General features: G+C 65.7%; 55 protein-coding genes (2 of these 55 only partly in view). 21 read left to right on the forward strand and 34 right to left on the reverse strand.

Translation table 11 applies throughout. From position 1 onward, the window contains the following. Both SJY41_RS11365 and SJY41_RS11370 read left to right on the forward strand, forming a co-directional pair. Positions 1-610, forward strand: the 3' portion of a protein-coding gene (locus tag SJY41_RS11365; RefSeq protein ID WP_380781770.1) for a type II secretion system F family protein. Its footprint begins 383 nt before the window's first position; the window shows 610 of its 993 coding nt (coding positions 384-993); its start codon lies off the left edge, out of view; its stop codon occupies positions 608-610. 53 nt (positions 611-663) lie between these two features. Further along, positions 664-1,053: a hypothetical protein gene (locus SJY41_RS11370; RefSeq protein WP_380781771.1), complete on the forward strand. Its 390-nt coding sequence runs from the start codon at positions 664-666 to the stop codon at positions 1,051-1,053. A gap of 247 nt (positions 1,054-1,300) precedes the next feature. Here SJY41_RS11370 and ppdK read toward each other — a convergent pair whose 3' ends face one another. From ppdK to SJY41_RS11385, 3 genes are all read right to left on the reverse strand, one after another. Further along, complete coding sequence (ppdK, locus tag SJY41_RS11375) at positions 1,301-3,964, reverse strand: pyruvate, phosphate dikinase (protein WP_380781773.1); 2,664 nt, start codon at positions 3,962-3,964, stop codon at positions 1,301-1,303. Between the two features lie 90 nt (positions 3,965-4,054). Next, positions 4,055-6,457, reverse strand: coding sequence for a glycine--tRNA ligase subunit beta (gene glyS, locus SJY41_RS11380; protein ID WP_380781775.1), 2,403 nt, complete (start codon positions 6,455-6,457; stop codon positions 4,055-4,057). A gap of 229 nt (positions 6,458-6,686) precedes the next feature. Next, positions 6,687-7,526 (reverse strand): glycine--tRNA ligase subunit alpha, encoded by an 840-nt coding sequence (locus SJY41_RS11385; protein ID WP_093398883.1) that lies wholly within the window; start codon positions 7,524-7,526, stop codon positions 6,687-6,689. 188 nt (positions 7,527-7,714) lie between these two features. Between SJY41_RS11385 and SJY41_RS11390 the strand changes: the two genes are divergently transcribed. The 4 genes from SJY41_RS11390 to SJY41_RS11405 all read left to right on the forward strand — a co-directional run bounded on the left by SJY41_RS11390 (position 7,715) and on the right by SJY41_RS11405 (position 10,948). After that, on the forward strand, positions 7,715-8,581 hold the full coding sequence (locus SJY41_RS11390; RefSeq protein ID WP_380784122.1) for a TraB/GumN family protein: 867 nt from the start codon (positions 7,715-7,717) through the stop codon (positions 8,579-8,581). A gap of 252 nt (positions 8,582-8,833) precedes the next feature. Beyond that, positions 8,834-9,529 (forward strand): 50S ribosomal protein L25/general stress protein Ctc, encoded by a 696-nt coding sequence (locus SJY41_RS11395; RefSeq protein WP_380781777.1) that lies wholly within the window; start codon positions 8,834-8,836, stop codon positions 9,527-9,529. 247 nt (positions 9,530-9,776) lie between these two features. Continuing rightward, complete coding sequence (gene pth, locus SJY41_RS11400) at positions 9,777-10,346, forward strand: aminoacyl-tRNA hydrolase (RefSeq protein ID WP_380781779.1); 570 nt, start codon at positions 9,777-9,779, stop codon at positions 10,344-10,346. Further along, complete coding sequence (locus SJY41_RS11405; protein WP_380781781.1) at positions 10,343-10,948, forward strand: TIGR02466 family protein; 606 nt, start codon at positions 10,343-10,345, stop codon at positions 10,946-10,948. Before pth ends, SJY41_RS11405 begins: the two co-directional genes overlap by 4 nt. 291 nt (positions 10,949-11,239) lie before the next feature. Here SJY41_RS11405 and SJY41_RS11410 read toward each other — a convergent pair whose 3' ends face one another. After that, the gene (locus tag SJY41_RS11410; RefSeq protein WP_380781783.1) at positions 11,240-12,304 is read right to left on the reverse strand and encodes an NAD(P)-dependent alcohol dehydrogenase; all 1,065 of its coding nucleotides are present in this window, start codon (positions 12,302-12,304) and stop codon (positions 11,240-11,242) included. A 341-nt stretch (positions 12,305-12,645) separates the two neighbouring features. Between SJY41_RS11410 and ychF the strand changes: the two genes are divergently transcribed. From ychF to SJY41_RS11435, 5 genes are all read left to right on the forward strand, one after another. Further along, positions 12,646-13,743, forward strand: a complete 1,098-nt coding sequence (gene ychF / locus SJY41_RS11415) for a redox-regulated ATPase YchF (RefSeq protein ID WP_056047251.1) — start codon at positions 12,646-12,648, stop codon at positions 13,741-13,743. A gap of 383 nt (positions 13,744-14,126) precedes the next feature. After that, positions 14,127-14,510, forward strand: a complete 384-nt coding sequence (locus SJY41_RS11420) for a hypothetical protein (protein ID WP_380781785.1) — start codon at positions 14,127-14,129, stop codon at positions 14,508-14,510. A gap of 53 nt (positions 14,511-14,563) precedes the next feature. Further along, positions 14,564-16,225 (forward strand): hypothetical protein, encoded by a 1,662-nt coding sequence (locus tag SJY41_RS11425; protein ID WP_380781787.1) that lies wholly within the window; start codon positions 14,564-14,566, stop codon positions 16,223-16,225. A 170-nt stretch (positions 16,226-16,395) separates the two neighbouring features. Continuing rightward, entirely contained in the window at positions 16,396-17,703 is a 1,308-nt protein-coding gene (locus SJY41_RS11430) for an ectonucleotide pyrophosphatase/phosphodiesterase (RefSeq protein WP_380784123.1), read from the forward strand. A 14-nt stretch (positions 17,704-17,717) separates the two neighbouring features. Then, positions 17,718-18,179 (forward strand): MaoC family dehydratase, encoded by a 462-nt coding sequence (locus SJY41_RS11435; RefSeq protein ID WP_380781789.1) that lies wholly within the window; start codon positions 17,718-17,720, stop codon positions 18,177-18,179. A gap of 189 nt (positions 18,180-18,368) precedes the next feature. On the opposite strand, the gene SJY41_RS11440 is transcribed toward SJY41_RS11435, so the two are convergent. The 4 genes from SJY41_RS11440 to petA form a co-directional block, all read right to left on the reverse strand. Beyond that, positions 18,369-19,094: a hypothetical protein gene (locus SJY41_RS11440; RefSeq protein ID WP_380781791.1), complete on the reverse strand. Its 726-nt coding sequence runs from the start codon at positions 19,092-19,094 to the stop codon at positions 18,369-18,371. Between the two features lie 383 nt (positions 19,095-19,477). Then, positions 19,478-20,320, reverse strand: coding sequence for a cytochrome c1 (locus tag SJY41_RS11445; RefSeq protein ID WP_380781793.1), 843 nt, complete (start codon positions 20,318-20,320; stop codon positions 19,478-19,480). Between the two features lie 21 nt (positions 20,321-20,341). Then, the gene (locus tag SJY41_RS11450; RefSeq protein ID WP_380781795.1) at positions 20,342-21,661 is read right to left on the reverse strand and encodes a cytochrome bc complex cytochrome b subunit; all 1,320 of its coding nucleotides are present in this window, start codon (positions 21,659-21,661) and stop codon (positions 20,342-20,344) included. A 10-nt stretch (positions 21,662-21,671) separates the two neighbouring features. Next, the gene (gene petA, locus SJY41_RS11455; RefSeq protein ID WP_380784124.1) at positions 21,672-22,238 is read right to left on the reverse strand and encodes a ubiquinol-cytochrome c reductase iron-sulfur subunit; all 567 of its coding nucleotides are present in this window, start codon (positions 22,236-22,238) and stop codon (positions 21,672-21,674) included. A gap of 193 nt (positions 22,239-22,431) precedes the next feature. Between petA and SJY41_RS11460 the strand changes: the two genes are divergently transcribed. The 3 genes from SJY41_RS11460 (at position 22,432) to SJY41_RS11470 (ending at position 24,470) form a co-directional block, all read left to right on the forward strand. Beyond that, a complete protein-coding gene (locus SJY41_RS11460) occupies positions 22,432-22,881 on the forward strand; it encodes a tRNA (cytidine(34)-2'-O)-methyltransferase (RefSeq protein ID WP_380781797.1) in 450 nt (149 codons plus the stop codon). A 151-nt stretch (positions 22,882-23,032) separates the two neighbouring features. Then, positions 23,033-23,875 (forward strand): oxygen-dependent coproporphyrinogen oxidase, encoded by an 843-nt coding sequence (gene hemF / locus SJY41_RS11465; RefSeq protein ID WP_380781798.1) that lies wholly within the window; start codon positions 23,033-23,035, stop codon positions 23,873-23,875. A gap of 1 nt (position 23,876) precedes the next feature. Further along, positions 23,877-24,470 carry a GNAT family N-acetyltransferase gene (locus SJY41_RS11470; RefSeq protein ID WP_380781800.1) on the forward strand — a complete coding sequence of 198 codons (594 nt, stop codon included), beginning with the start codon at positions 23,877-23,879 and terminating at the stop codon, positions 24,468-24,470. Positions 24,471-24,683: 213 nt separating this feature from the next. On the opposite strand, the gene SJY41_RS11475 is transcribed toward SJY41_RS11470, so the two are convergent. Further along, a complete protein-coding gene (locus tag SJY41_RS11475; protein WP_380781802.1) occupies positions 24,684-25,388 on the reverse strand; it encodes a hypothetical protein in 705 nt (234 codons plus the stop codon). Continuing rightward, the gene (locus tag SJY41_RS11480; RefSeq protein WP_380781804.1) at positions 25,385-26,203 is read right to left on the reverse strand and encodes a hypothetical protein; all 819 of its coding nucleotides are present in this window, start codon (positions 26,201-26,203) and stop codon (positions 25,385-25,387) included. The genes SJY41_RS11475 and SJY41_RS11480 overlap by 4 nt, the downstream gene beginning before the upstream one ends. 60 nt (positions 26,204-26,263) lie before the next feature. Between SJY41_RS11480 and lipB the strand changes: the two genes are divergently transcribed. The 3 genes from lipB to SJY41_RS11495 all read left to right on the forward strand — a co-directional run bounded on the left by lipB (position 26,264) and on the right by SJY41_RS11495 (position 28,303). Then, positions 26,264-26,956 carry a lipoyl(octanoyl) transferase LipB gene (gene lipB, locus SJY41_RS11485; protein ID WP_380781806.1) on the forward strand — a complete coding sequence of 231 codons (693 nt, stop codon included), beginning with the start codon at positions 26,264-26,266 and terminating at the stop codon, positions 26,954-26,956. A gap of 103 nt (positions 26,957-27,059) precedes the next feature. Further along, positions 27,060-27,326 carry a hypothetical protein gene (locus tag SJY41_RS11490; RefSeq protein ID WP_380781808.1) on the forward strand — a complete coding sequence of 89 codons (267 nt, stop codon included), beginning with the start codon at positions 27,060-27,062 and terminating at the stop codon, positions 27,324-27,326. A 272-nt stretch (positions 27,327-27,598) separates the two neighbouring features. Further along, positions 27,599-28,303: a hypothetical protein gene (locus SJY41_RS11495; protein ID WP_380781810.1), complete on the forward strand. Its 705-nt coding sequence runs from the start codon at positions 27,599-27,601 to the stop codon at positions 28,301-28,303. A 325-nt stretch (positions 28,304-28,628) separates the two neighbouring features. On the opposite strand, the gene queE is transcribed toward SJY41_RS11495, so the two are convergent. From queE to SJY41_RS11520, 5 genes are all read right to left on the reverse strand, one after another. Further along, the gene (gene queE / locus SJY41_RS11500; RefSeq protein ID WP_380781812.1) at positions 28,629-29,261 is read right to left on the reverse strand and encodes a 7-carboxy-7-deazaguanine synthase; all 633 of its coding nucleotides are present in this window, start codon (positions 29,259-29,261) and stop codon (positions 28,629-28,631) included. Positions 29,262-29,265: 4 nt separating this feature from the next. After that, entirely contained in the window at positions 29,266-29,970 is a 705-nt protein-coding gene (gene queC, locus SJY41_RS11505) for a 7-cyano-7-deazaguanine synthase QueC (protein ID WP_380781813.1), read from the reverse strand. A 309-nt stretch (positions 29,971-30,279) separates the two neighbouring features. Then, entirely contained in the window at positions 30,280-31,167 is an 888-nt protein-coding gene (locus SJY41_RS11510; protein WP_380781815.1) for an Hsp33 family molecular chaperone HslO, read from the reverse strand. A gap of 316 nt (positions 31,168-31,483) precedes the next feature. Beyond that, complete coding sequence (gene argF, locus SJY41_RS11515) at positions 31,484-32,401, reverse strand: ornithine carbamoyltransferase (RefSeq protein WP_380784125.1); 918 nt, start codon at positions 32,399-32,401, stop codon at positions 31,484-31,486. Positions 32,402-32,587: 186 nt separating this feature from the next. Further along, positions 32,588-33,778 carry an aspartate aminotransferase family protein gene (locus SJY41_RS11520; RefSeq protein WP_380781817.1) on the reverse strand — a complete coding sequence of 397 codons (1,191 nt, stop codon included), beginning with the start codon at positions 33,776-33,778 and terminating at the stop codon, positions 32,588-32,590. Between the two features lie 252 nt (positions 33,779-34,030). On the opposite strand from SJY41_RS11520, the gene SJY41_RS11525 reads away from it, so the two are divergent. Then, positions 34,031-34,819 (forward strand): hypothetical protein, encoded by a 789-nt coding sequence (locus tag SJY41_RS11525; RefSeq protein ID WP_380781819.1) that lies wholly within the window; start codon positions 34,031-34,033, stop codon positions 34,817-34,819. Here the strand turns inward: SJY41_RS11525 and SJY41_RS11530 are convergent. Together SJY41_RS11530 and parE are read right to left on the reverse strand one after the other, a co-directional pair. After that, entirely contained in the window at positions 34,807-36,051 is a 1,245-nt protein-coding gene (locus SJY41_RS11530; protein WP_380781820.1) for a hypothetical protein, read from the reverse strand. The genes SJY41_RS11525 and SJY41_RS11530 overlap by 13 nt on opposite strands. Positions 36,052-36,151: 100 nt before the next feature. Next, on the reverse strand, positions 36,152-38,170 hold the full coding sequence (gene parE / locus SJY41_RS11535; RefSeq protein WP_380781822.1) for a DNA topoisomerase IV subunit B: 2,019 nt from the start codon (positions 38,168-38,170) through the stop codon (positions 36,152-36,154). 158 nt (positions 38,171-38,328) lie between these two features. Between parE and SJY41_RS11540 the strand changes: the two genes are divergently transcribed. After that, positions 38,329-39,186, forward strand: a complete 858-nt coding sequence (locus SJY41_RS11540; RefSeq protein ID WP_380781824.1) for an outer membrane protein — start codon at positions 38,329-38,331, stop codon at positions 39,184-39,186. A gap of 557 nt (positions 39,187-39,743) precedes the next feature. Here the strand turns inward: SJY41_RS11540 and SJY41_RS11545 are convergent. Next, the gene (locus SJY41_RS11545; protein WP_380781826.1) at positions 39,744-40,508 is read right to left on the reverse strand and encodes a GcrA family cell cycle regulator; all 765 of its coding nucleotides are present in this window, start codon (positions 40,506-40,508) and stop codon (positions 39,744-39,746) included. Positions 40,509-40,573: 65 nt separating this feature from the next. On the opposite strand from SJY41_RS11545, the gene SJY41_RS11550 reads away from it, so the two are divergent. Beyond that, the gene (locus SJY41_RS11550) at positions 40,574-41,428 is read left to right on the forward strand and encodes an ABC transporter permease (RefSeq protein WP_380781828.1); all 855 of its coding nucleotides are present in this window, start codon (positions 40,574-40,576) and stop codon (positions 41,426-41,428) included. After that, positions 41,410-42,699 carry a serine hydrolase gene (locus tag SJY41_RS11555; RefSeq protein ID WP_380781830.1) on the forward strand — a complete coding sequence of 430 codons (1,290 nt, stop codon included), beginning with the start codon at positions 41,410-41,412 and terminating at the stop codon, positions 42,697-42,699. The genes SJY41_RS11550 and SJY41_RS11555 overlap by 19 nt, the downstream gene beginning before the upstream one ends. 162 nt (positions 42,700-42,861) lie before the next feature. Here SJY41_RS11555 and SJY41_RS11560 read toward each other — a convergent pair whose 3' ends face one another. The 16 genes from SJY41_RS11560 to SJY41_RS11635 all read right to left on the reverse strand — a co-directional run. Continuing rightward, entirely contained in the window at positions 42,862-43,446 is a 585-nt protein-coding gene (locus SJY41_RS11560) for a GNAT family N-acetyltransferase (protein WP_380781832.1), read from the reverse strand. Continuing rightward, positions 43,443-44,225, reverse strand: coding sequence for a LysR family transcriptional regulator (locus SJY41_RS11565; RefSeq protein WP_380781834.1), 783 nt, complete (start codon positions 44,223-44,225; stop codon positions 43,443-43,445). The genes SJY41_RS11560 and SJY41_RS11565 overlap by 4 nt, the downstream gene beginning before the upstream one ends. A gap of 166 nt (positions 44,226-44,391) precedes the next feature. Continuing rightward, the gene (gene apaG, locus SJY41_RS11570) at positions 44,392-44,790 is read right to left on the reverse strand and encodes a Co2+/Mg2+ efflux protein ApaG (RefSeq protein ID WP_380781836.1); all 399 of its coding nucleotides are present in this window, start codon (positions 44,788-44,790) and stop codon (positions 44,392-44,394) included. Between the two features lie 13 nt (positions 44,791-44,803). Further along, a complete protein-coding gene (locus SJY41_RS11575) occupies positions 44,804-46,009 on the reverse strand; it encodes a trans-sulfuration enzyme family protein (protein WP_380781838.1) in 1,206 nt (401 codons plus the stop codon). 73 nt (positions 46,010-46,082) lie between these two features. After that, entirely contained in the window at positions 46,083-47,180 is a 1,098-nt protein-coding gene (locus SJY41_RS11580) for a glycosyltransferase family 2 protein (protein ID WP_380784126.1), read from the reverse strand. 10 nt (positions 47,181-47,190) lie between these two features. Next, positions 47,191-48,237: a 3-isopropylmalate dehydrogenase gene (gene leuB, locus SJY41_RS11585; RefSeq protein WP_380781840.1), complete on the reverse strand. Its 1,047-nt coding sequence runs from the start codon at positions 48,235-48,237 to the stop codon at positions 47,191-47,193. A gap of 40 nt (positions 48,238-48,277) precedes the next feature. Then, positions 48,278-49,009: a DNA repair protein RecO gene (recO, locus tag SJY41_RS11590; protein ID WP_380781842.1), complete on the reverse strand. Its 732-nt coding sequence runs from the start codon at positions 49,007-49,009 to the stop codon at positions 48,278-48,280. Between the two features lie 143 nt (positions 49,010-49,152). Continuing rightward, positions 49,153-50,115: a GNAT family N-acetyltransferase gene (locus SJY41_RS11595; RefSeq protein WP_380781843.1), complete on the reverse strand. Its 963-nt coding sequence runs from the start codon at positions 50,113-50,115 to the stop codon at positions 49,153-49,155. Then, positions 50,079-51,056: a polysaccharide deacetylase gene (locus SJY41_RS11600; protein ID WP_380781845.1), complete on the reverse strand. Its 978-nt coding sequence runs from the start codon at positions 51,054-51,056 to the stop codon at positions 50,079-50,081. Before SJY41_RS11600 ends, SJY41_RS11595 begins: the two co-directional genes overlap by 37 nt. Before the next feature lie 81 nt (positions 51,057-51,137). Then, positions 51,138-53,063 (reverse strand): excinuclease ABC subunit UvrC, encoded by a 1,926-nt coding sequence (gene uvrC, locus SJY41_RS11605; RefSeq protein ID WP_380781847.1) that lies wholly within the window; start codon positions 53,061-53,063, stop codon positions 51,138-51,140. A 317-nt stretch (positions 53,064-53,380) separates the two neighbouring features. Beyond that, on the reverse strand, positions 53,381-53,701 hold the full coding sequence (locus SJY41_RS11610) for a DMT family transporter (protein ID WP_380781849.1): 321 nt from the start codon (positions 53,699-53,701) through the stop codon (positions 53,381-53,383). Between the two features lie 203 nt (positions 53,702-53,904). After that, positions 53,905-54,477, reverse strand: coding sequence for a hypothetical protein (locus SJY41_RS11615; RefSeq protein WP_380784127.1), 573 nt, complete (start codon positions 54,475-54,477; stop codon positions 53,905-53,907). A 37-nt stretch (positions 54,478-54,514) separates the two neighbouring features. Next, positions 54,515-55,009 carry an ATPase gene (locus tag SJY41_RS11620; protein WP_380781851.1) on the reverse strand — a complete coding sequence of 165 codons (495 nt, stop codon included), beginning with the start codon at positions 55,007-55,009 and terminating at the stop codon, positions 54,515-54,517. 54 nt (positions 55,010-55,063) lie between these two features. After that, positions 55,064-55,291: a F0F1 ATP synthase subunit C gene (locus SJY41_RS11625; protein ID WP_055873230.1), complete on the reverse strand. Its 228-nt coding sequence runs from the start codon at positions 55,289-55,291 to the stop codon at positions 55,064-55,066. A gap of 58 nt (positions 55,292-55,349) precedes the next feature. Continuing rightward, positions 55,350-56,108 (reverse strand): F0F1 ATP synthase subunit A, encoded by a 759-nt coding sequence (locus tag SJY41_RS11630; RefSeq protein ID WP_380784128.1) that lies wholly within the window; start codon positions 56,106-56,108, stop codon positions 55,350-55,352. A gap of 70 nt (positions 56,109-56,178) precedes the next feature. Next, positions 56,179-56,214, reverse strand: the end of a protein-coding gene (locus tag SJY41_RS11635) for an AtpZ/AtpI family protein (protein ID WP_380784129.1). 291 nt of this gene lie beyond the right edge of the window; only the last 36 of its 327 coding nucleotides appear in the window; its start codon lies off the right edge, out of view; the stop codon is at positions 56,179-56,181.

Genomic DNA, 56,214 nt, shown 5'->3' on the forward strand with positions numbered 1-56,214 from the left:
GGGCGGCGCAATGCTGTACTGGGTGTATGGCACGGATGGCTTTGCAACCTGGGGACCGCTGAAGAAATACGGGCTCGTCGCGATGACGTTCATCATGAGCTACAAGGCGCCGGACCTGTATCTGGACAACAAGATCAAGAAGCGTTCGGACGCGATCCGCAAGGGCCTGCCCGATGCGCTCGACCTGTTGGTGATCTGCGCGGAGGCCGGACTGACCGTCGATGCCGCGTTCCACCGCGTCGCGCGCGAACTGGGCCGCGCCTATCCCGAGCTTGGCGAAGAGTTCACGCTGACCGGGATCGAGCTAGGGTTTCTGACCGACCGACGGAGCGCGTTCGAGAATTTTGCACTCCGCGTTAAGCTGGACGCGGTGAAGGGGGTCGTCACGACGATGATCCAGACCGAGAAATACGGCACGCCGCTGGCGTCTGCCCTGCGTGTGCTGTCGGGCGAATTCCGGAACGAGCGGATGATGCGCGCCGAGGAAAAGGCGGCGCGGCTGCCGGCGATCATGACCGTCCCGCTGATCCTGTTCATCCTGCCGGTGCTGTTCGTGGTCATCCTCGGACCGGCCGCCTGCTCGATCTCCGACGCGCTGTTGAAGGGCTGAGGCAACCGCCGGGCCGGCGGATCGTTGAGCTCCCGTAACAGGAGGGTTTTACGATGCCGTTGTTTTCCACACCTACGCAGTTCGCGGCGCTTGCGCTCGTATTCGTCGCCGGCTGGCTGTTCGGGCTGGCCAGTCATCCAGGCGGAAAGAAGTGGAAGGCGCGATATCTGGCCGAGCGGGATGCGCATGCTTCGGTGAAGAAGGACGCCGACGTTCGGGCGGCTGCGGCGGAGAAGCGGGCGGTCGAGGCCGAGCATGAGAATGCCCGGTTGGTAAAGGCGGCTTCAGTTGCGCCAGTCGCGGCACCGGTGGTCGAGCGTCGACCGGTTGTCGAGACTTCGCGTTCGGAACCACTGTCGTCGGCGCGGCCGGCGTATGCGCGGCCGGCGTATAATGCCGATGGGACCAAGCGTGGGTGGTTCGATTTCGATCAGCGTCGGTGATCTTTGGGAGCAGGGCGGAAGTCTGCCCCTGCTTCCTGTTTCTCCCGCGAAGGCAGGAGCCCAGTCTGGGTCCCCGCCTTCGCGGGACACATTCTTTGCAGATGAGACCGCCCCTCGATTTCTACCACCCCGGCGGAGGCCGGGGTCCAATTGGGGAAGCTCGAAAACCGAGCGCGATCCGTCGTTGCCTTGGACGTTCCAATTGGGCCCTGGCCTTCGCCGGGGTGGTGCTACCTCTGGCCGAGCGTTACTTCTTTGAAAGCGCCGCTTGCGCAGCTGCCAATCGAGCAATCGGGACGCGGTAGGGGCTCGCCGATACGTAGTCCAAACCCACCTTCTCGCAGAACGCGATGCTGGCGGGATCGCCACCGTGTTCGCCGCAGATGCCCAGCTTGATGGCCGGACGGGTCTGACGACCACGCTCGGCGGCGATCTCGATCAGCTCGCCGACCCCCTCGACGTCGATGCTGACGAACGGGTCCTTGGCGTAGATGCCCTGCTCGACATAGGCGCCGAGGAAGCGCGAGGCGTCGTCGCGGCTGACGCCCAAGGTGGTCTGAGTCAGGTCGTTGGTGCCGAACGAGAAGAACTCGCCGACTTCCGCGATGTCCCCTGCGCGAAGGGCTGCGCGCGGCAATTCGATCATCGTGCCGACGAGATACTCGATCGTCCGGCCCTTTTCGGCGAACACCGCCTGCGCGGCCTTGTCGACGACCGCCTTCATCAGTTCCAGCTCGCGGCGGGTGGCGACGAGCGGGATCATGACTTCGGGGATCGGGGCTGCGCCGGACTTTTCGGCGACATCCACGGCCGCCTCGAAGATGGCGCGCGCCTGCATCTCGTAGATCTCGGGGTAGGTGACGCCGAGACGGCAGCCGCGATGGCCGAGCATCGGGTTGAACTCGTGCAACTCCGCCGCGCGACGCTTGAGCGTATCGACGTCGATGCCCGCCGCGGTCGCGACCTCGGCAAACTCGGCTTCCTCATGGGGGAGGAATTCGTGAAGCGGCGGATCGAGCAGCCGGATCGTCACCGGCAAGCCGGCCATGACCTCGAGGATTTCGGTAAAATCCTTGCGCTGTTCAGGGAGAAGCTTTTCGAGTGCAACGCGGCGCCCCTTCTCGTCCGTCGCCAGGATCATCTGGCGGACGTTGGTGATGCGGCTGCTTTCAAAGAACATGTGTTCGGTACGGCAGAGACCAACACCCTCGGCGCCGAACTCGCGGGCGACGCGGCAATCTTCCGGCGTCTCGGCGTTGGCGCGGACCTTCAGGCGGCGGACCTCGTCGGCCCAGACCATCAGCGTCGCGAAATCGCCCGACAGCTCGGGCTGCACGGTCGCGACCGCGCCGATCATCACCTCGCCGGTGGTGCCGTCGATGGTGAGCAGGTCGCCCTCCTTCACCTCGCGGCCGCCACAGCGCATGATCTTCGCCTTGGCGTCGATGGAGAGCGTGCCGGCGCCGGAAACGCAGGGACGCCCCATCCCGCGTGCCACAACTGCGGCGTGCGACGTCATCCCGCCGCGTGCGGTGAGGATGCCCTTCGCCGCGTGCATGCCGTGAATATCCTCGGGCGAGGTTTCGGTGCGGACGAGGATGACGGCAACGCCGTCGGCGGCCTTCTTCTCCGCGGTATCGGCGTCGAACACGACGCTGCCCGAGGCCGCGCCCGGTGAGGCGGGTAGGCCCTTGGTCAGGACATCGCGGTGCGCCTTGGGATCGAGCGTCGGGTGGAGCAGCTGATCGAGCGCCATCGGATCGATGCGCAGGATCGCTTCCTCACGCGTGATCAGCCCCTCGTTCGCCATGTCGACGGCGATCTTCAGCGCCGCCTTGGCGGTGCGCTTGCCGGAGCGGGTCTGGAGCATCCAGAGTTTGGTCTTCTCGACCGTGAACTCGATGTCCTGCATGTCGCGGTAGTGGTTTTCGAGCGTGTCGAACACGTCGGCGAGCTGGCCGTAGACCTCCGGCATCGCCTCTTCCATCGAGGCGGGCTTGGCGCCGGCGTCCTCGCGCGCGGTCTTGGTGAGGTATTGCGGCGTGCGGATGCCGGCGACGACGTCCTCGCCCTGCGCATTGATCAGGAATTCGCCGTAATAGGCGCGGTCGCCCTTCGACGGGTCGCGCGTGAACGCGACGCCGGTCGCGGAGGTGTCGCCCATGTTGCCGAACACCATCGCCTGGATGTTGACCGCGGTGCCCCAGCCGCCGGGGATGTCGTTGAGGCGGCGATAGACTTTTGCCCGCTCCGACTGCCACGAGCCGAAGACGGCGCCGACCGCGCCCCAGAGCTGGTCGTGGACGTCCTGCGGGAAGGGCTTGCCCCATTGCTTCTCGACCAGGCCCTTATATTCGGCGACCAGCGCCTTCAGATCGTCGGCCGAGAGCTCGGTGTCGAGCGTGAAGCCCTGGTCTTCCTTGGCGATCTCCAGCGCTTCCTCGAACGCGCCGTGATCGAGTTCCAGGACGACGTCGGCATACATCTGGATGAAGCGGCGATAGCTGTCCCACGCGAACCGGGCGTCCTCGGAAGTGTTGGCGAGGCCCTCGACGGTCTCGTCGTTGAGGCCGAGATTGAGGACGGTGTCCATCATCCCCGGCATCGACGCGCGCGCGCCCGAGCGGACCGAGACGAGCAGCGGGTCGGCGGGGTTGCCGAAGGTCTTGCCGGTGACCGACTCGATGTGCGCGAGGCCGGTGGCGACCTCGTCGCGCAAGGCTTGCGGGAACTGGCCGCCCTCGTCGTAATACACCGCGCAGAAGTCGGTCGAAATGGTGAAGCCCGGCGGGACCGGCAGGCCGATCGACGCCATTTCGGCGAGGTTCGCCCCCTTGCCGCCCAGCAGGTTCCTGTCGCCCTTGCCACCATCCGAAACACCGCCGCCGAAGCGGTACACATATTGGGTCATCGCAGGTCCTCTAAGTGCTTGTTTTTTATGGGCAGGGCAAAAGTAAGTATAGGAAGTGCAGACACTGGGAGCCGTCTGCACTTCCCCCCGTCAGCCCTCGATCTTCGAAAAGTCTGCCACGTTGTGCACTGCGGCGCGGACTCGCTCAAGTAGGGTAAGACGGGCTGCGCGCTTTGCAGGATCTGGATCCTTGACGATAACGCTATCAAAGAACGCATCGATCGGCGCGCGGAGGGAGGCGAGTGCGGCCATCGCCCCGGCGAAATCTTCGCGCGCGATCGCAGCGGTAGCGCGGGGTTCGGCGGAGTCGAGAGCTGACATCAGCGCAGCCTCTGCTGGTTCGGGCGTGTAGGACAGCGATTCCTGCTCCTGCTCCCTCTCCCCTGCGGGGAGAGGGCCGGGGTGAGGGGCAGTACCGGGCGCTGCACTGCTTGGCAGCCCCTCACCCCTACCCTCTCCGCGCCCATCTCCTTGGGGGGGAGAGGGAGCAGAAGGCGCCTCCTTCTTCAGGATATTGGCGGCGCGCTTGTAGCCGGCGAGCAGGTTCGTGCCGTCCTCGGTGGTCACGAACGCCTGGAGCGCGTGGACGCGCGCGAGCAGGCGGACGAGGTCGTCCTCGCCCCCGAGCGCGAACACCGCGTCGATCAGGTCGTGCCGGACGCCGGCTTCGCGTTGCTGGACTTTGAGGCGGTCGGCGAAGAAGCCTGCGAGTGCTGGAAGCCCAAGGAGAACATTTGTCCGGAAGTAGGCGCCCGCGCCAATAACTTCGCGATGATCGTCGAGATAGGGCGTCCGCGAATTGAACCCATGGCGTACCAATTCATCAGCGTTGTAGGCGGATACATAGGGCTCCTCTAAAAGCTGAAGGAGGACCGGTTGCGCTGCTTGCGCGAGAACCTCAACCATTGCCATTCGAAGATTATTAGTCTGAATAACTCGCAGGATCGCAAGCGCAGCACGACGAATAGCGAATGGGTCCTTGGATCCTGTCGGCTGCTCCCCCGCGGCGAAAAAACTTACCAACGTATCCAGCTTGTCCGCCAGGCTTACCGCGACCGTTACCGGGTCGGTGGGGACGTCGTCGCCTTGGCCGACCGGCTTGTAGTGGTCGCGGATGGCGGTGGCGACGGCCGGGTGCTCGCCCTGCGCGGCGGCGTAGTAGCCGCCCATCAGGCCTTGCAGCTCGGGGAACTCGCCGACCATGCCGGTGACGAGGTCTGCTTTTGCGAGGCGGGCTGCGCGGTCTGCGAGGGTGGCCAACTGCTCCCTCTCCCCTGCGGGGAGAGGGTTGGGGTGAGGGGCTGTTCCGGGGGTGGCGCTGCTTGGCAGCCCCTCACCCCGGCCCTCTCCCCGAAGGGGAGAGGGAGCAGAAGTGACGATGCCCTCTTCTACCAGCCAGCGGGCGAGCTTGGCTACGCGGTCGACCTTGTCGGCTACCGTGCCGAGCTTTTCGTGAAAGACGATCTTCGACAGCTTGGCCGCCTGCTCTTCGAGCGGGACCTTGAGGTCGGTGTCGTAGAAGAACTTCGCGTCCGACAACCGCGCCGCGAGCACCTTGCGATTGCCCTCGACGATCTTCGCGCCGCCGTCGTGCGCGGCGATGTTAGCGGTACAGACGAACGCGTTCGCCAATTTTCCCTGCGGGTCGCGGCAGACGAAATATTTCTGGTTCACGCGCGCCGTGAGCTGGATCACCTCGGGCGGGACGTCGAGAAACGCGGGGTCGAACTGGCCTAGTAGGGGAATCGGCCATTCGGTGAGGCCGGCATTCTCCGCGACGAGGCCTTCGTCCTCGATCAGTTCGAGGCCGGCCTGCATCGCGGCTTCGCGAGCGTGGTCGCGGATCAGTGTGGCGCGCTCGTCGTGGTCGACGATGACGTGGCAGGCGCGCAGTTTCTCGACATAGTCGTGCGCGCCGCCGATCGTGATCTGGTACGGGTGGTGGAAGCGGTGGCCGAGCGTGGCGGCCCCGCTCGCGATGCCGGCGATCTCGAACGGCACGATCTCTTCGCCGAGCAGCGCGACGATGCCCTGCAGCGGGCGGACCCACCGGAGCGATTCGGTGCTGGCCGACGCATCGCCCCAGCGCATCGACTTCGGCCACGGGAACGCGCGGACGATCGCGGGGATCGCCTCGGCGAGCACGGCGGCGGTGGCGCGCCCGGGCTTCTCGGTGACCGCGAACAGCGTGCCGTTGCGGTCTACGAGTTGCTCGCGGGTGAGGCCAGTTTTGCGCAGGAAGCCTTCGAGCGCCTGCGGGGGTGCGGAGGTCTTGGGGCCTTTGGTTTCCTCGGCGACGGCGGCGGTTTCGAGCGGCAGGTCGCGCGCGATCAGCGTCAGGCGGCGCGGGGTCGCGTAGGTGACGATGGCGCTGGTGGCGATGCCAGCCTTGGCAAGTTCGGCGGTGAACAGCTTGGCGAGGTCTTCACGCGCCTTGGACTGCATCCGGGCGGGGATTTCTTCGGAGCGGAGCTCCAGGAGGAAGTCGGTCATTTGGGTTCGCACGCGAAGAAGAAGGAGTTGGGTTCACGCGGAGACGCGGAGACGCGGAGTAGAAGGGGAGAAGAAAGGTTTGGGGCGCTGCGCGCGGCTGTTCGACGCCGTGGGCGTCTCGCCACATCAGGCTGGAGCACGGGCGAAAGAATGCGGAAGCGAGACACCCCTTCTCCCTTCTGCTCCGCGTCTCCGCGTCTCCGCGTGAACACACCTTCTACCGAGCGCATCATGCCGCCCATCCGTGCTTGTCCATCCAGGCGGCGCAGGCGCCCTTCGCGAGGTCTCGGACGCGGCCCATATAGGCTTGGCGTTCGGCTACGGAGATTACGCCGCGGGCCTGGAGCAGGTTGAAGATGTGGCTGGCCTTGATCGCCTGCTCATAGGCTGGGATCGGGAGCTTGGCAGCTAGCGAGTTCTCGCATTCGGCAACATGCTTGCGGAACTGATCGAAGAGCGAGTCCGTGTCGGCGATCTCGAAGTTCCACTTCGACATCTCCTGCTCGTTCTCCAGGAACACGTCGCCATACGTCACCCCGGCGTCGTTGAACGCGAGGTCGTAGACCGAGTCCTTGTCCTGGATGTACATCGCCAGGCGCTCCAACCCGTAGGTGAGTTCGCCGGCGACGGGCTTCATGTCGAAGCCGCCCATCTGCTGGAAATAGGTGAACTGGGTCACCTCCATGCCGTCGCACCAGACCTCCCAGCCGAGACCCCAGGCGCCGAGCGTCGGGCTCTCCCAATCGTCCTCGACGAAGCGGATGTCGTGCTTCAGCATGTCGATGCCGATCGCCGCGAGGCTGCCGAGGTAGAGTTCCTGGAGGTTGGCGGGGCTCGGTTTCAGGATGACCTGGTATTGGTAGTAATGCTGGAGCCGGTTGGGGTTCTCGCCATACCGTCCGTCGGTCGGGCGGCGGCAGGGCTGCACGAACGCGGCGTTCCACGGCTTGGGGCCGAGCGCGCGGAGCGTGGTGGCGGTGTGGAAGGTGCCCGCGCCCATTTCCATGTCGTACGGCTGCAGGATCAGGCACCCGTGTTCGCTCCAGTAATCGTGGAGCGTGAGGATCATGCGCTGGAAGCTAAGGGGCTTTATCACGGGCTGGGTCACGCGCGGGCTTTGGCGGATGGGGGTGCGGGAGGCAAGTGGTGCGTTTGCGCGGGGCACCCTACATGGGCTGCACCAACGATAAGGATGCCGTTCCCTTGAAGCTGTTCTCGAAGATCGCCTCGTTCCGATCCGCGCTTTCTGCCATCGCGATGGCGTTCGCCCTGCCCGCCTGTGCGCAGGTCGCGCCGAAGCCGGTGCAGGCCGCCAACGATGCCGATCCGGCGCTGTGGGTGGTGAAGGACAAGGACACGACGATCTACCTGTTCGGCACGATCCATGTGCTGAAGCCCGGCATGACGTGGTTCGACGAAGCGGTGAAGACCGCGTTCGATCGGTCGAACCAGGTGGTGCTGGAGCTGGTGATGCCCGATCCTGCCAAGATGCAGTCGCTGGTGATGGCGACGGGGGTGGCCAAGGACGGGCCGACGCTGACCGAGCAGCTACCCGCGGACAAGCGCGCGGCGTATGCGAAGGCGGTGACCGATCTGGGCTTGCCGGCGAATGCGTTCGATCGGTTCAAGCCTTGGCTGGCGGCGACCAACCTGTCGATCGCGCCGCTGTCCAAGCTTGGGTACGACTCGGCGAACGGGCCCGAGCAGGTGATTACCGCGGCGGCCAAGGCTGCGGGCAAGCCGGTGATCGGGCTTGAGACCGCCGAGCAGCAACTGGGATATTTCGGCGGGCTGTCGCAAAAGGCGCAGATCCAGTTTCTCGGCAGCACGATCGACGAACTGCCGAAGCTTGAGGAGACCATGGCGACGATGGTCGACGAGTGGGCGAAGGGGGATCCGGAGGCCTTGGCGAAAGAGATGAACGACAGTCTGAAGGACTCGCCCGAGGTGGCAAAGGTGCTGCTGGTGGACCGCAATGCGCGTTGGGCTGAGTGGGTCGCGAACCGGATGAAGTCGCCGGGGACTGTGTTTGTCGCCGTGGGTGCTGGGCACCTGGCGGGCAAGGACAGCGTCCAGGCGCAATTGGCCAAGCTTGGAGTGAAGGCCGAGCGAGTAAAGTACTGAGGTGCCGAGTCCCTCTCCCCTCGGGGAGAGGGAGGGGCCCGCTGCGAAGCAGTGGGAGGGTGAGGGCACGGTCGGCCGCAAGCACGTGCCCTCACCCTTCCGGCGCAAGCGCGCCTCCCTCCCTCTCCCCCGAGGGGAGAGGGGTAGAATTGCTTTTGCCCCCCACTTCCGCTATGCGCCCGCGCTTCCGGTCCATGGTCATCCCTGGAGGCGTGGGCGGGAAGGACAACAAACGAGTTTCGGAGAATACAGATGAGCGACCAGTTGACGCTCGCAGCCGAGACGCGTGACCGGGTTGGCAAGGGAGCCTCCCGGGCGCTGCGTCGTGATGGCCGCGTGCCTGCCGTGATCTACGGCCTGAACCAGGAACCAACCTCGGTTCACCTCGAGGAAAAGGCGCTGATGAAGGCGCTGATGACCGGCCACTTCATGAATTCCGTCGTAATGGTCAACGGCGTGCGCACGCTCCCCAAGGACGTGTCGTTCCACCCGGTTTCGGATCGCCCGATCCATGTCGACTTCCTGCGCATCGGCGAGCATTCGACGGTTACCGTCGCAGTGCCGATCGTGTTCGCGGACGAAGACGACGCGCCGGGCATCAAGAAGGGCAAGGGCGTCCTCAACATCACGCGCCACGAGATCGAGCTGGTCGTCGATGCTTCGGATATCCCGAGCGAAATCGTGATCTCGCTGGCTGGTCGTGAGATCGGCGACTCGATCCACATCAGCGACGTGACGCTGCCCAAGGGCGCGACGCCCGCGATCGACGACCGCGACTTCGCGATCGCCACGATCGTGCCGCCGACCGTCCCGACCGTCGCCGACGAGGAGCTCGAGGCCGAAGTCGCCGAGACGCAGGCTGCCGAGGCTGCTGCCGAGGACGAGGCTGCGGTCGAGCCGAACGACGACAACAACGACGACGACAAGATCACCACCCAGAAGGACTAATCTCCTTCGTTTTCGGATGATCTGGCGGGCGGGATGGCTAAGGGCTTTCCCGCCCGTTTCGTTTTGCAAGCCATTCGCCTCACGCAAAGCCGTCATCCCCGCGCCCTCCCCGTCATCCCCGCGCGGGCGGGGATCCAGACCCTCGGACCTTTCTGACGAATCGAGAGGTTTGCCACTATGGGTTCCCGCCTCCGCGGGAATGACGGTAGGGCGGCGCGGGCAGCGGCCAACTCTTGGAGAATTACACGTGCAGATCTGGGCGGGACTCGGCAATCCGGGGGCGCAATATGCGATGCACCGGCACAATGTCGGGTTCATGGTCGCCGACGCGATCGCCGAGGTGCACGGCTTCGGCGCGGTCAAGAAGCAGTTCCAGGGCTGGACGCAGGAGGGGCGGATCGGTTCGACCAAGATCCTGCTGCTGAAGCCCGCGACCTTCATGAACGAGAGCGGCCGCGCGATCGGCGAGGCGTTGCGCTTCTACAAGCTCGGCGTCGAGGCGCTGACGGTGTTCCACGACGAACTCGATATCGCAGCCTTTCGCGTGAAGGTGAAGACCGGCGGCGGGACCGCGGGGCATAACGGCCTGCGCTCGACCGACCAGCATCTGGGGCCGGAATTTCGGCGCGTGCGGCTGGGGATAGGGCACCCGGGGCACAAGGATCGCGTCACCGGCTATGTGCTCGGCAATTATGCGAAGGCCGAGATCGAGCCGCTCTCCGACATGCTCGGCGCGGTCGCGGCGGAGGCCAAGTGGCTGGCGGAGGGCGACGACGTCCGCTTCATGAACGATGTCGCGTTGAGGATGCAGCCATGACCACCCGCTCTTTGTTTGCCACGCGGTTCTATGAGGCCGATCTCGGTGACGACGATCTGGTCGAGGAACTGGAGGATGCCGCGCGTGAACTCGCCAAGGCGGACCGCGCGGGGATCGCGTGGTCGAAGGAGCATGGGTATCGCGGGTACACGTCGTACGCGTCGCTGAACGACCTGCCGCTGCGCGATCCGCGGTTCGGGGATCTGGTTCGGTTGCTGAACAAGCATGTCGCGGCATTCGTGAAGGATTGTGCGTTCGATCTTGGCGGGCGGAAGCTGAAGCTCGACAGCTTCTGGGTGAACGTCCTGAAGCCGGGTGGCGCGCATTCGGGGCATATCCATCCGCATAGCGTCGTGTCGGGGACGATGTACGTTGCGATTCCCGAGGGGGCCGGGGCGCTGAAGCTGGAGGATCCGCGGTTGCCGATGATGATGGCGGCGCCGACCCGCCTGGAAGATGCGCCGGAGGATCTGCGGACGTTCGTCTATGCCGAGCCAAAGCCTGGGAGCGTGTTTCTGTGGGAGAGCTGGCTCAGGCATGAGGTCGTGCCGAATGCCGCCAAGGGCGAGCGGATTAGTATTAGTTTCAATTATCGGTGGTGACTGGGTGCGGGCGGCCCGGTGTTTTAGATCGCACCACCCCGGCGAAGGCCGGGGCCCAGGTGGGGAAACGTCGCTAACGAAGGACTGCCCTTCATCACATCGGCCTTCCCGACTGGGCCCCGGCCTTCGCCGGGGTGGTGGTGTTGCTGTACCTTCCCCCCTCCCCTTCAGGGGAAGGTTGGGGTGGGGCTTGGCCGCAAATGCATGCGCTCGTGGCACTGCCCCACCCCGCCCCTCCCCTGAAGGGGAGGGAGTTGGGGCGGCACTCGTTGAGCGCCGCCCCCTGCCCGATCAGGCCGTCTCCATCGAGGCCATGTCTATGACGAAGCGGTACTTCACGTCGCTCTTCACCATGCGCTGATACGAGGGTTCGATCTCGTCCATGCGGATCATCTCGATGTCCGACACGAGCCCGTGCTCATTACAGAAATCGAGCATCTCCTGCGTTTCGGCGATGCCGCCGATCAACGAACCGGCGATCGTGCGGCGCTTGAAGATCAGGGCGCCGACCGAGGGCGAGGGATGCGGATGCTCGGGGACGCCGACCAGCGTCATCGTGCCGTCGCGCTTCAGCAATGCCGTGAACGTGTCGAGGTTGTGGCTGGCCGCGACGGTGTTCAGGATGAAGTCGAAGCTGTTGGCGTGCTCGGCCATCGCGGCCTCGTCCTTCGACACGATCAGGTCCTTTGCGCCGAGACGCTTGGCGTCCTCGCGCTTGTTCGGCGAGGTCGAGAAGACATAGACCTCGGCGCCCATCGCGTTGGCGATCTTGACGCCCATATGGCCGAGACCGCCGAGACCGACGATGCCGACCTTCTGGCCGGGGCCGACCTTCCAATGTTTGAGCGGCGAATAGGTGGTGATGCCAGCGCACAGCAACGGCGCGACCGCCGCGAGATCGCGCTCGTGGTGCGTGACCTTCAGGACGAAGCCCTCGTCGACGACGATGTGATCAGAATAACCTCCGAAGGTATGGCCGCCGAGCACGGGATCGGGACCGTTATACGTGCCGACGAAACCGGTCGTCTCGCAATATTGCTCTTCGCCGTCGTTGCACGATGCGCAGTGGCCACAGCTGCCGACCATGCACCCGACGCCGACGACGTCGCCGACCTTGAACTTGGTGACGTCGTCGCCGACCGCGGTGACGTGGCCGACGATCTCGTGGCCGGGGACGCACGGGTAGAGCGTGCCTTCCCATTCGCCCTTGGCGGTGTGGAGGTCGGAATGGCAGACGCCGCAGAACGCGATGTCGATCGCGACGTCGGTCTTGCCGGGTTCGCGGCGTTCGAAGCTGAACGGGGCGAGCGGGGTTTCGGGAGATTGCGCGGCGTAGCCGTGGGCGGTCGTGGTCATGGAATTCCTGGGATTTTGGGAGTGGACGCCGATCATAACCAGCGAGCGGTGACATCTCTACCGAGCGGTACGATAATTTTGCTGCATTGCGGCAATCGAGTGGTTCGATCATGCCCAGCATCGAGCGTGCACTCCACCCCGGCGGAGGCCGGGGCCCAATTGGAATGGTGGATTTGACGACGCGCAGACCATCGTTAGCAACGTCCCCCAATTGGGCCCCGGCCTTCGCCGGGGTGGTGGAGAAACAGTGTGGCGCCCAAAGATGCGCGCCAGCGTCCTTGCTGGCCTTCCGCACCGCCCTGCACTACAGCGCCACCACATTCTTATACCAAGGGCATATCATGGGTTTTCGCTGCGGCATCGTGGGGCTGCCGAACGTCGGCAAGTCCACTCTCTTCAACGCGCTGACCGAGACGGCCGCGGCGCAGGCGGCGAACTATCCGTTCTGCACGATCGAGCCGAACGTCGGTAACGTCGGCGTGCCCGACAAGCGGCTCGACGCGCTCGCCAAGATCGCCGGATCGCAAAAGATCATCGAAACGCAGCTGGGCTTCGTCGACATCGCCGGCCTCGTGCGCGGTGCGTCGAAGGGCGAAGGGCTCGGCAACCAGTTCCTCGGCAACATCCGCGAGGTCGACGCGATCGTCCACGTGCTGCGCTGTTTCGAGGACGGCGACGTGACGCATGTCGACAACAAGGTCGATCCGATCGCCGACGCCGAGACGGTCGACACCGAGCTGATGCTGAGCGATCTCGAAAGCCTCGAGAAGCGCGTCCCCAACCTCGCCAAAAAGGGCATGCAGGGCGACAAGGAAGCCAAGATCGGCGCGGCAGTGCTCGGCCAGGCGCTCGAACTGCTCCGCGAAGGCAAACCCGCGCGGCTGACCGTACCGAAGGACGAGGATGAGGCGCGCGTGTTCGCGCAGGCGCAGTTGCTGACGGCGAAGCCCGTGCTGTACGTGTGCAACGTCGACGAGGGCGATGCGGCGAACGGCAATGCGCTGTCGGCGCGGGTGTTCGAGAAGGCGAAGGCCGAGGGTGCCGAGGCGGTCGTGGTGTCGGCGGCGATCGAGGCGGAAATCGCGACGATGCCGGCGGAAGATCGCGGCGAGTTCCTCGGCGAGCTGGGGCTGGAAGAGACTGGCCTCGCGCGCGTCATCACCGCCGGGTACAAGCTGCTCCACCTGCTGACGTTCTTCACGGTCGGCCCGAAGGAAGCACGCGCCTGGACCGTCCACGAGGGCGCGACCGCACCGCAGGCGGCGGGCGAGATCCACGGCGATTTCGAAAAGGGCTTCATCCGCGCCGAGACGATCGCGTTCGACGACTTCATCGCACTGGGTGGGGAATCGAAGGCGCGCGAGGCGGGCAAGCTGCGTGCGGAAGGCAAGGCGTACGTCGTCCACGACGGCGACGTGATGCACTTCCTGCATAGCTGACGCGGTACAAACGGAGCGGCTGCAGGCGAATCGCGCTGCGTCGCCTGGCGGCGCGAGGATGTTTCGGGCGAATGCGTGGGCCCGGTGCGGCCATGCAGACGTTATCTATCCATGCCGAACCCCGACCACCTTCGCGCCGCGTATGAAGCCGGACTGAAAGTCGGGCGCGAAGAAGGCCTCCCCGCGCAGTGCCCGTTCGGCCAGGGGGGACCGCTGGCGGAGAGGTTTGCGTGGCTCTCAGGGTTCAGCGTCGGGAAAGCCGTTCGCCTTCGCAAACCTGACTGAGCTGGGCTGAGCTGGAACGGGTCGGCGTGGCGCGGACGGGACTCGATCGGCCGAGGCGGTGGTTGTCGGTCTGCGCGTCGAAGCGTAGATAGTGCGTGATGATCGCGCGTTTGATCCTAGCCCTGCTCGTTGCGACGTTCGCGTTTCCCGCGGTCGCGCCGGCGGCGTGTCATGACGGTCAGGGGGCCGCGACCCATTCGGTGAACATCGCCGCGATGAACGGTACCGGTGACGGGACGCAGCACCACGTCATGTCGCACCGCGGGACGGCGGGCGCCCGCGAGATGTCGAACGGCAAGAGGGCCGACGACCGTGCGACGCCGCCGCATGGCTGTATCGGGTGCGTGCCCCCATCGAACTGGAGTTCTGCGCGAATCGAGAGCGTCGTGCCGCGTGACGCTGCCATGCTCGTCGAACACGCAGCGGTGTTTGAGCTCGGGACCGCCGCCGCGCCGGGTTTGCGACCACCTCGGGAGGCGTGATCGTCGGGTGCCGATGCGCCCCGGTTTCAGCCTATTCCGAAGGATTACAGACGATGACTCGATCGATGTTGCTCGCGGCGGTTGCCGCGGCGGCGTTGCTGCCGGTTTCTGCGACAGCGCAACATGCCATGCAGCACGGCGCCGGCATGACCATGCCGATGCCCGATGCCGCCCCCAGGAGGACGCCTGCCAAGAAGACCAAGCCGCGCGTGGCGGCGGCACGTCCGGTGGTTAGGACGACCGTCGCTCCCGCCGCGAAGAAGGCTGGGGAGACGGTCGAAGCCGCGGCGATGGATCACGCCGGGATGGAGCCCAAGCCGCCGGCCGCGTCGCCAAGCGCGGCAATCGCGCCCGCTGAGATCATGTCCGACGCGATGCCAGGCATGGAGCATTCGCAGATGGACCACGCAATGCCCGCCGGACGGATGGAGCATGGCGCCATGCCTGAAGGTGGCATGGACCACGGCGCCATGAGTCATATGACGATCGCCGACCCGGCCTATCGCACGGCGTCCGATGCGGCGCTGGCCAAGATGCCGACGGGTTCGGCGATGGCGGGGATGGCGATGGGCACGTCCGCCGGCTTCTATGGCCAGGGGAGCGGCACGTCGCGGCTACCCGCGGCCGAAGGACCGATGCGCGGGTACATGACTCAGGCTGGCGAATGGATGCTGATGGCGCATGGCTATGCATGGGGTGTCGCGACCGATCAGGGGGGGCCGCGTGGGCGCAGCGAGGCGTTCGTCGAGTCGATGGCGATGCTGATGGCGGACCGCGACCTGGGCGACCGGTTCCATATCCAGCTGCGAACGATGAACAGCCTGGAGCCGTTGATGGGCGCGCGCGGCTATACCAATTTGTTCGCGACCGGCGAGCTTGCGAACGACCAGCCACTGGTCGATCGGCAGCATCCTCACGACCTGTTCATGGAGCTGGCCGCGAAGGTCGATTACCGGCTTGGGAACGGGGCGAGCGTGTTCCTGTATGGCGGGCCGATCGGCGAACCGGCGCTGGGGCCTAGCGCGTTCATGCACCGGGGGTCGGCGCGGTATCAGCCGATGTCGCCGATCACGCATCACTGGTTCGATTCGACGCACATCGCCTACGGGGTGGTGACGGCGGGCTATGCGACTCCGGCGTTCCAGCTGGAGGCGTCGGCGTTCAAGGGGCGCGAGCCGGACGAGCATCGCTGGAACATCGAGACGCCGCGGCTCGATTCGTGGAGCGTGCGGGGAACGTGGACGCCGTCACCGTTCTGGGCGGTGCAGGTGAGCCACGGTCACCTGAAGGAGCCCGAGGCGCAGCATCCCGGCGAGGACGAGAACCGCTCGACCGCCAGCGTGCAATATGCGCGGGCGGGGCTGGCGACGACGTTTGCGTATAGTCTCAAGGACCGCGTGCCGGGGGAGACATTGAGCGCTTTCCTGGCGGAGGCTACGTACGAGCTGACGCCGCGGCATGCGGTGTTCGGGCGCGTCGAGAACGTGGCGAATGACGAGCTGTTTCCGGACGAGGCCGATCCGTTGCACGATCGGAAGTTTCGCGTGACGAAGGCGGAGGTCGGGTATGCGTACCGGTTGCCGATCGTCGGGCCGCTGGGGTTGGCACTCGGCGGGACGGTAGCGGCGTATGCCAAGCCGGCAGCGCTTGAGGCTGCGTATGGGAAGACGCCAGTAAGTTGGACGCTGTTCAGCAAGCTGGCGGTGGGGTTGTAGGCGTACCTTCCAAAATGTTTCCCCGCGAAGGCGGGGACCCAGACTGGGCTCCCGCCTTCGCGGGAGAACAAGGGGTGACGAGTTCACCTCCCCACGGACCGCTTCCACTCGCCGGTCGTGCCGAGTAAGGACCGCGCGAAGTCGCAACCTGCTCGGGACGAACGGTTATGATGAAGATGACTGCGTTGGCATTCCTCGGGCTGACCCTGGCCGGGTGTGCGTATCCGTACACGCCCCCTGTCCTTGCGCAGATCACCGCGCCCGCGCCCGCGCCGACCATGATGGCAGCGATGACTCAGCCGGGCGAGACGCGTACGCCGGTCACGATCCTCGTGTCGATCGACGGCTTCCGGCCGGATTATCTCGACCGTGGCGTCACGCCGAACCTCAATCGGCTGCGTGCCGGCGGCGTGTTTGCGAGCATGCGGCCGTCGTTTCCGAGCATCACCTTTCCCAATCATTGGACGCTGGTGACCGGCCTGCGCCCCGATCGCAGCGGGATCGTCGGGAACAAGATGGAGGATCCGGCGCGGCCGGGCGAGACGTTCACGATGGCGACCGACGATCCGTTCTGGTGGAGCGAGAGTTCGCCGATCTGGGTCGATGCGGAGAAGGCGGGCATCCGTACCGCGACGATGTTCTGGCCAGGCGCGAACGTCGCGGTCGGTGGCACGCCGAAGCCCGACAGCCACGGCGCGATCGAAGGTGGTACGCGGCCGGAGGACTGGCAGCAGTTCAACCAGCAAGTGTCAGGTACGCAGCGGGTCAACGCGGTGCTCGACTGGATGCGGCGGCCTGCTGCGATACGACCCAAGCTGGTGACGCTGTATTTCGATACCGTCGACAGCGCGGGTCATGCAGGCGGTCCCGACAGCGCGGGTGTGACTGCGGCCGTCGCCGACGTTGACGCGAGCATCGGGGCACTGGTCGATGGGCTCGCCGCGCAGGGCCAGCCGGCGAACCTGGTGATCGTCGCCGACCACGGCATGGCGGCAACGAGCAGCACGCGGGTCGTGGCGCTGGATGCGATCGCGGACAAGGCGGATTACCGCGTGGTCGAGACCGGTCCGTATGCGAGCCTGTTCGCGATGCCGGGGCATGAGGCGGCGCTGGAGGCACGGTTGCTGACGAAGCACGATCATCTGCAATGCTGGCGGAAGGGCGAGATCCCGGCGCGCTTCCATTATGGGCGCAATCCGCGCGTGCCGAGCTATCTGTGCCTCGCCGATGTCGGCTGGCGCGTCGATCCGAGCGCGCCGACCAAGGCGTCGAGCGGCGGCGCGCATGGCTATGACAATATGTCGCCCGAGATGCGCGCGCTGTTCATCGCCAACGGGCCGGCGTTCGCACGGGGCAAGACGATTGCGAGCTTCGACAACGTCGCGATCGAGCCTTTGCTGCGCGACTTGATCGGCCTGCCGGCGGAAGCGGGGCTGGACGGCACCGACGCCCCCTTCCAGAAGGTGATGCAACGATAAGAGGAGAGGCGCGCGTGCAGTATTTCGAGGATATCGAGGTCGGTCGGACCGCGTCGTTCGGGACCTACGCGGTTACCCGCGAGGAGGTGATGGACTTCGCCGCGAAATACGATCCGCAGCCGTTTCATCTGTCCGACGACGCTGCCGCGCAGACGCATTTCGGTCGGCTGTCGGCGAGCGGCTGGCATACGTGCGCGATGGTGATGTCGATGGTCGTCGCCAACCTGAAGGAGAACCGGCAGGCTGGACTCGGATCGCCGGGGATCGACGAACTCAAGTGGATGAAACCGGTATATCCGGGTGACACCCTGCGCTGCGAAACCGAGATCCTGGAAAAGCGCGTGTCCGCCAGCCGACCGGAGATGGGGATCTTCAAGAGCCGGATGCGGGTATTCAATCAGGACGACGTGATGGTGATGACGTTCGTCTCGAATGGACTTGTAGCTACGCGCCCCACGGAAGCGCCGGCCGGTTGATTGCGCCCTTCAGTCTCAAGGGTAGCCGGCTGTCGTTCTGAGCCTGCCACGGTTCACGCGAAGGCGGTAAGGCGCAGAGCAATCTCTAGCGGCGGAACCTCGGGTGAGGTTCGCCGCCATCACCAAGGACCGCCGCCCTCGTACAAGCTCCCCGCCGCGCCTTGGCGCCTTCGCGCGCCCCTTCTCCGGTTATTGCGCCGGACGACCGCCGCCGCGGTTGCCGCCACCCTGACGTCCACCGCCTTGCCGGCCACCGCCGAAGCGCTGGCCGCCGCCGCGATTGCCCCGGAACGCACCGTCGCCCCGATTGCCTCGGAAGCCGCCTTGGGCCTGGGGTTGCTGCGGGTTGACGACCTGGCCAGGCTGCGCTGGCTGGCCGGGTTGACCGAACTGGCCGCGACCGGGACCGCGACCCCGATCGTCGCCACGGCCCGGACCCCGGTTGCCGAACTGTCCCTGACCGGGCGTGCCGGGATTGCCCTGGTAGCCCGGGCGGTTGCCGCGCCAGCCATTGTCGCCACGATTGCCGCGGTTGGCAAATCCGCCCCAATTGCCGCGACCGCCGTCGTTGGCGTTGCCACGATACTGTTGGCGGCCCTGCCAATAGCGCTGCTGGTCGCCGTTCCAGCGGTGCGGACGGCGATAGCGATCGTAGACGTACACACCCGAACCAGGATAATAATAATCGCCGGCCCAGCCATAATAGGAGTTCAGGCCGCCATAGCCCGAGAACCCGTCATAGCCTGCGCCGTAATAGCCGTCGCCATAATAGCCATCGCCGTATCCGCCCGCATAATATGGGTCGCTGGCATAGCGGACGCCCACGCCGCCATAGCCGTATCCGTCGGTGCAGCCGGCGACACCCAGTCCAAGGCCCAAAGCTAGGCCGATAATGCCGAAGCGCTTCATAAACATGGAGATTCTCCCATACGTGGAGAGCGGACCCTACGCGCCGCCATTCACCGCATAACGGGAGCGGTATGCCGCAAGTTCCATGAATGGGGTCTGACGGGTTTTGCGGCAGGTCAGGCGGAAGCTTGCACCAGCCGGGGCCCCTCCCCGTATCATTCCCTCACGAACGCCGGCGAACACGATTGGTCGGCGTTTGCCGCGATAGCGCGATCAGTGGCCGGCGACGTGGATACGCGCTGTCGCTTCGAGACTGTCGGCACAGCGGCGAGCGAACAAGTCGCTGCACGGCACTGCGCTACGGCGAAAACAAAAACGGCGGACCAGGCTTCTCGCCCGTCCGCCGCTCCCCGTATCCATGCGCGCTCGACGCGAGCACGCTGTCACCATCAATGCTTAACGTCGCGCCAGACGTTCTGGTACGCGCCCCAGGCGAGGCCGCAGAAGATCAGGATGAAGATGATCGACGCGAACCCGGCGGCGTGGCGTGCCTCCAGATTAGGCTCGGCGGTCCAGGTCAGGAACGCCGCGACGTCGGTCGACATCTGCTCCTTCGTGGCCTTCGTCCCGTCCGCATAGGCAACCTGGCCATCCGACGTCAGCGGCGGCGGCATCGCGATGTTGAGGTTCGCGAAATACGGATTGTAGTGGAGCCCGTCCGGCGTCTTGATATCCGGGAACTGCTTCAGCAGCGCGGCCGGCTGCGTCGCATAGCCGGTCAGCAGCGAGTGGACGTACGCGGTGCCGTCCTCACGTGCCTTGGTGATCAGCGAAAGGTCGGGCGGCAGCGCGTTGTTGTTCGCGGCGCGGGCGGCGATCTCGTTGGCGAACGGCGACGGGAAGTGATCCGACGGGATGTTCTTGCGCGTCGCCGGCTCGCCGGTTTCCGGATTAATCGACGGCTGCTCGATCACCCACTGGTTGGCGATCGCCTTAACCTCGGGGTCGGTATAGCCGATCTTGGTGAGGTCGCGGAACGACACCAGCCGCAGCGAGTGGCAGGCCGAGCAGACTTCCTTGTAGACCTGGAAGCCGCGCTGGAGCTGGCGACGGTCGAACTTGCCGAACACGCCGTTGGAGGCGAGCTCGAGTTCCCGCGGATGCTTGTGCGCGACACTCTCCGCGGTCGGCGCGACGGGATCGGTGATGACCCCCGCGACGCTGCCGAAGAGCGCGATGCCGAGCACCAGCACGAAGGCCGCGCCGACCAGGGATGCGATGAGACGAACCATGTGTGTGTCCTCTAGTTCGTATCAGTGCGCGGCGTGCGGCGCGGAGGGCGCGGACGCGGTCGACAGCGCGGTCTGCGCCGGGCTGGTACCACCATGCTTCGACAATACCGCTTCGGTGATCGAGTTGGGCAGTGGCCGCGGACGCTCGGAGCGCGAGATAATCGGCAGGATGATCAGGAAATGCGCGAAATAATACGCCGCGCAGATCTGGCTGAGGATCACGTAGAACGCGTTCGCCGGCGCACCACCGCAATAGCCGAGCACGAAGATGTCGACGACCAGCACCCAGAACGCGATCCGCGCTTTCGGACGGTAGTTCATCGAACGGACCGGCGAGCTGTCGAGCCAGGGCAGGAAGAACAGCAGCAGGATCGAGCCGAACATCGCCAGCACGCCCCAGAGCTTCGCCGGCAGGATGAAGTCCGCGGTGAAGGCGCGCAGGATCGCGTAGAACGGCCAGAAATACCATTCAGGGACGATGTGCGCGGGCGTCGAGAGCGGGTTCGCCGGGATGTAATTGTCCGGGTGGCCGAGATAGTTCGGGAAGAAGAACAGCAGCCCGGCGAACACCAGCATGAAGATGCCGAGCCCGAAGCCGTCCTTCGCCGTGTAATAGGGGTGGAACGGGACGGTGTCCTGCTCGCCCTTCACGTCGACGCCGGTCGGGTTGTTCGAACCCGGGATGTGCAGCGCCCAGATGTGCAGGATGATGACGCCCGCGATCACGAACGGCAGCAGGTAATGCAGCGAGAAGAAGCGGTTGAGCGCGGCATTGTCCGGTGCGAATCCACCCAGCAGCCAGATGCGGATGGTATCGCCGACCAGCGGGATCGCCGAAAAGAACCCGGTGATGACCTGCGCGCCCCAGAAGCTCATCTGGCCCCAGGGAAGCACGTAGCCCATGAACGCGGTCGCCATCATCAGCAGGAAGATGACCACGCCGAGCAGCCACACCATCTCGCGCGGCGCCTTGTACGAGCCGTAATAGAGCCCGCGGAAGATGTGCGTGTAGACGACGATGAAGAACATCGAGGCGCCGTTGGCGTGCGCATAACGCAGGAACCAGCCCGCGTTGACGTCGCGCATGATGCTCTCGACCGAGTCGAATGCGACCAGCCCGTTGGCGGCATAGTGCATCGCGAGAACGATGCCGGTGATGATCTGGATCGCCAGCGCGGCGCCGGCGAGCACGCCGAAGTTCCAGAAGTAATTGAGGTTGCGCGGCACCGGATAACCGGCGCCGACCGCGTTGTAGACGAGCCGGGGAACGGGAAGCCGCTCATCCAGCCACCGCGTCAGCGGCAGCTTCGGTTCGTATTGCTTGGCCCAGGGAAAGCTCATGTCGTTTTCCTCAGCCTACCGTGACGACGGTATCGGAGTTGAAGGCGTATTCCGGCACGTGCAGATTCTGCGGTGCGGGGCCTTTGCGGATGCGCGCGGCGGTGTCGTAGGCCGAGCCGTGGCACGGACAGAAATAGCCGCCGAACGGGCCCTTGTTCTCGCCCTCGCCCGCGCCGAGCGGGACGCAGCCGAGATGCGTGCAGACGCCCAGCGTGATCAGCCAGTTCTTCTTGCCCGCCTTGGTACGCTGTTCCAGCGTCTGCGGATCGCGCAACGTCGAGATATCGACCGCGTCGGCTTCCGAGATTTCCTTCGGCGTCAGGTTGCGCACGAACAGCGGCTGCTTGCGGAAGCTGGTCTTGATCGCCTGGCCGGGAAGGATCTTCGACAGGTCGATCTCGGTGGTCGACTGCGCGAGCACGTCGGCGCTCGGGTTCATCTGGTTGATCAGCGGCAGGACGATCGCGACCGCGCCGACGCCAGCGAACGATACGGCGGCGATATTGATGAAATCACGGCGGCGAGGGTCATGGGCCTCTTCGTGAAACGGCTCTGGCGATTCGCCGGGGGGAACCATGTCGTCGACTGTCGCCATTCATCTCGCCCTTGCACGTTATTTTTTTCGTGGCCTGGCGGGACCTTCGATTCCGTCGAACCGTATCCCCACCCTGCCCGACCGTCCCCACGGAGGCTGGCCTTTGATAGACGGCGGGACTCGGCTTTGCCAACTGCATTTTGCTTTCGGACGGCCCGGCGCTAGGGCGACGGCCATGCGTATTGCCCTTTACCAGCCCGATATCGCCGGAAATGTCGGCGCGATTCTGCGCACCGCGGCGTGCATGGGGATCGGCGTCGACCTGATCGAACCGATGGGATTCACCTGGAGCGAGAAGGCGGTCGCGCGCTCGGGAATGGATTATGTCGGCGCGGTAGACGTGGTGCGGCATGTCGACTGGGACACGTTCCTGGCGCAGGTGACGGGGCGGATCGTGCTGCTGACGACGAAGGGCGCGGTGCGGCTCGACGTGGCGGCGTTCCGTGAGGACGACGTGCTGCTGATGGGGAGCGAGGGGACCGGGGTGCCGGAAGAGGTCCACGCGCGCGCCGATGTCCGGGTGCTGATCCCGATGCGACCTGGCTTGCGGTCGATGAACATTTCCGTGGCGACGGGGATCGTCGCGGCCGAGGCTTTGCGACAGACGGGCGGCTGGCCGGCTTGAGGTGCAGCCCTCGCCTTGACCCCCACCCCGTTCGTGCCGAGTAGAGACCGAGCATGGTCGAGGACTCGTATCGAGGTACATGTCTCTCGATACGCCATCTCGACAAGCGCTCGACGACTACTCGAGACGAACGGAAAATCTGGACCGCATCATGATCGATCTCGACCCCCAGCAAGCCGCCGCCCGCCACTGGTTCGAATCCCTGCGCGACCGAATCTGCGCGGAGTTCGAGGCGATCGAGCGCGAGGCAGGCTCCGACGCATCGTTCGAGTACACACCGTGGGACCGGATCGATCCTTCGGGTGAGCCCGGCGGCGGCGGTGTCCGCGGCGTGATGACGGGCAAGGTGTTCGAGAAAGTCGGCGTCAACGTCTCGACCGTCGGGGGCACGTTCGAGGGCGACTTCGCCAAGTCGATCCACGGCGCGGGCGAGGATCCGCGCTTCTTCGCGACCGGGATCAGCCTGGTCGCGCACATGACCAACCCGCACGTGCCGGCGGTCCACATGAACTGCCGGTTCCTCAACACGACCAAGCGCTGGTTCGGTGGCGGCGGCGATCTCAACCCGCCGCTGCCGATCGCGGAGGACACGGCGGACTTCCACGCGACCATGAAGGCAGCCTGCGACGCGCATGATCCAGCCCATTACCCGCGCTTCAAGGAGTGGGCGGAGACGTATTTCTACATCCCGCACCGGAAGGTCAGCCGCGGCGTCGGCGGGATATTCTTCGATCATCTCGACGGCGATTTCGAGACGAATTTCGCGTTCACGCGCGACGTCGGCGAAGCGTTTCTGGAGGCCTATCCGCGGATCGTGCGGCGGCGGATGGATACGCCCTTCACGGCCGCCGACGAGGCGCAGATGCTCGAATGGCGGGGGCGCTATGCAGAGTTCAATCTCGTCTACGATCGTGGCACGCTGTTCGGGCTGAAGACCGGCGGCAACATCGACGCGATCCTGATGAGCCTGCCGCCACGCGCTACGTGGTCGTAAGATGGCGCTGATCCCGGTTGCCGACGACGTCCTCGCGACGATCGTCACGACGCTGGAAATGCGGACGCGACCACCGCTGCGGCCGAGTCCGGGATCGCGGTTGCGGCTGGTGAAGTGGGAGCGGCCGGCGCTGGAGAAATACCGCGCGCTGTTCCGGCGGGTGGGGAGTCCGTGGCTCTGGTTCTCGCGGCTGGTGATGGCGGACGAGGCGCTGGCGACGATCGTCCATGATCCGCGGATCGCGGTGTATGCGGTGCTCGATCCCGCGGGCATCGAAGTGGGCATGCTCGAACTTGATTTCCGTGAGGCAGGCGCGTGCGAGATTTCGTATTTCGGGCTGATCCCGGAGCTGGCGGGGCAAGGGCATGGCCGGTGGTTGATGGCCGAGGCTTGCGCGCGCGCCTGGGCGAAGGGGATCGAGCGGGTGTGGTTGCATACCTGCACGCTCGACCATCCGAGCGCGCTCGGGTTCTACCGGGCGCAGGGCTTCGTGGCGGTGAAGCGGACGATCGAGACGTTTCCCGATCCGCGGGCTTCCGGCTTGCTGCCGCCGGAGACGGCGCCGCAGATTCCTTACCTGGCGACGCGAGGGTAGCACCAACCACTCCGTCACCCCAATTGATCTCAATAGACCATTTTAACCTCCCCGGCGGAGGCCGGGGTCCAGTTGGGGAACGTTGCTAACGAAGCGGTGCGCCCGGTTACTGCGACCTTTCCAACTGGGCCCCGGCCTCCGCCGGGGTGGCGCATTCCGATAGCGCTAGACCGGCGTCCTACCGCGCCAAGCGACGGTAGGCGGAGATCGCGATCAAGGCCATCGCGATCCCTGCCGCCATCGCGGCGACCGCTGCACCGGCATCGACGATCGCCAGCGCGACCGGATTGGCCTCCCCCCCTCCCGCAAGGCTCGGTCGGCCATCATGAACGGCGCGCCGACGAGCCAGCCGCTGATGTAGCTGAACGCGGCCAGCCCCATCAGCGGCAGCCCTGCACCACGGCTGAGTGCAAGGCTGCGGCGGATCGCGCCGAGCGCACCCAGCGGCGCCTCGGCGAACAGCGCAGGCCCGGTCAGCATCGTCCGACCGAGAATATAGAGACCGGGAATCGCGTACAGCAGCAGCCCCGCCCCCGCCGGCAGCGACACGATCACCATCGCCAGCAGGAAGCGCGGGAAGATGCGCAGGCAGCGCGTCAGGCTGCCACGCAGATCGAGCTGATCGCGGTCGAGATACAGCGCGTAGAACAGCGACGTGCCGAAGAAGCTCATCACATAGGCGAGCAGATACCAGCCGCCATGCGCCGCCGCCCAGGTCTGCACCGCGTCGGCCCAGACCATCGCCTGCGCCTCGCTGTTACCCGCCGCCGCATCGGGCATCGGCGGATCGGGAACGACCAGCGCGAGCGCGAACGCGGGCAGGAACAGGAACGGCGCGGCGATCCGCAGCAGCAGGTCGCGGTCGCGTTTGAACAGCGTCCAGGCGTCGGTGAGAACGGTCGCGAAATCGAGCTTCATGGGACGGCGTGTTTCTCTCTGATCGCGACATAGAGCTGCGCGGTAAAGACGGCGGCAAGCGCGGTGAAGGCCGTGGTGACGATCGTGCCGGCGATGCTGGCGAGGAAGGTCGCGGTGGTGATGCCGTCGGCGCCAAGCGCGAGGCGGAAGAGGATCCCGGTCACCGCCTGCGCGGCCCAGGTCGAGACGAGCATGACGATCGCGAACAGGATCAATACGCCGATGATCCGCCACGTCATGCCCTTGGTCAACTGGACCGAACAACGCAGCGCGCCGACCCCGAGACGTTCGTTCAGGATCACCGGGTTGAGCAACACCAGCCGCGCGCCGAGCCAGATAATCAGCAGCAGATAGGCGAGGAAATACAGTCCGCTGAACAGGGCGGCATTGCCGATCCCCGGCGTGGCAACGGACAGTCCGCTCGCCGCCGCCGTGAAATCGAAACCGGCATAGACGAGCGCTACCAGCGGCGGCAGCGCGAAGACCAGCGCGACGATCGACAGCATCAGCGTGATGCCGACGGCAGGCAGCAGTCGCGACCGCGCCTGGCGTCGCGCAGAGACCGCGTCGGTGGCCGGATCGGTCGCGATTGCCACGATCGCCAACTGCGCCCAGAGCATCGCCACCACGGCGCCGAGCGTGAGCAGGCCGCCGACCAGCACGAAGCTGGGTGTGCCCGGCACGGAGAACGCGACGAAGCCGTCACGGACGATGCTGGGCAACAGCATGCCGAGCAGCGCGATCGGCGCAATCATGCCGGTACGCCCGTTGAGCACTTCGACCGTGCGATCCCAGACCGTTCCCATCTTCGCCATGCGTGCTGCTCCCGCTGCTGTCACGCCCGGGGGTTAGCCCAAGCCCCCGCACTTGACCACATGGTTGCAACTGTGGCCGAGGGTGCGCAATTGGGATCCGTGACGAACCCCATTCCCACCGACATCGAATGGCGCACCAGCGCCGGCCTTACCCCTTATGCCGACGCCCTGGCGGAGATGGAGGCGCGCGCGGTCGCGGTCGGCGCCGGCGCAGCGCGCGAGCTGTTGTGGATGCTGGAACATCCGCCGGTCTACACCGCCGGGACCAGCGCAGAACCCGGCGACCTGATCGACGCGCGCTTTCCGGTGATCGCGACCGGGCGCGGCGGTAAATACACGTATCACGGGCCGGGGCAGCGGATCGGCTATGTCGTGCTCGACCTGACCAGACGCGGCCGCGACGTGCGCTGCTACGTCCATGCGCTCGAATCCTGGGTGATCGCCGCACTCGGCAAGCTCGGGGTCGAGGCGTTCGCGGTCGATGGCCGGGTCGGGATCTGGACTCTCGACCGGGGCCGCGAGGCGAAGATCGGTGCGATCGGCGTACGGGTGAAGCGCTGGGTCACGCTCCACGGCTTTTCGGTCAACGTGAACCCCGACCTGACGCATTTCGGTGGGATCGTGCCCTGCGGCCTCCCCGAATTCGGCGTTACCAGCCTCGATTCGCTGGGTATTTCGGCGGACCTCGCAACCTTCGACGCGGCGCTGGCGTTGACGGCGGGCGCTTTCCTTGAAACAGTTTCTTGTCCTTGAGAAAAGGAGGCTTGAGGGCAAAGCGTTATCGGATTAATGTCCACTACGATTTGGGTATTAAGGGCGAGCAGCCAGCCAAATCCTCTATCTAGGGAGCTTCCACATGCGTGCACTCATTTCCAAGGTCCTGACCGGTTCGCTGATCGCCAGCGCAGCACTCGCCGTTTCGGCTTGCGGTCCCAAGACCGAGACGACGACCGACAACACGATGGTCACCGACATGAACGCCACCGAAGGCATGGACACCATGACCGACAACATGACCGCAGTCGACGGCGCGTCGAACGGTGGCATGATGGCCAACGACACGATGATGGCGAACGACACGATGATGTCGAACGACACCACGATGACCAACAACGCAATGTAATCTCCGCGGAAGCCGCCCGTTTCGGCGGATGGCTTCCGACAGGATTACACGGTGTGAAGGGCCGCCCGGGCAACCGGGCGGCCCTTTCTCGTTGTACGCCGCGAGCGATGATTTCCATTGTCCAAGCCAGTCGTTTCGGCTGCGGCGAATCGAGTTCCGCAGCTTGGCGCAATCAGCGACCTTCCGACCTCCGGAAAAGGTTAAAATCGCTTGGGAGTTTTGCCGAAACGCTTTAGATTCGTTGGCTTGAAGAATGCCCTGGGGAGGTTGGAATGAGAGTGTTGCGTACCGCGCTCGCGCTTTGCGTGGCGTCGAGCGGGCTCGCGGTGGCGCAGTCGGCGTCGGCGCAGTTCTTTTTGCAGTCGCGCGATTTTTCCGCTGCGGCAGTGACCGGCGACGAAGCCGATCTGGGCCAGCCGTTGCCCGGTGCGACGGGGGCGGAAACGCGTGCCGCGCTGGTTTGGCACATGCGTGCCGCGCTCAACGTGGCGGCGTTGCAGTGCCAGTTCGAACCGACATTGCTGACCGTGCCGAACTACAACTCGATCCTTGCCGACCACGGTGACGAGCTCAAGGGTTCGTTCGATACGCTGACCAAATACTTCCTTCGCGTGAACAAGGCGGCGGGCCCCAAGGCCGGCCAGACCGCGCTCGACCAGTTCGGCACGCGGACCTATTCGAGCTTTGCCACGGTCGCGGCGCAATATGGCTTTTGCCAGACCGCGGCGTCGATCGGCCGGGATGCGATCTTCACGCCGCGCGGGCATTTCTCAGAGGTTGCGCTGGCGCGCTCGCGTGAGCTGCGCAACAGCCTGATCCCGTGGGGCGAACAGCGTTTTCCGCGCCGCATCGGTCGCGATACGGCGGCCATGCCCCGCCTCGACGTGATCTGCTGGAACAAGAAGGGCGAGTGGGTCGCCAAGAAGTGCGGCGCGCAGAACTGGCCACCCGCGGGCGTCGGGATCGCCGGGCGGTAAAGCGCTGGGAGTAGAGCGCTGGGGGGTAGAGCGCTGGGGGTCGAAGCGTTGGGCGGAGTAGATCGGTCAGGAAGACGTAAGTCGGCACGAGGCCTGCCCCGATCCTCCCGGCCCCTGCCCTCATCCCGTCTCTATTAGCTCCACCGTCCCGTCGCTGCTCCGACCCCATCCCGTCACCCCAGCGAACGCTGGGGTATTCCTCCGGGCAGATGACCGGAGTCCCACGAGGATATCCCAGCTTTCGCTGGGACGACGGGAGGCGGCGAGAATGGGCGGGGGCGAAGCGCGTACAGTCGGGGCGAACGCCTAGCCTCTTACGAACGCCTTACCGCAGGCCCAGCAGCTTGTGCGTCTGGAGGGAGAGCCGCCATTGCGGCCGCTGCATCACCATTTCCACGCACACCTCGCGGTTCGCATCCGCACGCGGATCGTCGAGCGGCTGGAGCAGCAGGTTGGCAAAGTCCCAGGTCTCGACGTCGTCGATGTCGGTGCCGGGCTGCGGCCAGACGAGCTTGAGTTCGTGCCCCGAGCGCTGGACGACGATGCTGCCGGCCTTGGGGCTGATGCAGACCCAGTCGATTCCGGGATGGGCGGCGATCGTGCCGTTGCTCTCCACCGCGATCCGGAAGCCGCGTGCATGGAGCGCCTCGACGATCGCGTCGTCGATCTGGAGCATGGGTTCGCCACCGGTCAGGACCACGAAGCGGTCTCGCACGCCCTCGCCCCAGAAACCTTCGACCGCTGCTGCCAACGCCTGCGCATCGACGAACTTGCCGCCGCCCAGGCCGTCGGTACCGACAAATTCCGTATCGCAGAACTTGCACACCGCGGTGGCGCGGTCCTGTTCGCGGCCCGACCACAGGTTGCAGCCGGCGAACCGAACAAACACCGCGCGGCGGCCGGCGTTCACGCCCTCGCCCTGCAGCGTCAGGAACATCTCCTTGACCGCGTAGCTCATGCGATCAGACCGGCTTCACGGCGTAGCGGGTCGGATCGGCGATACCCGCCTCGTCGAAGCCGCGCGCGCGCAGCCGGCAGCTGTCGCACTCGCCGCAATGCAGCCCGCCCGGCGCGGGATCGTAGCACGACCAGCTCAGGCCGAGGTCGAGCCCGAGGCGCGTGCCTTCGCGGACGATATCCGCCTTGGTCATCATTTGCAGCGGGGCCTGAATGCGGAAGGGTTCGCCCTCGACGCCAGCCTTGGTCGCGAGTTCGGCAAGACCTTCGAACGCGGCGATGAACTCGGGGCGGCAATCAGGATAGCCCGAATAATCGAGCGCGTTGACGCCGATATAGATGTCGCGGGCGCCCGCGGCTTCGGCCCACCCGAGCGCGAGGCTGAGGAAGATGGTATTGCGTGCAGGGACGTAGGTGACGGGAATGCCGCCGCCATCTTCGGTACCCGCGCCGTCCTTCGGCACGTCGATGTCGGCGGTCAGCGCTGAGCCGCCGAAGGCGGACAAGTCCATCGGCAGGACGATGTGCCGCTCGGCGCCGAGCGTTTCAGCGACGCGACGCGCTGCGTCGAGTTCGACGCGGTGGCGCTGATTATAGTCGAACGACAGTGCGAGCAGGCGATGACCGGATTCTCGCGCCATCGCGGCGGATACCATCGAGTCGAGACCGCCCGACAAAAGGGCGACCGCATAAGGAGCAGGGGATGTCATGATGCGGGATGCGCTAGGCCAGCGGCGGGCAAAAAGAAAGGGCCGCCTGGTGGAGCGGCCCTGAGGTTGGCGCGAAACCGCGCCACAAGGGAGAAAAAAACGTGCTGAATAAGAGCACCCGTTCAGCAGTACCGACGACAGGTAAAGATGCCCTTAACACCTTCATCCTCTCCCTTCAGAGTTAGAAAAGAGGAGCGGAGGACGACGGGAGGGTAAGGCGGCGTTGGGATTGGCGTCTCGAGCCTCGTGCCCCCATTCTCCCACGACTGCGTCGCGGGCCCCTCGCTCTCCCCGACGGGGAGAGGGATTTCAGTCCTCGACGGGCACCGGGAACTTGGTCGCGCAGAACGCACAGTCGACGATGATGTAGCCGGTCTCGTCTGCCATTGAGCGCCGTTCCTCGAGCGGGAATTTCGAGATCACGCCCTTGATGTACTCGGGATCGCAGCGACAGCCGCGCGAGATGGGAATGTCGGCGAGGATGCGAACGTCCTCTTCTTCGTTGAATAGGCGCCACACGAGCGTCTCAAGCGGCAGCGTCGCATCGGTCAGTTCGTCCGCACCCATCGTGTTGCCCAGCGTGGCGACATGCTCCCATTCGGGGTGGTCGAGCTTGGTATGCAGGCGCTCGCGACCATCCTCGCCTTCGGGGAGATGCTGGAGGAACAACCCGCCGGCGATGCAGCGGCCGTCCGGTCCCTTGGCCATAGCGGTCCGCACCATCGTCGGGATCTGCTCCGACTGCGTGAAATAGCTCTGCGCCGCCTGCGACAGCGTGTCACCGTCGAGCGGAACGATGCCCTGATAGCGCTCGTTGCTGCTCGCCATGTCGAACGTGATCGCGAGATAACCGGCGCCGAACAGCGCGAACAACGACGGTTCGACGGGCGCTTCGGCGAGCTTGTCGGAATCGTATTCGATATAGCCGCGCACTTCGCCGCCGCGGTAGTCGCAGACGAGTAGCTGGACGACGCCGTTGTCGGTCCGCGTCTGCATCGTCAGCTGGCCGCTGGAGTCCTTGAGCGTCGAGCCGATCAACGCCGCGAGCGTGAGCGCCTCGGCGAGCAGCTTCTCGATCGCGGGGGGATAGGCGTGGGCGCGGAGCACCTCGTCAAGTGACGTGCCGAGCCGGACGATCCGCCCACGGGCACTCCGCGCGGGGATCGCGAAGGCCAGCGCGCGGTCGAGATCGGTCATGTTGGGGTCGTTCATCGGAGGGAAGATGGGGAGCGCGACCGCGCGGTCAACCTCGCACGCCCTCCGCCGGCTCAATGTTATCCTTCATCAGGAACACCGCCACACCCGTCAACCCGGCACATCCGTCAACCCGCTCCACATCCGTCACCCCGTTCCACATCCGTCGCCCCGTTCCACATCCGTCACCCCAGCGAAAGCTGGGGTATCCCTGTTGGCGGACGTCGCGGCCCGCACCGGGAGAACCCAGCTTCCGCTGGGATGACGGAAACAGTTGGAATCATGTAAGCGGCTGGAATGACGGTTCAGGTGCGCGCGTTCAACCGATCTGCCCGAAGCACCAGCGCAGCACCGACTTCTGCGCGTGCAGCCGGTTCTCCGCTTCCTGCCAGATCAGCGACTGGGGCCCGTCGATCACCTCGGGCGTGACCTCCTCGCCACGGTGCGCGGGGAGGCAGTGGAGGAAGTTCGCATCCGGCTTCGCTATCGCCATCAGCGCGGCATCGACCTGGTACGGCGTCAGCGCCTTCAGCTTGGTCTCGGCATGCGCCTGGCCCATCGAGATCCAGGTGTCGGTGACGACGATGTCCGCGCCCTCGACCGCCTCGCGCGGATCGGAGACGACGCGCGCCCGGCCCGACGACCGCGTGATCGCCTCTTCCTCGGGCTGGAACCCCTGCGGGCAAGCGGCGACGACGTCGAACTGCATCAGCCCGGCCGCCTCGACGATCGAGGCCAGCACGTTGTTGCCGTCGCCCAGCCATGCGACCTTGAGGCCGGGCAGCGCCTTGCCGCTCTCGATGATCGTCAGCAGGTCGGCCATGATCTGGCACGGATGCGACGCGTCGGTCAGGCCGTTGATGACGGGAACGCTGGCGTAATGCGCCATCTCCTCGATCTTGGCGTGATCGTCGGTGCGGATCATGATCGCATCGACATAGCCCGACAGGATGCGTGCGGTGTCGGCGATCGATTCGCCGCGCCCGAGCTGCATCGAGCCGCCGTCGGACACGATCGAGGTGCCGCCGAGCTGGCGGATCGCCATGTCGAACGAGAAGCGCGTCCGAGTGGAGCTTTTCTCGAACACCATCGCCAGCGTGTGGCCGGCGAGCGGCGCGTCGGCATCGGCGCGGCCCTTGGGAAAGCCGATACGTGCGGCTTTGCGGTCGAGCGCGTCGGCCAGCATCGCGGCAATGCCGTCGGCTCCGGCGTCGGTGAGATTCAGGAAATGGCGGATGGTCAAAGCATCGGCTCCAGTCATGCAGGCCGTTATTCGGTAAAACCGTTCGTCCTGAGTAGGGGCTGAGCGAAGCCGAGGACCCGTATCGAAGGGCCTGGTACCGAAGGTCGCGCCCGGTATCGGCGGGGCCTTCGAAACGCCATTTCGGCTTCGCTCAATGACTACTCAGGATGAGCGGCAGCTTCAATCGTCGCTGGCAGGCACGTAGACGCGTGCCGCTGCCGACAGCTTCTCGACGCATTCGGCGATGTGACTCTCGTCGATCACCAGCGGCGGCAGGATGCGGACGACGTTCTCGCCCGCCGACACCAACAGCAGGTTATGCTCGTCGCGCGCGAACGCGACGAATGCGCGGGCGTCGCTCTTCAGCTTCAGCCCGAGCATCAAGCCGGTACCGCGGACGCTGTCGAACAGATGATCGTGGTTCGGGAGCATCTGCTCGAGCGCCTGCCGCAACCGGTCGCCCATCGCGGTGACGTTGTCGAGGAAGCCCTCCTCCAGCATCACGTCGAGGATCGCCTCGCCGGCCGCCATCGCCAGAGGATTGCCGCCGTACGTCGAGCCGTGCGTTCCCGCGACCATGCCCTTGGCTGCCTCCTCGGTGGCGAGGCACGCGCCGAGCGGAAAGCCGCCGCCAATGCCCTTGGCGACCGCCATGATGTCCGGCGTGATGCCGTACAGCTCGTGCGCGAAGAACTTGCCAGTCCGACCGTAGCCGCACTGGACCTCATCGAGCACCAGCAACAGGCCGTGCTCGTCGCAAGCCTTGCGCAGGCCGGTCAGGAACTCAGGGGTCGCCTGGCGGATACCGCCTTCGCCCTGAATCGGCTCGACCAGGAAGCCGGCGGTGTTGTCGTCGATCAGCGCCAGCGCGCCTTCGAGATCGTTGAACTTCGCATAGGCGAACCCCGGCAACAATGGCTCGAATCCGTCGCGCATCTTTGCCTGGTTGGTCGCCGAGATCGCGCCGAGCGTACGCCCGTGGAACGCGGTGTCGAACGTGATCAGCGTGTGCCGCTGAGGGTTGCCATTGGCATAGTGATAGCGCCGCGCGGTCTTGATCGCGCACTCGACCGCTTCCGCACCCGAGTTGGTGAAGAACACGGTGTCCGCGAAACTGTTGTCGACGAGGCGCTGCGCGAGATGCTCGCCCTGCGGCGACCCGTACAGGTTCGACACGTGCATCAGCGTCGCAGCCTGATCGGCGATCGCCTTGGTCAGATGCGGATGCGCGTGGCCGAGTGCGTTGACCGCGATGCCGCTGGCGAAATCGAGATACTGCTGTCCGTCCTCGCCGTAGAGGTACACGCCCTCGCCTCGGACCGGACGCACGCCACACCGCGGGTAGACGGGCATGAGCGGGGTGATGGTCACGACGGCAGCTCCTTCAAACAGCAAGGGCGACCCATAGCGGCCGCCCGGACCGCCTGATACGAGCCCGCGGCCCATGGGGTCAACACCGCGCGCACGGCAGATATGATACCGCACCGTGTCAAATCTCATGATTGCGCGGAGCCCCTTGCCGCTATCCGATGAATAGGCGCATGCTCTGCGCGACGTGGTGCCAGGATCCTGTGCGCTTTGGTTCGATTCGAATCGCCCCGCCGCAACTTAGGGGAGAGAACCATGTCCAAGTTAATGCCATGCATCGCACTTCTGTTGGCCACGACATCGCCAGCCTATGCGAAAGACGTCTTCACGGGTACGTGGAAAAGCGACGTCAACGCTAGTGTACCCTCGACCAAGCCTTCGGTCGTACTGCTCGCCGATGGACTCTATACCTGTTCGACCTGCGTACCCGTGCTGAAAGTCGCCGCCGATGGCGCGTTTCATCCGGTCGTCGGGAGCGCCTATTACGACGAAATGGCGGTGACCGTGGTCGATCCGGCAATCGTCAAGCGCGCGACCCGAAAGGGCGGCAAGCTGGTCGGCGAGACGACCGCGACGCTGTCCGCGGACGGCAACACGATGACGACCGCGTTCAACGATCTGACCGCCCTGAACGGCATTCCGGTTACCGGAACGGGCGTCAGTACGCGGGTCACCTCCGGACCGGCGGGCTCGCATGCGTCATCGGGATCGTGGCGGCAGACCAGCGAAGGCCAGGTTTCCGATAGCGGCCTCGTCTTCACGCTGGCGCAGGTCGGCAGGGTTGTGACCTATTCCACGCCGACCGGTATCTCGTACGTGGCGACGACCGGAGGGCCTGCCGTCGCGGTCGTCGGCGATCCCGGCTGGACAACGGTGTCGCTGAAGCAGAGTGGCCTGAACACGCTGCACGAAACCGATTATTTCGACGGCAAGATCATCGGCAAATACGTCATGACCGTCTCGGCCGACGGCAAGAAGATGACGATGGACGCGAACGACATCAAATACGGCCGTACCTCGACGCTGGTCGCCTACAAGCAGTAACTGCGAGGCGCCTGCGGACGAGTGGATCGTCCGCAGGCGTGATCGCCGCACGATGAGACGCGGCGGTGGCGGTCCGTCAGGTTGGCCGGCGTCTCGACCGTCAGATCGGTCATCTCGACTCGCGGTTTGCTCGATCGCGCCTGAACGCGAGATCCGGGAGCGTAACTCACGTCGTAGATCAGCGAATACCGCTCGATCCGACGCAATCCCGGCTTGTCCGCGGCCATGGCCAGCGGCCGATACAACCGCTTCGCCAGCGAAGCCTTCACGGCGTCGAGCCATGGCCCGCGGACGTTGTCGGATTGCCGTACGACATCGATGTCCTGCACCGTGCCGTCGGGGCGAACCATGAATGTGACGTCGACCCATTGCGGGACCGGATCGCCGGTCACCGCGACGACCTTCGATCCGCTCTCCGACCGGTCGGGCAGATCGATCGGCGACGCATAGACCAGCACGGCCTCGTTCGTGCGTTGCTGCGAAGGCGTCTTGGCCAGCTCGGCCTTCTCGACGTCATGCGCCTTGTCGCCGGACTTCACGCGGCGTTCGAGCGTTACCGTCGCCTCGCGAAACGGTGCCAGCTCGGGATCCGTCGTGTCGCGTATACGGCGGATCGCCTTGCGTGCCTGATACTCATAGGCGGAATCCACACTCGCCAGCGCCGTGTAGAGCACGGCCGTCCGCAGCAGGGCCAATCCCTCGACCTGCTTCAGCCCGGCCGCATTGGCCTGTTTCGCGACCGTGCCGTAGACCTCCTCGGCGGCGGTGTAGCGGCGCTCCTTGGCGAAGGTGTCGCCGACCAGCAGGCGTTCCGTGAGGACACGCGGATCGCTGTGCGCGAGCCCACCCTTCAGGACATCGAGCGAGTCGATCGCATTGGTTCGCGACGAATCCGACAGCCCGTTCAAGCTTGCCAGCCGCCCGCTCGCGCGGATCAGGTTGGCGACATCGACGGGTATGTCCTTCGCGTATTTCTCATTGCGGCTCCGCGCCTTCAACAACGTTGCGCGTGACGCTGCATAGTCGCCGACCAGGAACTGGTTTTCGGCGTGCGCTAGCGATGCGGCGATCTCTTTCTTGGGCGGACATCCGCGCGCGATGCACGCGGCCAGCGCCCGTTCGGTACCGGAGAGGCGCTGTCCGACAACGACGATGGTCTGGTCCTCCCCCGCCGCCGCGGGGGGTGGGGCTACGGCGGCAGACTGCAGCAGAGCAACAACAAGCAGGATCATGTCTAAGCCCTACGCAAGTGACGTGGCGAGACTGTATCCGACGATGCCGGCATGTCCATCGATCGTGTTTACAACGGCGTCGAACCCGACCCCCGTCACCTCACGCGTCGATCGCTTCCTCGTCCATCCGACCCGCATTTTCCTGGATGAAGGCGAAGCGGTGCGCCGGGTTGTTGCCCATCAGGCGGTCGACGAGATCCTTCACCTGTGCGCGCTCCTCGTATTCCTGCGGCAACGTGATGCGGAGCATGCCACGGGTGGCGGGGTCCATCGTGGTTTCGCGGAGCTGGCTCGGGTTCATCTCCCCGAGGCCCTTGAAGCGGCCGACATCGACCTTCTTGCCCTTGAACACGGTGCGTTCGAGTTCGGCGCGGTGGGCGTCGTCCCGCGCGTAGATGCTCTTGGTGCCGACGGTGAGACGGTAGAGCGGCGGTTGTGCGAGGTAGAGGTGCCCGCGGCGGACCAACTCCGGCATCTCCTGGAAGAAGAACGTCATCAGCAGCGTCGCGATGTGGGCGCCATCGACGTCTGCGTCGGTCATGATGACGATGCGTTCGTAGCGCAGCGTGTCCGGCGTGCAGTCCTTCCGCGTGCCGCAGCCCAGCGCGAGCGTCAGGTCGGCGATTTCCTGGTTGGCGAAGATCTTCGCGCTGGTGGCCGACGCGACGTTGAGGATCTTGCCGCGGATCGGAAGGATCGCCTGCGTTTTCCGATCACGCGCCTGCTTCGCCGAACCACCTGCCGAATCGCCTTCGACAATGAAGAGTTCAGTACCTTCGGGCGAGTTGGCGGAGCAATCCGTGAGCTTGCCCGGCAGCCGCAGTTTCCGCGCGGACGTGGCGGTCTTGCGTTTGACGTCGCGTTCCTGCTTGCGGCGCAGGCGTTCGTCCATCCGCTCCAGCACATAGTTCAGCAGCGCCTTGCCGCGCTCCATGTTGTGGCTGAGGAAATGGTCGAAATGATCGCGCACCGCCTTTTCGACGAGGCCGGCGGCTTCGGGGCTGGTGAGGCGATCCTTGGTCTGGCTCTGGAATTGCGGTTCGCGGATGAACACCGACAGCATCAGTTCGCTGCCGACCATGACGTCGTCCGCGCTGATATCCTTGGTCTTCTTGTTGCCGACGAGGTCGCCGAATGCGCGCAGCCCGCGGACCAGCGCCTGGCGCAGGCCCTGTTCGTGCGTGCCGCCGTCGGGAGTCGGGATGGTGTTGCAATACCAGCTGTACGAGCCGTCGCTCCATAGCGGCCATGCGACTGCCCATTCGACTCGACCCTGGGTTTCGCCGTTCGCGCTCGGAAAGTCCTGCGAGCCGGAGAAGAAGTCCGAGGTCGCGCATTCGCGGCCGGCGATCTGGTCGCGGAGGTGATCGGCAAGGCCGCCGGGGAACTGGAACACGGCTTGGGCCGGTGTGTCGTCGCCGATCAGGTCGGGTGCACAGTGCCAGCGGATCTCGACGCCGGCGAACAGATACGCCTTCGAACGGACGAGCTTGTAGAGGCGCTGCGGCTTGAAGTTCAGTTCGGTCCCGAAGATCTCGGTGTCGGGCGTAAATGCTACGCTGGTGCCGCGCCGGTTGGGCGTCGGGCCGAGATGCTCGATGGGCCCGAGCGTCAGACCCTTGGCGAAGCGCTGCCGGTAGAGTTGCCGGTCACGCGCGACCTCGACGACGGTGTCGGAGGACAGCGCGTTGACGACACTGATGCCGACGCCGTGCAGGCCGCCGCTCGTCGCGTACGCCTTGCCCGCGAACTTGCCACCCGAATGGAGCGTCGAAAGGATGACCTCCAGCGCGGACTTGTCGGGAAACTTGGGATGCGGATCGACCGGGATGCCGCGGCCGTTGTCGACGATCGTCAGGCGGTTGTTCGCCTCCAGCGTGACTTCGATGCGGGTCGCGTGGCCCGCGACCGCCTCGTCCATCGCGTTGTCGAGCACTTCGGCGGCGAGATGGTGCAGCGCGCGTTCGTCGGTGCCGCCGACATACATGCCGGGGCGGCGGCGGACGGGCTCGAGCCCTTCGAGCACCTCGATCGAGGACGCGTCATAGGTATTGGCGGCGGTTTTCCCCCCGCCAGCATTGGAGGGCGCGCCCGGGGACGCGAACAGATCTTCAGCCATGGATGCAGCCTAGACGCTGACTTGCGACAAAGCCACAGGCTCCGTTTGTTCTCCCTGTGACCGAAAAGTCACATTGATGTAGATTGTTCCACGGAAGGGAGATTTTGAGGCGACGCGCCGTTTATGAAATATCTGTCATGAAGTTCTCGGGAGTGAATATGAGCAAGACGATGATGGTGGCCCTTACCGGTGCCGCCACCCTGGCGTTCGCCGCGGCACCCGCCGCTGCGCAGGAAATTACCGCCGACGCGCCGTTCAGCGGCCTCTATGTCGGTGCAGCCGGTGGCTATGACGTGCAGCCGAACGACGCCGGGTCGTCGATCCTGTTCGACCGCAATCTCGACGGTCGGTTCGGCGACACCGTGACGACCGCGGCGGGCGCCAACGCGTTCTCGCCCGGCTTCTGCAACGGCGCCGCGACCAGCAGCACCGCGCCTGCCGTTGGCGGCCGCGGCTGCCGCACCGATCGCAACAACACTGCCTACTACGCCCGCGTCGGCATCGATCAGCAGCGCGGCAACATCGTCGTCGGCGTGGTCGGCGAGTTCGGCAAGTCGAACATCCGCGACAGCGTCAGCGCGTTCTCGACGACGCCGGCATTCTACACGATGACGCGCGATCTGGACTGGGAAGCTTCGATCCGCGGCCGGGCTGGCTACGCAGTCGACACGACGCTGTTCTACGGCACGTTCGGTGCCGGCTATGCGCGCATCAACCGCGACTTCTATTCGAGCAACACCGCCAACGCCTATGCGCAAAGCGGCAAGAAGAACCAGTTCGGCATCACCGGTGGCGGCGGCATCGAGCAGAAGCTCGCCAAGAACGTCTCGGTTGGCCTGGAATACATGTTCCACCAGTATCAGGACGACGACGCCCGCGTTCTGGTGACGCGCGGCACGCAGCCGGCGACCAACCCGTTCGTGCTCGCACCGAACACGGCTGGGACGGCGTTCAAGCGGTCGGATGACAATTTCCGGTGGCACAGTGTGCGCGGAACGGTGGCGTTTAGGTTTTAAGGCGCCGGGCGGCCGCTGCCATGCTGGCAGCGGACTCGCCCAAGCCCGGCCGGCGCGGCTCGCCGCGGCCGACGACATGGGCTTTGCCCATGGCTAGCTAAGGTAAAAAAAGGCCGCTTCCGCACACGGGGAAGCGGCCTTTTCTTATTTTCTAAAGCTCCGCTTCTGCAGACCGGAATAAGGTCTGCGTAACGGTATTATCGAGTCGATTACGACCGTGTTTCCCCGCGAAGGCGGGGATCCAGACTGGGCTCCCGCCTTCGCGGGAGAACAAGGAAAAGCAACGGCTTCGTTCAGCGCCACCCCGGCGAAGGCCGGGGCCCAGTTGGGAAGCGCTGTTAAACGCGCGGGACGCTCAGTAACCACGACCTTTCCAACTGGGCCCCGGCCTCCGCCGGGGTGGCGCTTGTTTGAAAAAGGCCGCCTCCTCACTGAGGAAGCGGCCTTTCCATGTCAGGCTAGCGATGGGCAAAGCCCATGTCGTCGGACGCGGCCAGCCGCGCCGACCGGGCTAGGGCGAGCCATGCGCCAGGTTGGCGCAGGGCTCGCCCTACGCCTTACCGAGGCCGCGGACCGCCGAACGGCAGCGGCGGAGTCGGACGGCGATCGCGACGCGGCAGCTGCGCCTGGTACGCGTGGCCGCAATGATCGACGCAATAGGGGAACCCCGGGTTCACCGCCTTGCCGCAGAAATGGAAGTCGGGCTCGCCGGGATGGCCGAGCGGCCATTTGCAGATCCGGTCGTTCAGCTCGAGCAGGCTCGTCTTGTTCGCCATCTCGGGGGAGGGCTTGGCGGGCACGAGGCGACGGGGCGGCGCTGGTGTGCTCGGTGGCTGCTGTTCGCCAGGCGCCTGGCGGAGGAAGCCGCCGGGACCGACCGAGCGCAGGATCGGCTGAGGCGCGCGAACGGGCGCGGCGGCGACCGGAGCAGCCTCGTCCTCGTCCTCGGACTCATCCTCGTCGTCATCGGACTCATCGGCGACAGGTTCAGCGACAACCGGTGCAGCCGGCTTGGGCGCTGCGACGATCGGCGGCGCAACGGGTGCAGGCTCCGGCTCGACCTCGACCGGCTCCACGACCGGCTCGGGTGCCGCGACAGCAACCGGCGCGGACGCCCCGGCCGCCGCAGCAGCAGCGGCCGCCTTGGCTTCGGGATCGTTCGGCTTCACCGGCGACGGGCGCGCCTGTAGCTCGAGGCGGTGCGCCTTGCCGATCACGGCGTTGCGGCTGACGCCACCCAGTGCTTCGGCGATCTGGCTGGCGGTCTGCCCGGCCTCCCACATCGTCTTGAGCGTCTCGATGCGCTCGTCGGTCCAGGACATGTTCGTTCCTCAGTCTTGCTCAGCCGGGTTGCGGGCGGCAGCGGCAGCGATTACCCGCAACCCCTATGAGCAGCCAGCCCCCAATCGGTGAAATCCATTCGGCGGTGCGATCCGCCCCCGGCGTCCCCGTCATAAAGAGCGTGAACTGGGAGGGATTGCGAACCCTCTATATCAAGGAGGTGCGCCGGTTCTTCAAGGTGCAGCTTCAGACGGTATGGGCGCCGGCGATCACCACGCTGTTGTTTCTAGTCGTGTTCACGATCGCGACCGGTGCGAAAAGCCCGGTTCCGGTCGACGGCCATATCGTCGCGTTCGCCGATTTCATCGCGCCGGGGCTGATCATCGCGCAGGGCATGATGGGCCCGGCGTTCGCCAATGCGAGCTTCTCGCTGCTCGTCGGCAAGATGCAGGGCACGATCGTCGACTATCTCCAGCCGCCGCTGTCTACCGGTGAGTTACTGGGCGCGCTGGTGGGTGGTGCGGTGACGCGCGCGGTGATCGTCGGGATCGTCGTGTGGGCGGCGATGGCGCTGTATCCGGGCGTGCACGTGACGCCGCACGCGCCGCTCGCGATCATCTGGTTCGGGTTGCTGGGCGCGACGTTCCTGGCGCTACTGGGCGTGCTGACGTCGATCTGGGCGGACAAGTTCGATCATGCCGCCGCGGTCACCAACTTCGTGATCGCGCCGTTGTCGCTGTTGTCGGGGACGTTCTATTCGGTCGACAAGCTGGCACCAGCGTTCCGCGCGTTCAGCCATGCGAACCCGTTCTTCTACATCATCTCGGGCTTCCGATACGGGTTCCTGGGGATCGCCGACTCGCCGGTAATGATCGGCGGGATCGTGATCCTGGTGATCGACCTGGTGCTGGCGACGCTCTGCTACCGGTTGCTGAAGAGCGGTTGGAAGCTGAAGAACTGATGCGCGGGCTGGCGCTCTGGCTCGTCGCTGCGCTGATGGCGTTGCTGCCCGTCCCCGCCGTGGCGCAGGGGGCGATCGCCGATCCGGCGTTGCGGGCAAAGGCCGATGCGCTTGTCGCGATCCTCGATGGACGCGGCGCGTATGACGCGTATTTCGCGGCGAGCTTCCGCGAGAAGGTGCCGACGGCGCAGTTCGCGGCGATCGTCGCGCAGTTGAAGGCGACCCTCGGCGCGCCTGAGAAGATCGAGTCGCTGACGCCGACATCGGCGTGGTCGGCGGACCTGATCGTCGCGTATGCACGCGGCACGGCGAGCGTCCGCCTGGCACTCGATCCCGCCGCGCCGCATCTGGCGACCGGGTTGCTGATTACCGGCACGGGTGCGCGCGACGATAGCTTGGCCAAGGTCGAGGCGGAATTTGGGGCACTGCCTGGTGCGAGCGGGTTCGGGCTGTATGCGCTGGGTGAAGGTAAGCCGGCACCGGTTCTCGAATATCATGCCGATGTGACGGCTCCGCTCGGGTCCGCGTTCAAGCTGTGGGTGCTCGCCGAGCTTGCGCGGCAGGTGACGGCGGACGAGCGGCATTGGGCGGACGTCGTGAAGATCGGGCCGCCCTCCCTGCCGTCGGGCATGCTGCAGACCTGGCCCGCGGAATCACCGCTGACGCTGCAGACGCTGGCGACGATGATGATCTCGATCAGCGACAATACGGCGACGGATACGCTGCTGACGACGCTCGGCCGCGTGAAGGTCGACGCGATGGCTACGGCCGCGGGCGGTAGCGTGCCGGTGATGACGACGCGCGAGATGTTCCTGTTGAAGGGCGATCCGGCGCTGACAAAGGCTTGGGCAGCCGGTTCGGTGGAGGCGCGGCGTTCGTTGCTGGTCGACAATGCGGTGAAGATTTCCACGGCCAAGCTCGATGCCAGTGTGTTCGCGGGGAAGCCGGTGGCGATCGACAGCGTCGAATGGTTCGCGAGCCCGGCGGCGATGGCGGGTGTCCTCGATCGCCTGCGCACCGCCGACGCGACGACCCGCGCGATCCTCGCCGTCAACGCCGGCCTCGATCCGGCCATCGCGGCGCGGTTCCGGTATGTCGGTTTCAAGGGCGGCGGCGAGCCGGGAGTGCTGACCCTGAACTATCTCGTCCAGGCGAAGGATGGCCGCTGGTATGCCGCGACCGGGAACTGGCACCGGTCGGATGACGCAGTGAACGAACTGCGGTTCGTCGGGCTGATGGGCCGGGTGCTGGCGTTGCTCGCAGCGCGGTAGAAATCTCTCAGTCTCGCCATTTCTTAAGCCGCCACCCCGGCGAAGGCCGGGGCCCAGTTGGGGGACGTCGCTAATTGAAGACAGCGCGTCGTTACGACCACCTTTCCACCTGGGCCCCGGCCTTCGCCGGGGTGGTGGTATCTGTGGGGATGGCAGCAGTAATTACGCCCGCCCGGCCGCCTGCCAGCTATCGGCACAGAGTCCATAGATCAGGCTGTCGCGCAACCCGAGATGCGTCTCCCACTCATCGCGCAACAGCCGCTCGCGACGGAAGCCCAACCGCTCCAGCAGGACGATCGACGCCGCATTCTCGGTATCCGCGTCGGCGAATACGCGGCTGCGCCCCTCCGCGAACAGCCGGTCGATGACCGCCGACACAGCCTCCCGCGCGATCCCACGCCCCCAGGCTTCGCGCGCGAGGATGAAGCCGATCTCGGTCACGCCGCGGCCATCGGACTCGCCGTCCGCCTCACTGCCCGAAACCCAGCCGATCGCGCGATCGTCGCCGGTGCGGGTGATCGCCCAGGTGCGCTGGTTGCCCGGCGCGGCTTCCTCGGCGAGGTAGCTGCGGACGTCGTCGACGCTGCCGAGCGGGCCATCGGCGGAATAGGCCATCAAATCGGCATCGGCGAGCATCGGGTGCAGCGCAGGCGCATCCTCCTCGACGAGCGGACGCAACCGCAGCCGCCGCGTCTTCAGGACGGGCGAATGGGCGGCATTGCGTCGTTTGCGATCAGGGCGTCTCATGCGGTCAGTGCATCGACGAGCGCGCGGACTTTCTTCTGGCGCCATTGCGGTAACGGCGCGACCAGCCAATACCCCCCCTTCGAGGGCTGCGACTCGCCGATGATCCGCACGCGAGCCTGTGCCAGATCGCGACGGGCGAGCAGTTCGGGGACGGTTGCACGGCCAAGCCCCGCCGCTGCCGCGTCGATTGCGAGCCCGGCATCGGTGACGCGCACCAGCGCGACGCCGTCTTCTCCCGACCACGCGATCGCCGAGTCGCCGTCCATGTTCGGCGCGGCGATCGTCACCATGCCTTCGGATTCGAGCGCCTCGCCCTCATGCTCGCCCGGGCCATCGCCCCAGCGGATCGCCAGATCGAGATTGGCTTCGGTAAAGTCGACATTCTCGTCGGCGGTGATCAACACGAACCGCAGTTCGGGATCCGCCTCGGCAATCTGCGCCAGGCGGGGCATCAGCCACTTCTCGGTCAGGTCGCGCGGCGCGGCGATCGTGAGCGATTTGGAGGACTGGCCGGCCTGCATCGCGCGCACGGCTTCCTCGAACTGGAGGAACCCGCCACGCAGCGCGCCAAGCCCTGCTTCCGCCTCGGGTGTCAGTTCGAGCCCGCGCGTGGTGCGGCGGAACAGGACGACTCCGAGCGTATCCTCCAGCGCGCGGATCTGCTGCCCGACCGCGGCCGGCGTAACCGCGAGCTCGTCGGCGGCGCGCGTGAAAGACAGATGCCGCGCGGCCGCGTCGAGGACGCGCAGGCCGTTGAGCGGGAGATGCGTGCGCTTCATTGGACTGGCCCTGATCTAGACGGCCCAATCCCACCGCCCCCCGTCATCCCAGCGAAAGCTGGGATATTCATGGGGAGCGCGTGACGGCCGCCAACGGGGATACCCCAGCTTTCGCTGGGGTGACGGGCTCCTAGGCATCCGGGGCTGGTAGTATTGGCTACGCGCATCAATTCAGCACCGCGGGCGCGAACAGCGAGAAGCGGGGGATCTCGACGTCGAACATCGCGCCGTCTTCGCGGACCATGCGGTAATTGCCGTGCATCGCGCCCGAGGGGGTCGCGAGCGGGCAGCCCGAGACATAATCGAAGCTCGCCCCCGGCTCGATCACCGGCTGTTCACCAACCACGCCTTCGCCCTCGACCGAGTGGCGCGCGCCGCGACCGTCGGTGATCACCCAGTGGCGGGTGAGCAGCTGAACCGTCTCGTCGCCCTCGTTCTCCAGGCGAATGTGATACGCCCAGAACCAGCGGCCACGTTCGGGCTCGGACTGTTCGGGAAGGTAGCTGACCGACACGCGCACCGTCACTCCATCGGTCGTCGCCGCGTTGGGGAACAGCGCCTTCACAGGCCAATCCTTCTCATAGACCGGCCCGACGCAGCGCCTGGTCGAGGTCGTCGATCACGTCCTGCGCGTCTTCGAGGCCGACGTTGAGGCGCAGCAGCCCCTCGGTCACGCCCATCTCGATCTGCTTGTCGGGCGACACGCTGGCGTGCGTGGTCGACGCCGGGTGCGTCATCAGCGAGCGCGAGTCGCCGATGTTGTTCGAGATGTCGACGAGTTCGAGCGCGTCGAGCAGTGCATGCGCCTGCTCGCGTCCCTCCACTTCGAACGCGAAGATGGGTCCGCACGCGTCCATCTGGCGCTTCGCTAGTTCGTACTGCGGATGGCTGGGGAGGCCCGGATGCAACACGCGGGGGACACGGCCTTCCAGAAACTGGCCGACCTTCATCGCGTTCTCGGACTGGCGGTGGATACGCAGATCGAGCGTCTCAAGCCCCTTGAGCACTACCCATGCATTGAACGGCGACAGCGTCGGGCCGGTGTTGCGCGTGAACGGCAACAGCGTGTTGGTGATGAAATCCTCGGTCCCGCAAACCGCGCCGGCGAGCACGCGGCCCTGACCGTCCATCATCTTGGTCGCGCTGTACGCGGTGACGTCAGCGCCGAACTCCATCGGCCGCTGCAAGGCCGGCGTCGCGAAGGCATTGTCGACGACGGTCGTGATGCCACGTTCGCGCGCGATGTCGCAGATCGCCTTCAGGTCGGCTATGTCCATCGTCGGGTTGGCCGGCGTCTCGAAGAAGAACACCTTCGTCTCGGGACGGACCGCGTCGAGGAACGCCTGCGGGTCGCGCGCGTCGACGATCGTCGTGGCGATCCCGAACTTCGGCAGCAACGTATCGGTCAGCCAACGGCACGACCCGAAAGCCGCGCGCCCGCCGACGAGGTGATCGCCGGTCTGGAGTTGGCACAGCAGCGATGCGGTCATCGCCGCCATGCCGGTCGCCATCGTCCGGCACGCCTCGGCACCCTCCAGCAGTGCGATCCGCTCCTCGAGCATCTGCACGGTCGGGTTCTGCAGACGGGAATAGGTCATCCCCTCCTGCTCGCCGGCAAAGCGTGCCGCGGCGTCGCCTGCCTTGTCGTAGCAATAGCCCGAGGTGAGGAACAACGCCTCCGACGTCTCGCCATATTCGCTGCGGGCGGTGCCGCCGCGGATGGCGCGCGTCGCGGGACGCCAATTCTGGGTGATCGAACGATCCTGGCCGGTCTTGCGCTTCATGCGCGCCGCTTTGCCGGGGGGGAGCCGCGATGACAAGCCTTGCGGACGCCGGAGGGCATCGGAAGGACCTGCCCTAGTACCGCCCCCAGGTGAATTTCGAGGACAGTGCGTAGTTCCAGACGGCACCCACCAGCACCCCGATCAGCGCCGACGCCGCCCAGGTACCATCGCGCGTCGCGTACAGGAACGCAGCGATACCGACGTTGGCGACCGCGCCGACCGCACAGATCACCGCGAACGATACCCAGCCGTCGACCAGTTGGCGCAAGCCCTTCAAACGGCGGTCGCGATAGGTCAGCGCGTTGTTCAGGAAGAAGTTGAAGGTCAGGGCAGCGAGGGTCGCGACGATCTCGCCGACCAGGAAATTTACCCCCAGCCCGACGAACAGAGCACTTAGCACCGCCATGTGGATGCCGACGCCAAGCACCCCGATCGCCGAGAACATCGCGAACCGTACCGGCACGATCCGCCCGAACATCCGGTCGTAGATCGCGATCAGATACTCCATCGCGACGACGTGATCGAGCTTGCTCTCCCCCTCGGTGCGGCAACGGAACGTATAGGGGAGTTCGACGAAGCGCAGCGGCGTCGGCGACGCGGTCAGAAGATCGAGCAGGATCTTGAAGCCGATCGCCGACAGCGACGGCGCGAGGCGGCGGACGATGTCGGTGCGGATCATGAAGAACCCGCTCATCGGATCGCTGAGATCGGCCTTCAACACGCCGCGCGAGAGCTTGGTGGCGAACGCCGACTTGGCGACGCGGTCGCTGTCCCATTCACCGGTGCCGCCCCCGTTGACGAAGCGCGACCCGATCACGACGTCCTGCGCGGCGTCCTTCAGCAGGTCGAGCATCGCCGGCAACAGCGTCTCGTCATGCTGGAGATCGCCGTCGATCACCGCGACAAAGGGTGCCGCGGTCGCGCACATGCCCTCGATGCACGCCGACGACAGACCACGGCGGCCGATCCGCTGGATCACGCGAACGCGCTTATCGAGCCGGGCGATCTCGCGCGCGGCGTCGGCGGTGCCGTCGGGACTGTCGTCGTCGACGAAGATCGCCTCCCAGTTGCGCCCGGCCAGCGCCTGGTCGAGCTTGGCGATCAACGTCGGGACATTGGCCTTCTCGTTGAACGTCGGAATGACGACCGCGAGTTCGAGAAGGTCGACGATCATCGCCGGGTCAGACGAGTTCGGCGAGGATGGCGTCGCCCATTGCAGCGGTCGTCAGCGTGCCGCCAAGATCGGGCGTACGCGCGCCGCCGAGGATCGCCGCCGCGACCGCCGCCTCGATCCGGTCCGCCGCTTCGGGCATGTCGAGCGAATGGCGCAGCATCATCGCGGCGGACAGGATTGCCGCGCACGGATTGGCCTTGCCCTGCCCGGCAATGTCGGGCGCGCTGCCGTGGATCGGCTCGTACATGCCGCGGCCCGTGCCATCGAGCGCGGCGGACGGCAACATGCCGATCGAGCCGGCGCACATCGACGCTTCGTCCGAAAGTATGTCGCCGAACAGGTTGCCGGTGACGATCACGTCGAACTGGCCGGGGTTGCGCACCAGCTGCATCGCCGCGTTGTCGACGTACATGTGGCCGAGTTCGACGTCGGGATAGTCCGCCGAGACCTCGATCACGACGTCGCGCCAGAGCTGCGATGTCTCCAGCACGTTGGCCTTGTCGACCGAGAGCAGCTTGCCCTTGCGGGTGCGTGCGGTCTCGAAGCCGACGCGAGCGATACGGGCGATCTCGCGCTCGTCGTAGCGCATCTCGTCATGGCCCTCGCGCAGGCCGTCGGCGGTGGTGCGGAAGCCCTTCGCGCCGAAATACACGTCGCCGGTGAGTTCGCGGATGATGACCATGTCGATCGCGCGGGCGACTTCGGGACGCAGTGCCGACGCATCCTCGAGACCGGCGAACAGCTTGGCAGGCCGCAGGTTGGCGAACAGGCCAAGCTCCTTACGAAGGCCAAGGATCGCCTGTTCGGGGCGGAACTGGCGTTCGAGGCTGTCGCAATCAGGATCGCCGACCGCACCGAACAGGATGGCGTCCGCACGCTTCGCCAGTTCGAGCGTCGCGGGGGGGAGTGGGTGGCCGACCGCTTTGTATGCAGCGCCGCCGACAAGGCCTGTTTCGTAGGTGAGGTCGAGGCCGAGCGTGTCGAGCACGCGGCGCGCTTCCGCGGTGACTTCGGGTCCGATGCCGTCACCGGCCAGTATCGCGATCAAGGGCATGTACGTTCCTCCGCCGCCGCCCTTGCCGGGCGACGCGCGCTCACGCAACTGCCCTTTTAAGGCGATCCACCAGCCGGCCGCGCGCGGCAAGCGGGTCGGCGCGGCGATCGACGAGGATATCGCGTGCCAGGAAATGGCCGGTGAGGCGAAGTCCGTCGAAGATGTCGGGCCAGTCCGCCTCGCCGCCCACCATCAGGAAGTCGGGCAATCGCAATAATTTGGCCTCATGCCCAAAAGCCGCCCCGCGCGAGACGGCCGCACCGCTCCTGGCGGAAACGAAGGCGAGATCGTCCAGCGATCCGGTGGCGACGCAGCGATCGAGATCGAGCCCGAACCCCAATTCAGCGAGCACCAGCAATTCATAGCGAACCAGCGCGGCGGCCCAGCCGCGCGCGGACGGTGCCCCCTCGATCGCTCCGAGCACGCCGCCGAGCGCATCATGGATATGCGGATAGGGTTGGGCTTCGGGCAGCGCGGCGGCGGTAAGCGCGGTCGCCCACTCGATCGCACCGGCGGCGAGCGGCTCGCGGTGGAGGAGCGCGCGGCTGTGGATCAGTTCGGCGGTCAGCGAGGCGAGTTGCTCACCGGTCCGCGCGCGCCATTCGCCCTGGATGACGTTCGCCTGCAACAGCACCGGCCGCATCGCGCGCGATCGGCCGCCGCGGACATAGCCGGGCTGGATACCATCCTCGCGGGTCAGCGCGCGCACGATCGCGCCATGCTCGCCGTGCTGGCGGACGGCTACGACGATGGCGGCTGTGCGAAGGTGCATGGGGTCCTATACCGCTGTCCCTTCGGGAGCGGGAGGGGCTCGCTGTGGAGCGGTGCCGGGGTGAAGGCACGTGCGCTCGACAGACCGTGCCGACATCCTTCCGACGCATGGCCGCCACGCTGCCCCGCTGGGAAAGCGTCCCGCTAGCGCCTGATCTTGTCAGCAATCCGCTTGAGCTTGGCGTGCGTCGCGGCGCGCCCGGCGTAGGCGATCGTTCGATCGAACGTCCGCAATGCCGCCAGTGTCGCGCGGTTCGCCAGCGTCCTACGCAGCAACACCACGTCGACGCAGGCCGTACCGCCGGTCGAGAACTGGCGCTTGTGCTGGCCCTCTCCTTCGGTGAAATCGAACCGGGCGAAATCCTGCTCGGTGAACAGGTCTCGTAGCGCCTCGACCTGAAGAACCGCGCCGGGGGACAGGTCGTCATGGGCCGGGTCGTGCCCGACATGCGTATAGAGAAGCGCGCTGTGCTCCGCCGTGCAGCACAGATAGGCGATCGGCGTACCGTCAAGGAACAGCAACCAGGCGCGAAGCCGGTCCTGTTTCGCCAGCGACACCAGGTGACGGACCGACCCGCCGTCGTCAGGCAACCCCGATTCCAGCAGCTTTTCCTGGTAGGTCGTTGCCGACACCTTGCGGGCGAGCGGATGGAACACCGCGAAGGCGTCCGCATCATGGTAACGCCGGATGTCGAGCAAGCCGCCATTTGCAGCCGCGAGCTTCTTCGCCTTGCGCCTGATACCCGATCGCGCGTTTGCCGAAAGCCCCGCCAACCACGCCGCCGCGCCCGCTGACAGATCGATATGGTAGCGTGTGTAACGCTGACGGACGGACCCGAGCAGGCTTTTACCGGACAAGGCCGTCAGGTCCGGGAGCAGCGCCTCCGGCATCGACGTTACCAGATACCCCTGTGCGTCCCTGGGCAGGATCGGCAATGCCGGGACTGTTCCAATGAGTACGTCATCAAGCGTATAGGACAGGCGAACGAGCCGTCTCTGGATTGCCCACAGCGTTCTCGCACCGACCTGGAAACGCAACGAGGCCATCTCTGTCGCGGCGTGCGGGATGATCAGCGCCGCCGCGATTGCGGACGTTCCGATATCCAATTCGACCAGAGTTGCTGGGCCTGACGCCAGCGCGTTCGCAGTGGATCGGGGCCGAGCGGGACGTCCTCGCGGTTGAGCGCCAGGTCCGGCCGGTCCGCGAAATGGACCGTAGGCAGTCCCTCCCGCATTTCCGCGAGTATCGTGCACAGCGCCTGGAAGCGACGGACGTGAACCGCATTGGCTCGCGTCCCGCGCCGATTGGCGAGTTCGAATCCGTGGCTGACGATCGTGACCGCGGCATGGTTCGAGGCTGCCGCATGTTCGAGCGCGTCATAGCTTTCGCCGGTCGACAGCGCGCAAAGCTGGAAGGTGCGGATCCGCCCGCGCATATCCTCGATGACGGTCACCGGGACCTCGATGATTCCGGTCTCTGTGGGCATCCGGATCGGGGCGATCTGACGCGCCGGTAACGAGATGCGACTCCTTCCCGGCGCTTGCGATCCGTTATGGCTGCTGTCGTAGGCAAAGCCGAGCTTCGCCAATGCGGTCACGGTATCGTCGTTTGCGGCATAGCTGCCCGCGCGAAACGCGATCGGATCGGGGGCGCCCGCCTCGACCAGCAGCGCGGTCGCCTGGACGAGCAATGCCGTCTGCTCGGCAAGGTCATAGGTGCACAGGTCGAACCGGCCGTGCGCGGCGCCGTGGTCACCTGCCCGTGCCAGCGCCCAACCGGGATGCAGGTGCAGCTGCACCTCCTGCCCCGCCGCCAGGATCGTCTCGACCATTCGCCGTACCGGTGCCACGCCGAACGCCAATGCCGGCATAGGGTCGACGAAGAAGCATGCCTTCAGGTCATGCCGCGCCAGTTCGGCGAGCTGATAGCCAAGCCCGACGCCCGCCGGCTCGAGCGAGCGCGCATAGATCGCCTCGCAATCGAGCCCCGCCGCGTGATGCCGCCAGGCGAACTCGGTGTCGATGGTGAGGAAGACAGGCGTGGGCACGGTATGCTGTGTAACAATCGCAGGTGAAGATTGGGTTTCGTATCCTTGCAACCCTGTCCCGGTCAAAAGCAACCCGTACGCTCAGCGCGAATGGTAGAAGTCGTAGACCTGTTGCGCCACACCGGCCGAGACTCCCGGCGCCTGTTGCAGATCCTGCAGGCTCGCGTTGCGGACCGCGCGGCCGGTGCCGAAGTGCATCAGCAGCGCCTTTTTGCGCGCCGGGCCGATGCCGGGGACCTCGTCGAGCGGACTGGCGCCGATCGCCTTGCTGCGCTTGTCGCGGTGGACGCCGATCGCAAAGCGGTGGACCTCGTCGCGCAGGCGCTGGAGGTAGAACAGCACCGGCGCATTGACCGGCAGCTGGAACTCGCGACCGTCGAGCATGTGGAACACCTCGCGGCCGTCGCGGCCGTGTTCCGGGCCCTTGGCGATCCCGACCAGGCACACGTCCTCGACGCCGATCTCCTCGAGCGCGGCCTTGACCGTGTTGAGCTGGCCCTTGCCGCCGTCGATCAGCACCAGGTCCGGCCATTCGCCCGAATCGCGATCGGGATCCTCGGCCTGCGCGCGCGAGAACCGCCGGGTGAAGACCTCGCGCATCATCGCGAAATCATCGCCCGGCGCGGTATCCTTGTTCTTGATGTTGAACTTTCGATACTGGCCTTTGCGGAAGCCCTCGGGTCCCGCGACGACCATCGCGCCGGTCGCGGCAGTGCCCTGGATGTGGCTGTTGTCGTAGATCTCGATGCGCTCGGGCGGTTCGGCGAGGTCGAACAGGTCGGCGACTTCGCGCAGCAGCTTGGCCTGCGTGGTCGATTCGGCTTGGCGCCGTTCGATCGCCTCGATCGCGTTGCGCTTGGCCTGGTCCATCAGGCGGCGGCGGTCGCCGCGCTGCGGGACCTGCAACGCAATCTTGTAGCCGGCGCGTTCGCCTAGTGCTTCGGCCAGCAGCGCGCCTTCCGTCAGTTCGCGGTCGAGCAGGATCTGCTTGGGCGGCGGGACCTCTTCGTAGAACTGGCCGAGGAAGCTGGTCAGCACCTCGTCCTCGGGGACGTCGTTGGTATGCTGCGGGAAGAAGCTGCGATGACCCCAGTTCTGGCCGCCGCGGATGAAGAACGCCTGGATGCCGATAAGGCCATCCTTGCAGGCCATCGCGAAGATGTCGGCATCACCGACCCCTTCCGCGTTGATCGCCTGCGTGCCCTGGATGAAGGTGAGCGCACGGAGACGGTCGCGGAGCAAAGCCGCGAGTTCGAAGTCCATGTTCTCCGCGGCGGCCTGCATCTGCGCGCCGAGCTTGGCCTGCACGCCGGTCGACTTGCCGCCGAGGAACGCTTTCGCATCCTCGACCAGCTCATTGTAGGCAGGTTCTTCGATGCGACCGACGCACGGCGCCGAGCAGCGCTTGATCTGGTAGAGCAGGCAAGGCCGGTCGCGCGTCTTGAAGAAGCTGTCGGTACAACTGCGCAGGAGGAACAGCTTCTGCAGCGCGTTGAGCGTGTTGTTGACCGACCCGGCGCTCGCGAACGGCCCGTAGTAATTGCCCTTCGCACGGCGCGCGCCGCGGTGCTTCTGAACGCGCGGGAAGGCGTGATCGTCGCGCAGGAGGATGAAGGGGAAGCTCTTATCGTCGCGCAGCAGCACGTTGTAGGCGGGGCGATAGCGCTTGATCAGTTGCGATTCGAGCAGCAGCGCCTCGGCTTCGTTGTTGGTCGTGACGATCGTCATCGACCGGGTCTGCGACACCATCCGCTGAAGGCGCTTGGTCAGCCTGTCGACCTGGACATAGTTCGCGACCCGGTTCCGGAGCGCACGCGCCTTGCCGACGTAGAGGACGTCGCCGCGCGCGTCCTGCATCCGGTAGACGCCAGGACGGATCGGGAGCGTGTCGAGCACGTTCCTGATCGCGGCGACGCCGGCCGCGAGGTCGGGCGCCTCACCGCCACCGCGGACGGCGAACGTGGACTTGTCTTCGTTGAACCGGTCGGGGGAATTGGGGGAGGACATCGCTACGGAATCTAGGGAGTGCGAGGGGCTTATGCCAGCGGAAGGCAGTGATCTTCACGCGAAGGCGCGATGGCGCGAAGAGAAAAAGCAGTTTGGTTCACGCGGAGACGCGGAGCCGCGGAGAGAAGATCAGAAGGGCAGCGCTCGCCGAAAACCGCCGAAGGCTCACATCAGCTCAAGGCTGTTAGGTACATTAGCCGAAAGCATAACGCCTCCGCGTCTCCGCGTCTCCGCGTGAACCAAACTGCTCCTTCTCTTCGCGCCTCTGCGCCTTCGCGTGAATCAATCTTCAAAGCCCTGCGGGCCAAGGCAGACGATCAGGCTTGCGCGAAGACCCTGGTGCCGACGATGCCGACTACCGTCAGCGCCATGAAGGCGGCCTGGACGCCACTGACGCGGTCGCCGAACAGGATCACGCCGCCGATGATCACGCCGACCGCGCCGGCTCCCGTCCATAACGCGTAGGCGGTGCCGGCTGGCAAGCCGCGCATAGCCAGCGCGAGCAGGCCCATGTTGACGAAGCTCAGGACGATCGGGACGCTGGAGGCTTGCCAGGTGGCGAGCGTGGCGGCCCATTTGAGGCTGAGCGCCCAGCTGATTTCGGTGATGACGGCAATGCCGAGGATGAGCCAGGACATGATTCTTCTCCAACGGGCTCAGATTGGAGAAATCGGCCGCCGGAAACCCGGGAAGAGACGGCCGTCTGTGAGAAACGAAAAATGCGCCAAGCGAACGACCGTTCCCCCGCGAAGGCGGGGGCCCAGGGTTGCGGGCGCTGTTCTCTGAGATCCTGGCCCCCGCCTGCGCGGGGGAACGGCAGCGCGTGGAGCGCTGCCTTGGATTAATTCAGGCGGCCGAGACCCGAGATCGACCGGTCGACCATCATGCGGTCGGCGGCAGCGTCATGGTGCTCGGCGATCAGGATACCGGCAGCCTTTGCCGCGGCATCCGCCGCCCGTGCTCGGACTTCGGCAATCGCGGCGCGTTCGGCGGCGGCGATCTTGTCCTCGGCCATCTTCGCACGGCGTGTCATGAGGTCCTCGGCACCAGCCTTGGCCTTGGCGATGATCGCCGCGGCTTCGTGGTGCGCGTGAGCCTTCATGGCTTCGGCTTCGACGTGCGCGGTCTTCGCTTTCGCCTCATACTCGGTGCGGATCGCTTCGGCTTCGGCGCGGAGTGCCTTGGCTTCGTCGAGCTGGGTGCGGATGCCGGCGATGCGCGTGTCGAGCATCTTGCCGATCATCCCTGGAACCTTCTTCCAGATCATCAGCAGGATGACGACGATCATCGCTACCGCGACCCAGCCGGTCGAGGTCAGCCCGAGCGCGGTCGGATCGGCGACGTGCTCGACGCCACCGGGCGCGGTCGTGTGACCCTGGAGCCCCTGGTTGTCGATCGCACCTTCGGGCGCCATGCCCTCGCCGTGGATGACCGTTGCGGCCGAGTCGGGATTAGCCATGCGCCGTCGTCCTGCGTACTGCGTCGGTTGCCGCATCCAGGCTGACCTGGAGGCCGGCTACCTTGGCGGCCAATTGCTGTGCTGCTTCGGCGGCGACGCCCTGCAAGTTCGAGAGCGCCTCGGCCTTCGCGTTCGCTACCGCCAGATCGTGATGCCCCAGACGCTCGGCGAGTTCGGCATCGGCCGCATGGACCTGCTGCTCGAACGCGGTCGCCGCACGCTTGGCGGCTGCCGCGGTCTCGGCCTGCGCCGCAACGCGGGCCGCGTCCATTTCGGCCTGCCAGTTCGCCTGAACCGTATCGGCCTGCGCACGGGCCGCGACCGCTGCCGCCAGATCACCCGCGATCTTGCCTTCGCGCGAGTCCACGTTGGACACGATCCTTGGCACCATCCCCTTGCCGATCCCGAAATACAGGATGCCGAAGGTGAGGAGCAGCCAGAAGATCTGCGAGGCGTAGGTAGCGGCTATCTGGGAAATCTGGGGCATGTCGGTCCTTCGTGAAACGGCCGGGCGCGGTCGCCCGGCCAGTTCAGCGAGTTGTTAGGCGACGAACACGAGGATGATCATCGTGACGAAGGCGAGCAGACCGAGAAGCTCGGCTGCTGCGAAACCGATGAACAGGCGGCCCTGCTGGCTGTCGGCTGCGCCCGGGTTGCGGAGAGCGCCGGCGAGGAACTGCGCGAACACGTTGCCCACGCCGAGTGCTGCGAGGCCCATGCCGATCGCTGCGAGGCCGGCACCGATCATCTTTGCTGCTTGTGCGTCCATGGTAAATTCCCTTTGTAGATCAGTTAGGTAATAGAAAACTTAGTGAAGGTTCGCCCACTTAGTGGAGGTTAACCGCGTCGTTCAGATAGACCGACGTCAGCAACGCGAACACATAGGCCTGGATCGCGGCGACCAGCAGCTCGAGCAGCGTGATCCCGACCATCAGGACGAAGCTCGGCAGGCTGACGATCGCGATGTAGCCGGCGCCGAGGTTCAGACCATTGATCACGAACGCGGCGAGCACCTTGAGCAGGATATGCCCGGCAGTCATCGCCACGAACAATCGCAGACCGAGCGAGAACGGCCGCACCAGGAACGACATCAGCTCGACCACGAAGATCAGCGGGATCATCAGCGGCGGCGTACCGTGCGGCACGAACAGCGAGAAGAAGTGGAAGCCGTGCTTGCCGAAACCGACGAGGAGCACGATGCCGAAGCTGATGAGCGCCAGCACGCCGGTGACGGTCATGTGGCTGGTGACGGTGAACGGATGCACGCCGGGGACAATGCCGAACGGCAAAAGCCCGATGATGTTCGCGAACAGGATGAACATGAACAGCGAGAAGACATAGGGCACGAAGCGCTTGCCTTCGGGGCCGATGTTCTGGGTGAGCATACCGGAGATGAAGCCGGTAAAGCCCTCGACTGCGGCCTGCCAGCGGCCGGGGACGAGCTCGCGCTTCATCCCGCCGATCATGAAGGCCCATAGTGCGACGACCGTCACCACCATCCACAATGCGGAATTGGTGAACGACAGGTCATAACCACCTACGATCCAGTGCGAGCCGAACGCCGGCTCGATCAGGAACTGGTGCATCGGATCGATCTTGCCGCCCTGCTCTGCCGCCACGTGGAATCCCTGCCGTCTTGATACGACAAACGCCCGGTTACTCCGGGCGTTCGCCTGAAATTCGAATGATCTG

The organism is Sphingomonas sp. R86520, assembly GCF_042466285.1.
Lineage (GTDB): Bacteria > Pseudomonadota > Alphaproteobacteria > Sphingomonadales > Sphingomonadaceae > Sphingomonas.

Coding starts and splice junctions, on each gene's coding strand:
- SJY41_RS11370 (WP_380781771.1), top strand. CDS start 664: ATGCCGTTGTTTTCCACACCTACGCAGTTCGCGGCGCTTGCGCTCGTA.
- ppdK (WP_380781773.1), bottom strand. CDS start 3,964: ATGACCCAATATGTGTACCGCTTCGGCGGCGGTGTTTCGGATGGTGGC.
- glyS (WP_380781775.1), bottom strand. CDS start 6,457: ATGACCGACTTCCTCCTGGAGCTCCGCTCCGAAGAAATCCCCGCCCGG.
- SJY41_RS11385 (WP_093398883.1), bottom strand. CDS start 7,526: ATGATCCTCACGCTCCACGATTACTGGAGCGAACACGGGTGCCTGATC.
- SJY41_RS11390 (WP_380784122.1), top strand. CDS start 7,715: ATGGCGTTCGCCCTGCCCGCCTGTGCGCAGGTCGCGCCGAAGCCGGTG.
- SJY41_RS11395 (WP_380781777.1), top strand. CDS start 8,834: ATGAGCGACCAGTTGACGCTCGCAGCCGAGACGCGTGACCGGGTTGGC.
- SJY41_RS11405 (WP_380781781.1), top strand. CDS start 10,343: ATGACCACCCGCTCTTTGTTTGCCACGCGGTTCTATGAGGCCGATCTC.
- SJY41_RS11410 (WP_380781783.1), bottom strand. CDS start 12,304: ATGACCACGACCGCCCACGGCTACGCCGCGCAATCTCCCGAAACCCCG.
- ychF (WP_056047251.1), top strand. CDS start 12,646: ATGGGTTTTCGCTGCGGCATCGTGGGGCTGCCGAACGTCGGCAAGTCC.
- SJY41_RS11420 (WP_380781785.1), top strand. CDS start 14,127: ATGATCGCGCGTTTGATCCTAGCCCTGCTCGTTGCGACGTTCGCGTTT.
- SJY41_RS11425 (WP_380781787.1), top strand. CDS start 14,564: ATGACTCGATCGATGTTGCTCGCGGCGGTTGCCGCGGCGGCGTTGCTG.
- SJY41_RS11430 (WP_380784123.1), top strand. CDS start 16,396: ATGAAGATGACTGCGTTGGCATTCCTCGGGCTGACCCTGGCCGGGTGT.
- SJY41_RS11440 (WP_380781791.1), bottom strand. CDS start 19,094: ATGTTTATGAAGCGCTTCGGCATTATCGGCCTAGCTTTGGGCCTTGGA.
- SJY41_RS11445 (WP_380781793.1), bottom strand. CDS start 20,320: ATGGTTCGTCTCATCGCATCCCTGGTCGGCGCGGCCTTCGTGCTGGTG.
- SJY41_RS11450 (WP_380781795.1), bottom strand. CDS start 21,661: ATGAGCTTTCCCTGGGCCAAGCAATACGAACCGAAGCTGCCGCTGACG.
- petA (WP_380784124.1), bottom strand. CDS start 22,238: ATGGTTCCCCCCGGCGAATCGCCAGAGCCGTTTCACGAAGAGGCCCAT.
- SJY41_RS11460 (WP_380781797.1), top strand. CDS start 22,432: ATGCGTATTGCCCTTTACCAGCCCGATATCGCCGGAAATGTCGGCGCG.
- hemF (WP_380781798.1), top strand. CDS start 23,033: ATGATCGATCTCGACCCCCAGCAAGCCGCCGCCCGCCACTGGTTCGAA.
- SJY41_RS11470 (WP_380781800.1), top strand. CDS start 23,877: ATGGCGCTGATCCCGGTTGCCGACGACGTCCTCGCGACGATCGTCACG.
- SJY41_RS11475 (WP_380781802.1), bottom strand. CDS start 25,388: ATGAAGCTCGATTTCGCGACCGTTCTCACCGACGCCTGGACGCTGTTC.
- SJY41_RS11480 (WP_380781804.1), bottom strand. CDS start 26,203: ATGGCGAAGATGGGAACGGTCTGGGATCGCACGGTCGAAGTGCTCAAC.
- lipB (WP_380781806.1), top strand. CDS start 26,264: ATGGTTGCAACTGTGGCCGAGGGTGCGCAATTGGGATCCGTGACGAAC.
- SJY41_RS11490 (WP_380781808.1), top strand. CDS start 27,060: ATGCGTGCACTCATTTCCAAGGTCCTGACCGGTTCGCTGATCGCCAGC.
- SJY41_RS11495 (WP_380781810.1), top strand. CDS start 27,599: ATGAGAGTGTTGCGTACCGCGCTCGCGCTTTGCGTGGCGTCGAGCGGG.
- queE (WP_380781812.1), bottom strand. CDS start 29,261: ATGAGCTACGCGGTCAAGGAGATGTTCCTGACGCTGCAGGGCGAGGGC.
- queC (WP_380781813.1), bottom strand. CDS start 29,970: ATGACATCCCCTGCTCCTTATGCGGTCGCCCTTTTGTCGGGCGGTCTC.
- SJY41_RS11510 (WP_380781815.1), bottom strand. CDS start 31,167: ATGACCGATCTCGACCGCGCGCTGGCCTTCGCGATCCCCGCGCGGAGT.
- SJY41_RS11525 (WP_380781819.1), top strand. CDS start 34,031: ATGTCCAAGTTAATGCCATGCATCGCACTTCTGTTGGCCACGACATCG.
- SJY41_RS11530 (WP_380781820.1), bottom strand. CDS start 36,051: ATGATCCTGCTTGTTGTTGCTCTGCTGCAGTCTGCCGCCGTAGCCCCA.
- parE (WP_380781822.1), bottom strand. CDS start 38,170: ATGGCTGAAGATCTGTTCGCGTCCCCGGGCGCGCCCTCCAATGCTGGC.
- SJY41_RS11540 (WP_380781824.1), top strand. CDS start 38,329: ATGAGCAAGACGATGATGGTGGCCCTTACCGGTGCCGCCACCCTGGCG.
- SJY41_RS11545 (WP_380781826.1), bottom strand. CDS start 40,508: ATGTCCTGGACCGACGAGCGCATCGAGACGCTCAAGACGATGTGGGAG.
- SJY41_RS11550 (WP_380781828.1), top strand. CDS start 40,574: ATGAGCAGCCAGCCCCCAATCGGTGAAATCCATTCGGCGGTGCGATCC.
- SJY41_RS11560 (WP_380781832.1), bottom strand. CDS start 43,446: ATGAGACGCCCTGATCGCAAACGACGCAATGCCGCCCATTCGCCCGTC.
- SJY41_RS11565 (WP_380781834.1), bottom strand. CDS start 44,225: ATGAAGCGCACGCATCTCCCGCTCAACGGCCTGCGCGTCCTCGACGCG.
- SJY41_RS11575 (WP_380781838.1), bottom strand. CDS start 46,009: ATGAAGCGCAAGACCGGCCAGGATCGTTCGATCACCCAGAATTGGCGT.
- leuB (WP_380781840.1), bottom strand. CDS start 48,237: ATGCCCTTGATCGCGATACTGGCCGGTGACGGCATCGGACCCGAAGTC.
- recO (WP_380781842.1), bottom strand. CDS start 49,009: ATGCACCTTCGCACAGCCGCCATCGTCGTAGCCGTCCGCCAGCACGGC.
- uvrC (WP_380781847.1), bottom strand. CDS start 53,063: ATGTCCTCCCCCAATTCCCCCGACCGGTTCAACGAAGACAAGTCCACG.
- SJY41_RS11610 (WP_380781849.1), bottom strand. CDS start 53,701: ATGTCCTGGCTCATCCTCGGCATTGCCGTCATCACCGAAATCAGCTGG.
- SJY41_RS11615 (WP_380784127.1), bottom strand. CDS start 54,477: ATGGCGCCCGAAGGTGCGATCGACAACCAGGGGCTCCAGGGTCACACG.
- SJY41_RS11620 (WP_380781851.1), bottom strand. CDS start 55,009: ATGCCCCAGATTTCCCAGATAGCCGCTACCTACGCCTCGCAGATCTTC.
- SJY41_RS11625 (WP_055873230.1), bottom strand. CDS start 55,291: ATGGACGCACAAGCAGCAAAGATGATCGGTGCCGGCCTCGCAGCGATC.
- SJY41_RS11630 (WP_380784128.1), bottom strand. CDS start 56,108: ATGCACCAGTTCCTGATCGAGCCGGCGTTCGGCTCGCACTGGATCGTA.